Annotated in this window: 67 protein-coding genes, 1 tRNA gene and 1 pseudogene (1 of these 69 running past the window's edge); 48 read left to right on the plus strand and 21 right to left on the minus strand. The window is 50.0% G+C overall.

What is annotated here, in order from left to right; translation table 11 throughout:
• From Q1A69_RS02840 to Q1A69_RS02850, 3 genes are all read right to left on the minus strand, one after another.
• Positions 1-188, minus strand: a 188-nt coding sequence (locus tag Q1A69_RS02840) for a helix-turn-helix domain-containing protein (protein ID WP_299580832.1), incomplete at its 3' end; no start/stop codon positions are given.
• Positions 189-807: 619 nt separating this feature from the next.
• Positions 808-1,362: a BON domain-containing protein gene (locus tag Q1A69_RS02845; RefSeq protein WP_299580835.1), complete on the minus strand. Its 555-nt coding sequence runs from the start codon at positions 1,360-1,362 to the stop codon at positions 808-810.
• 544 nt (positions 1,363-1,906) lie between these two features.
• Positions 1,907-2,797, minus strand: a complete 891-nt coding sequence (locus tag Q1A69_RS02850; RefSeq protein WP_299580839.1) for an AraC family transcriptional regulator — start codon at positions 2,795-2,797, stop codon at positions 1,907-1,909.
• Positions 2,798-3,017: 220 nt separating this feature from the next.
• Here Q1A69_RS02850 and Q1A69_RS02855 point away from each other — a divergent pair, with 220 nt between their 5' ends.
• Genes Q1A69_RS02855 through Q1A69_RS02865 form a run of 3 tightly spaced genes read left to right on the plus strand, consistent with a single transcriptional unit; the run spans position 3,018 to position 6,178 of the window.
• The gene (locus Q1A69_RS02855) at positions 3,018-4,361 is read left to right on the plus strand and encodes an NAD(P)-binding domain-containing protein (protein WP_299580842.1); all 1,344 of its coding nucleotides are present in this window, start codon (positions 3,018-3,020) and stop codon (positions 4,359-4,361) included.
• Positions 4,362-4,374: 13 nt separating this feature from the next.
• Positions 4,375-5,343 carry an SDR family oxidoreductase gene (locus Q1A69_RS02860; protein WP_299580845.1) on the plus strand — a complete coding sequence of 323 codons (969 nt, stop codon included), beginning with the start codon at positions 4,375-4,377 and terminating at the stop codon, positions 5,341-5,343.
• Position 5,344: 1 nt separating this feature from the next.
• Positions 5,345-6,178, plus strand: coding sequence for an SDR family NAD(P)-dependent oxidoreductase (locus Q1A69_RS02865; protein ID WP_299580848.1), 834 nt, complete (start codon positions 5,345-5,347; stop codon positions 6,176-6,178).
• Positions 6,179-6,472: 294 nt separating this feature from the next.
• Here Q1A69_RS02865 and Q1A69_RS02870 read toward each other — a convergent pair whose 3' ends face one another.
• Positions 6,473-6,718: a hypothetical protein gene (locus tag Q1A69_RS02870; protein ID WP_299581239.1), complete on the minus strand. Its 246-nt coding sequence runs from the start codon at positions 6,716-6,718 to the stop codon at positions 6,473-6,475.
• On the opposite strand from Q1A69_RS02870, the pseudogene tnpA reads away from it, so the two are divergent.
• Positions 6,668-7,106: pseudogene (gene tnpA, locus Q1A69_RS02875) on the plus strand (IS200/IS605 family transposase). The gene Q1A69_RS02870 and the pseudogene tnpA sit on opposite strands and share 51 nt — an antisense overlap.
• Before the next feature lie 294 nt (positions 7,107-7,400).
• Here the strand turns inward: tnpA and Q1A69_RS02880 are convergent.
• The 4 genes from Q1A69_RS02880 to Q1A69_RS02895 form a co-directional block, all read right to left on the minus strand.
• Complete coding sequence (locus tag Q1A69_RS02880) at positions 7,401-8,447, minus strand: tyrosine-type recombinase/integrase (protein WP_299580851.1); 1,047 nt, start codon at positions 8,445-8,447, stop codon at positions 7,401-7,403.
• Entirely contained in the window at positions 8,437-8,769 is a 333-nt protein-coding gene (locus tag Q1A69_RS02885) for a helix-turn-helix transcriptional regulator (RefSeq protein WP_299580854.1), read from the minus strand. The genes Q1A69_RS02880 and Q1A69_RS02885 overlap by 11 nt, the downstream gene beginning before the upstream one ends.
• The gene (locus Q1A69_RS02890; RefSeq protein WP_299580857.1) at positions 8,766-9,008 is read right to left on the minus strand and encodes a hypothetical protein; all 243 of its coding nucleotides are present in this window, start codon (positions 9,006-9,008) and stop codon (positions 8,766-8,768) included. Before Q1A69_RS02890 ends, Q1A69_RS02885 begins: the two co-directional genes overlap by 4 nt.
• A gap of 193 nt (positions 9,009-9,201) precedes the next feature.
• On the minus strand, positions 9,202-9,540 hold the full coding sequence (locus Q1A69_RS02895; RefSeq protein ID WP_299580860.1) for a helix-turn-helix transcriptional regulator: 339 nt from the start codon (positions 9,538-9,540) through the stop codon (positions 9,202-9,204).
• Positions 9,541-9,775: 235 nt separating this feature from the next.
• Between Q1A69_RS02895 and Q1A69_RS02900 the strand changes: the two genes are divergently transcribed.
• The 8 genes from Q1A69_RS02900 (at position 9,776) to Q1A69_RS02935 (ending at position 15,561) form a co-directional block, all read left to right on the plus strand.
• Entirely contained in the window at positions 9,776-9,988 is a 213-nt protein-coding gene (locus tag Q1A69_RS02900) for a hypothetical protein (protein ID WP_299580863.1), read from the plus strand.
• A 10-nt stretch (positions 9,989-9,998) separates the two neighbouring features.
• On the plus strand, positions 9,999-12,674 hold the full coding sequence (locus tag Q1A69_RS02905; RefSeq protein WP_299580866.1) for a hypothetical protein: 2,676 nt from the start codon (positions 9,999-10,001) through the stop codon (positions 12,672-12,674).
• Between the two features lie 432 nt (positions 12,675-13,106).
• On the plus strand, positions 13,107-13,343 hold the full coding sequence (locus Q1A69_RS02910; protein ID WP_299580869.1) for a hypothetical protein: 237 nt from the start codon (positions 13,107-13,109) through the stop codon (positions 13,341-13,343).
• Entirely contained in the window at positions 13,340-13,777 is a 438-nt protein-coding gene (locus Q1A69_RS02915; protein WP_299580872.1) for a hypothetical protein, read from the plus strand. The genes Q1A69_RS02910 and Q1A69_RS02915 overlap by 4 nt, the downstream gene beginning before the upstream one ends.
• On the plus strand, positions 13,770-14,018 hold the full coding sequence (locus tag Q1A69_RS02920) for a hypothetical protein (protein WP_299580875.1): 249 nt from the start codon (positions 13,770-13,772) through the stop codon (positions 14,016-14,018). The genes Q1A69_RS02915 and Q1A69_RS02920 overlap by 8 nt, the downstream gene beginning before the upstream one ends.
• A 15-nt stretch (positions 14,019-14,033) precedes the next feature.
• Positions 14,034-14,225, plus strand: coding sequence for a hypothetical protein (locus Q1A69_RS02925; RefSeq protein ID WP_299580878.1), 192 nt, complete (start codon positions 14,034-14,036; stop codon positions 14,223-14,225).
• 14 nt (positions 14,226-14,239) lie between these two features.
• Positions 14,240-14,593, plus strand: coding sequence for a hypothetical protein (locus Q1A69_RS02930; RefSeq protein ID WP_299580880.1), 354 nt, complete (start codon positions 14,240-14,242; stop codon positions 14,591-14,593).
• 5 nt (positions 14,594-14,598) lie between these two features.
• Entirely contained in the window at positions 14,599-15,561 is a 963-nt protein-coding gene (locus Q1A69_RS02935) for a hypothetical protein (protein ID WP_299580883.1), read from the plus strand.
• Between the two features lie 29 nt (positions 15,562-15,590).
• On the opposite strand, the gene Q1A69_RS02940 is transcribed toward Q1A69_RS02935, so the two are convergent.
• Positions 15,591-15,959 carry a helix-turn-helix transcriptional regulator gene (locus tag Q1A69_RS02940; protein WP_299580886.1) on the minus strand — a complete coding sequence of 123 codons (369 nt, stop codon included), beginning with the start codon at positions 15,957-15,959 and terminating at the stop codon, positions 15,591-15,593.
• Positions 15,960-16,175: 216 nt separating this feature from the next.
• Here Q1A69_RS02940 and Q1A69_RS02945 point away from each other — a divergent pair, with 216 nt between their 5' ends.
• The gene (locus tag Q1A69_RS02945; RefSeq protein ID WP_299580888.1) at positions 16,176-16,421 is read left to right on the plus strand and encodes a hypothetical protein; all 246 of its coding nucleotides are present in this window, start codon (positions 16,176-16,178) and stop codon (positions 16,419-16,421) included.
• Here the strand turns inward: Q1A69_RS02945 and Q1A69_RS20310 are convergent.
• The 3 genes from Q1A69_RS20310 to Q1A69_RS02955 all read right to left on the minus strand — a co-directional run bounded on the left by Q1A69_RS20310 (position 16,418) and on the right by Q1A69_RS02955 (position 19,584).
• A complete protein-coding gene (locus tag Q1A69_RS20310) occupies positions 16,418-16,708 on the minus strand; it encodes an ogr/Delta-like zinc finger family protein (RefSeq protein WP_366525540.1) in 291 nt (96 codons plus the stop codon). The genes Q1A69_RS02945 and Q1A69_RS20310 overlap by 4 nt on opposite strands.
• Positions 16,709-16,770: 62 nt before the next feature.
• The gene (locus Q1A69_RS02950) at positions 16,771-17,826 is read right to left on the minus strand and encodes a phage portal protein (protein WP_299580891.1); all 1,056 of its coding nucleotides are present in this window, start codon (positions 17,824-17,826) and stop codon (positions 16,771-16,773) included.
• A gap of 12 nt (positions 17,827-17,838) precedes the next feature.
• Positions 17,839-19,584 (minus strand): terminase family protein, encoded by a 1,746-nt coding sequence (locus Q1A69_RS02955; RefSeq protein ID WP_299580894.1) that lies wholly within the window; start codon positions 19,582-19,584, stop codon positions 17,839-17,841.
• A 189-nt stretch (positions 19,585-19,773) separates the two neighbouring features.
• Here Q1A69_RS02955 and Q1A69_RS02960 point away from each other — a divergent pair, with 189 nt between their 5' ends.
• From Q1A69_RS02960 to Q1A69_RS03075, 24 genes are all read left to right on the plus strand, one after another.
• Positions 19,774-20,628 (plus strand): GPO family capsid scaffolding protein, encoded by an 855-nt coding sequence (locus Q1A69_RS02960; RefSeq protein WP_299580897.1) that lies wholly within the window; start codon positions 19,774-19,776, stop codon positions 20,626-20,628.
• Between the two features lie 56 nt (positions 20,629-20,684).
• Entirely contained in the window at positions 20,685-21,719 is a 1,035-nt protein-coding gene (locus Q1A69_RS02965) for a phage major capsid protein, P2 family (RefSeq protein WP_299580900.1), read from the plus strand.
• Positions 21,720-21,837: 118 nt separating this feature from the next.
• Positions 21,838-22,518 (plus strand): phage terminase small subunit, encoded by a 681-nt coding sequence (gene gpM, locus Q1A69_RS02970; RefSeq protein WP_299580903.1) that lies wholly within the window; start codon positions 21,838-21,840, stop codon positions 22,516-22,518.
• Between the two features lie 107 nt (positions 22,519-22,625).
• A complete protein-coding gene (locus Q1A69_RS02975) occupies positions 22,626-23,390 on the plus strand; it encodes a site-specific DNA-methyltransferase (protein WP_299580906.1) in 765 nt (254 codons plus the stop codon).
• On the plus strand, positions 23,387-23,851 hold the full coding sequence (locus tag Q1A69_RS02980; protein WP_299580909.1) for a head completion/stabilization protein: 465 nt from the start codon (positions 23,387-23,389) through the stop codon (positions 23,849-23,851). The genes Q1A69_RS02975 and Q1A69_RS02980 overlap by 4 nt, the downstream gene beginning before the upstream one ends.
• Positions 23,851-24,339: a phage tail protein gene (locus Q1A69_RS02985; protein WP_299580913.1), complete on the plus strand. Its 489-nt coding sequence runs from the start codon at positions 23,851-23,853 to the stop codon at positions 24,337-24,339. Before Q1A69_RS02980 ends, Q1A69_RS02985 begins: the two co-directional genes overlap by 1 nt.
• Positions 24,323-24,970, plus strand: a complete 648-nt coding sequence (locus Q1A69_RS02990; RefSeq protein WP_299580916.1) for a phage virion morphogenesis protein — start codon at positions 24,323-24,325, stop codon at positions 24,968-24,970. The genes Q1A69_RS02985 and Q1A69_RS02990 overlap by 17 nt, the downstream gene beginning before the upstream one ends.
• A 21-nt stretch (positions 24,971-24,991) precedes the next feature.
• On the plus strand, positions 24,992-26,098 hold the full coding sequence (locus tag Q1A69_RS02995; RefSeq protein WP_299580919.1) for a DUF2586 domain-containing protein: 1,107 nt from the start codon (positions 24,992-24,994) through the stop codon (positions 26,096-26,098).
• A gap of 45 nt (positions 26,099-26,143) precedes the next feature.
• A complete protein-coding gene (locus Q1A69_RS03000) occupies positions 26,144-26,596 on the plus strand; it encodes a phage protein (RefSeq protein WP_299580922.1) in 453 nt (150 codons plus the stop codon).
• Between the two features lie 16 nt (positions 26,597-26,612).
• Entirely contained in the window at positions 26,613-26,822 is a 210-nt protein-coding gene (locus Q1A69_RS03005) for a TraR/DksA family transcriptional regulator (RefSeq protein WP_299580925.1), read from the plus strand.
• On the plus strand, positions 26,822-27,409 hold the full coding sequence (locus Q1A69_RS03010) for a hypothetical protein (protein WP_299580928.1): 588 nt from the start codon (positions 26,822-26,824) through the stop codon (positions 27,407-27,409). Before Q1A69_RS03005 ends, Q1A69_RS03010 begins: the two co-directional genes overlap by 1 nt.
• Positions 27,406-27,951, plus strand: coding sequence for a hypothetical protein (locus Q1A69_RS03015; RefSeq protein ID WP_299580931.1), 546 nt, complete (start codon positions 27,406-27,408; stop codon positions 27,949-27,951). Before Q1A69_RS03010 ends, Q1A69_RS03015 begins: the two co-directional genes overlap by 4 nt.
• Complete coding sequence (locus Q1A69_RS03020; RefSeq protein ID WP_299580934.1) at positions 27,951-28,214, plus strand: hypothetical protein; 264 nt, start codon at positions 27,951-27,953, stop codon at positions 28,212-28,214. The genes Q1A69_RS03015 and Q1A69_RS03020 overlap by 1 nt, the downstream gene beginning before the upstream one ends.
• A gap of 15 nt (positions 28,215-28,229) precedes the next feature.
• The gene (locus tag Q1A69_RS03025; RefSeq protein WP_299580937.1) at positions 28,230-28,535 is read left to right on the plus strand and encodes a putative phage tail assembly chaperone; all 306 of its coding nucleotides are present in this window, start codon (positions 28,230-28,232) and stop codon (positions 28,533-28,535) included.
• Positions 28,536-28,579: 44 nt separating this feature from the next.
• Positions 28,580-28,714 (plus strand): hypothetical protein, encoded by a 135-nt coding sequence (locus Q1A69_RS03030; protein WP_299580940.1) that lies wholly within the window; start codon positions 28,580-28,582, stop codon positions 28,712-28,714.
• 10 nt (positions 28,715-28,724) lie between these two features.
• Positions 28,725-30,569, plus strand: a complete 1,845-nt coding sequence (locus tag Q1A69_RS03035; protein WP_299580943.1) for a phage tail tape measure protein — start codon at positions 28,725-28,727, stop codon at positions 30,567-30,569.
• A complete protein-coding gene (locus Q1A69_RS03040; RefSeq protein WP_299580946.1) occupies positions 30,569-30,895 on the plus strand; it encodes a DUF2590 family protein in 327 nt (108 codons plus the stop codon). Before Q1A69_RS03035 ends, Q1A69_RS03040 begins: the two co-directional genes overlap by 1 nt.
• On the plus strand, positions 30,892-32,070 hold the full coding sequence (locus tag Q1A69_RS03045; RefSeq protein ID WP_299580949.1) for a baseplate J/gp47 family protein: 1,179 nt from the start codon (positions 30,892-30,894) through the stop codon (positions 32,068-32,070). Before Q1A69_RS03040 ends, Q1A69_RS03045 begins: the two co-directional genes overlap by 4 nt.
• Positions 32,067-32,585 (plus strand): phage tail protein, encoded by a 519-nt coding sequence (locus Q1A69_RS03050; RefSeq protein ID WP_299580952.1) that lies wholly within the window; start codon positions 32,067-32,069, stop codon positions 32,583-32,585. The genes Q1A69_RS03045 and Q1A69_RS03050 overlap by 4 nt, the downstream gene beginning before the upstream one ends.
• A gap of 10 nt (positions 32,586-32,595) precedes the next feature.
• Positions 32,596-35,064, plus strand: coding sequence for a phage tail protein (locus Q1A69_RS03055; RefSeq protein WP_299580955.1), 2,469 nt, complete (start codon positions 32,596-32,598; stop codon positions 35,062-35,064).
• A 53-nt stretch (positions 35,065-35,117) separates the two neighbouring features.
• On the plus strand, positions 35,118-35,612 hold the full coding sequence (locus Q1A69_RS03060) for a hypothetical protein (protein ID WP_299580958.1): 495 nt from the start codon (positions 35,118-35,120) through the stop codon (positions 35,610-35,612).
• A complete protein-coding gene (locus Q1A69_RS03065) occupies positions 35,609-36,316 on the plus strand; it encodes a hypothetical protein (RefSeq protein WP_299580961.1) in 708 nt (235 codons plus the stop codon). The genes Q1A69_RS03060 and Q1A69_RS03065 overlap by 4 nt, the downstream gene beginning before the upstream one ends.
• A 2-nt stretch (positions 36,317-36,318) precedes the next feature.
• Entirely contained in the window at positions 36,319-37,047 is a 729-nt protein-coding gene (locus Q1A69_RS03070; protein WP_299580964.1) for a hypothetical protein, read from the plus strand.
• 58 nt (positions 37,048-37,105) lie between these two features.
• Entirely contained in the window at positions 37,106-37,357 is a 252-nt protein-coding gene (locus Q1A69_RS03075; RefSeq protein WP_299580967.1) for a hypothetical protein, read from the plus strand.
• Between the two features lie 119 nt (positions 37,358-37,476).
• Here the strand turns inward: Q1A69_RS03075 and Q1A69_RS03080 are convergent, their stop codons facing one another.
• The 8 genes from Q1A69_RS03080 to rne form a co-directional block, all read right to left on the minus strand.
• Entirely contained in the window at positions 37,477-38,136 is a 660-nt protein-coding gene (locus tag Q1A69_RS03080; protein ID WP_299580970.1) for a hypothetical protein, read from the minus strand.
• Positions 38,137-38,242: 106 nt separating this feature from the next.
• Positions 38,243-39,112 carry a DUF2971 domain-containing protein gene (locus Q1A69_RS03085; protein WP_299580973.1) on the minus strand — a complete coding sequence of 290 codons (870 nt, stop codon included), beginning with the start codon at positions 39,110-39,112 and terminating at the stop codon, positions 38,243-38,245.
• Position 39,113: 1 nt separating this feature from the next.
• Positions 39,114-39,587, minus strand: coding sequence for a hypothetical protein (locus tag Q1A69_RS03090; RefSeq protein WP_299580976.1), 474 nt, complete (start codon positions 39,585-39,587; stop codon positions 39,114-39,116).
• Positions 39,588-39,966: 379 nt separating this feature from the next.
• Entirely contained in the window at positions 39,967-40,422 is a 456-nt protein-coding gene (locus Q1A69_RS03095) for a hypothetical protein (RefSeq protein WP_299580979.1), read from the minus strand.
• Between the two features lie 176 nt (positions 40,423-40,598).
• Complete coding sequence (locus Q1A69_RS03100) at positions 40,599-40,814, minus strand: hypothetical protein (protein WP_299580982.1); 216 nt, start codon at positions 40,812-40,814, stop codon at positions 40,599-40,601.
• Positions 40,814-41,332, minus strand: a complete 519-nt coding sequence (locus tag Q1A69_RS03105; RefSeq protein WP_299580985.1) for a hypothetical protein — start codon at positions 41,330-41,332, stop codon at positions 40,814-40,816. The genes Q1A69_RS03100 and Q1A69_RS03105 overlap by 1 nt, the downstream gene beginning before the upstream one ends.
• A gap of 259 nt (positions 41,333-41,591) precedes the next feature.
• Positions 41,592-41,679: transfer RNA gene (locus tag Q1A69_RS03110), tRNA-Ser, on the minus strand.
• A gap of 165 nt (positions 41,680-41,844) precedes the next feature.
• Entirely contained in the window at positions 41,845-44,775 is a 2,931-nt protein-coding gene (rne, locus tag Q1A69_RS03115) for a ribonuclease E (protein ID WP_299580988.1), read from the minus strand.
• Between the two features lie 802 nt (positions 44,776-45,577).
• Here rne and rluC point away from each other — a divergent pair.
• Complete coding sequence (gene rluC, locus Q1A69_RS03120; RefSeq protein ID WP_299580991.1) at positions 45,578-46,573, plus strand: 23S rRNA pseudouridine(955/2504/2580) synthase RluC; 996 nt, start codon at positions 45,578-45,580, stop codon at positions 46,571-46,573.
• An 11-nt stretch (positions 46,574-46,584) separates the two neighbouring features.
• Complete coding sequence (locus Q1A69_RS03125) at positions 46,585-47,229, plus strand: HAD-IA family hydrolase (RefSeq protein WP_299580994.1); 645 nt, start codon at positions 46,585-46,587, stop codon at positions 47,227-47,229.
• Here the strand turns inward: Q1A69_RS03125 and Q1A69_RS03130 are convergent.
• On the minus strand, positions 47,219-47,818 hold the full coding sequence (locus Q1A69_RS03130) for a Maf family protein (RefSeq protein WP_299580997.1): 600 nt from the start codon (positions 47,816-47,818) through the stop codon (positions 47,219-47,221). The genes Q1A69_RS03125 and Q1A69_RS03130 overlap by 11 nt on opposite strands.
• Before the next feature lie 107 nt (positions 47,819-47,925).
• Between Q1A69_RS03130 and Q1A69_RS03135 the strand changes: the two genes are divergently transcribed.
• The 9 genes from Q1A69_RS03135 to mltG all read left to right on the plus strand — a co-directional run.
• Positions 47,926-48,468, plus strand: a complete 543-nt coding sequence (locus Q1A69_RS03135) for a YceD family protein (RefSeq protein WP_299581000.1) — start codon at positions 47,926-47,928, stop codon at positions 48,466-48,468.
• A 73-nt stretch (positions 48,469-48,541) separates the two neighbouring features.
• Complete coding sequence (gene rpmF / locus Q1A69_RS03140) at positions 48,542-48,736, plus strand: 50S ribosomal protein L32 (protein ID WP_299581003.1); 195 nt, start codon at positions 48,542-48,544, stop codon at positions 48,734-48,736.
• 3 nt (positions 48,737-48,739) lie between these two features.
• A complete protein-coding gene (gene plsX, locus Q1A69_RS03145) occupies positions 48,740-49,786 on the plus strand; it encodes a phosphate acyltransferase PlsX (RefSeq protein ID WP_299581006.1) in 1,047 nt (348 codons plus the stop codon).
• A gap of 52 nt (positions 49,787-49,838) precedes the next feature.
• On the plus strand, positions 49,839-50,783 hold the full coding sequence (gene fabD / locus Q1A69_RS03150) for an ACP S-malonyltransferase (RefSeq protein ID WP_299581009.1): 945 nt from the start codon (positions 49,839-49,841) through the stop codon (positions 50,781-50,783).
• A gap of 44 nt (positions 50,784-50,827) precedes the next feature.
• Positions 50,828-51,583 carry a 3-oxoacyl-ACP reductase FabG gene (fabG, locus tag Q1A69_RS03155; protein WP_366525542.1) on the plus strand — a complete coding sequence of 252 codons (756 nt, stop codon included), beginning with the start codon at positions 50,828-50,830 and terminating at the stop codon, positions 51,581-51,583.
• A gap of 222 nt (positions 51,584-51,805) precedes the next feature.
• A complete protein-coding gene (gene acpP, locus Q1A69_RS03160; RefSeq protein WP_152453358.1) occupies positions 51,806-52,042 on the plus strand; it encodes an acyl carrier protein in 237 nt (78 codons plus the stop codon).
• Between the two features lie 190 nt (positions 52,043-52,232).
• The gene (fabF, locus tag Q1A69_RS03165) at positions 52,233-53,474 is read left to right on the plus strand and encodes a beta-ketoacyl-ACP synthase II (protein WP_299581012.1); all 1,242 of its coding nucleotides are present in this window, start codon (positions 52,233-52,235) and stop codon (positions 53,472-53,474) included.
• Positions 53,475-53,520: 46 nt separating this feature from the next.
• Positions 53,521-54,291, plus strand: coding sequence for an aminotransferase class IV (locus tag Q1A69_RS03170; RefSeq protein ID WP_299581014.1), 771 nt, complete (start codon positions 53,521-53,523; stop codon positions 54,289-54,291).
• Between the two features lie 68 nt (positions 54,292-54,359).
• Positions 54,360-54,581: the 5' portion of an endolytic transglycosylase MltG gene (mltG, locus tag Q1A69_RS03175; protein WP_299581016.1), read on the plus strand. Its footprint extends 768 nt past the window's final position; the window shows 222 of its 990 coding nt (coding positions 1-222); its start codon is at positions 54,360-54,362; its stop codon lies off the right edge, out of view.

Consider the following 54,581-nt stretch of genomic DNA (forward strand, 5'->3'; position numbering starts at 1 on the left):
TTAGCAGACAATGCTTTGAAGCCGCCTGCTTTATAAGCATTGATCCAGTTTTGTACTGCTCGACTGGAAACATCCAGAGTCCGTGCGATTTCTGCTATAGACTCTGATTTTTTCCAAAGCTTTACGGCAGTTCTGCGTTTTTCTTCCTGTGCGGAAGCGGGTAATTTTCTTGCATCAATAATATCCATTTGGATATTATATAGAACTATAGGATCGCCGGGTTAATAACTTGTATGGAATTCTGGGGGTGATGAAGGTAGGGGGCGTGTTTAACGTTGTTGCTAGATTGATATATGGAGTCTCAGTTCATTAATGACGCTTGTATCATCGTTTAATATCAGGGCCAGAGGGGTTTTCTTGGCTATGAGTTTTTTGCGGAAATAACTGGGGGCAAGGAAGGGCGGTGGCCTCTGTAGTTGGGGGTATATTGGCGGTAAAATAAAGGTTATGAGTCTTAGGTTAAAGCTGAAGATTTTGTTCTATTCCCTTAAGGGCTTTTTGGTTGGTTGATGTTTTTTCTAGTGGCTGTTTTTACATTATTTGTGGCATTTAACTCAACAAGAAATTTAGCTTCAGGGAAGTCTTTTATGGTGGAAGTGGTTTTGTCTCGTGGTGCTAGTGTGGCTAGTGGAGCCGAGGGTCTGCCAAGATTCTTCTCGATTTTGATGGTTGCTAAAGTCTGATTTTTGGATTTTGTTTAAAATAAATCCAAGTGACAGGCTTAAGGTGCGCAGTGTATTGGGGGCGACCTGGTCTACCACATGCGAAGAATATATGGGGCCATGGCGGCCCCGCTGAGTTAACTCTTTATTTAACTATGGTTAAATTATTCACAACCTTCTTAACATCTTCGGTATTTTCTGCAATCGCTTGAGCGAGATCTTTCTGCGCGCTGGATTTTACTGACCCTTTGAGGGTGATAGTGCCACCTTGGGCTGAGACGTCAATTTTAGTTCCTGGAATTTGTTGGTCGAGCAATAGTCGGGTTTTTACTACGGTTGCGATCTTGGCGTCTGTGTATTCGCTAGAGATGGTATCGCTGATACTTTTTTTGTCGGTAACCATCAGTTCGTTGTTTACTTTCTTGACGCCGTCTATTCCGGCAACCAGTTCGCCAGCCAGGCGTTTATCAATATCGCTATTGACCTCTCCTGTTAAGGTGACAATGCCATTGTTGACTTTTGTGTCAATGGTAAAGCTATTTAAATTTTTGTTGAGTAAGAGCACGGTCTCGGCTTTCCCGTCGAGCCATGCATCGCTCATGGCTGAAGATTTCTGGCCAGGTTTTTCCTCGGCTATAACCACGGCTGATGCAAGCATGGCTATTGCAATACAATTTAGGGTATTTTTTATGAGGGGCATAAATGAATCCTTCAGTTGTTGAGGGGCATGTCTACAGATAGGTAGGATATTGCATGTAGATTTTTTGGATAGTTTCCAGTTTGCGTTCGTTGTAGGAGATCAGGTGATTTTAACGCGGTGGATGGTGTTCAGTAGCGCATCGACCTGTGAGCAATCCAGTTCTAGAGGGTAGCTGCGTGAAATATGTGTTGTGAATGATCATTTTTGCCGTTGAAAGCTGGGCGATAATTTGGGTGTTTATACGCCGGAAATACACTGTGAACATCATGACCTGTGAAGCCATATAGTAGAATTCAGCGTGCCTGTCAAACATACGGCGCAACACTCATTGAGTACTGGGGCTGGCAGTATGGTTTTATTTACTTCTGGTTTGCATTATTTATTAATACCTCGCTTCAGTTGGATGTGATGTATCGCTCACCGATTAAGCGGTTGTCTATATAATAAGGCGGTGCGCATGCTCTATAAAAAGTTAGTATTTAAATCTAGGAAGATTACTAAATTCAACGGGGTTATTTATTAAGCAGTCCGTCAGATTTAGCGATTAAGTAGTTAGGCATTTTCGATAACAGCCGGGAGAAACTCCCTCCCATCGCCTGAAGGCTTTGCCAAAGGCACTCTCATCGGAGTACCCCAAGGCTGTGGCGATCTCGACAATCGATTTGTTGCCTTCCATTAACCATTGCTTAGCATAATAACTGCGTACCTCATCCTGAAGTTTACGAAAATTGACCTGCTCACCTTGCAGTTTACGACTCAAATGCCTGGGACTAAGGCAGAGATGTTTGGCAGCCTGTTCACGGGTTAAGTCGGGGGATTGTTGAAGTAAGAGTGACACCTTACGGTGTAGGGACTTTTCTGCGAGTGCCTGTAAATGGGCATCTGCTTTTGGCTTTAAACAGGCCACAACATCTCTATCAGCTGCGGTTAGAGGAAGTGCCAAGTAATGGGCGGGGAATCGGATGGCTGAAACCTGTGCATTGAACGTTACTGGTGTTTGTAGAAGCGCTTGATACTGTTGTTGTAGGGCGAGACTGGGGGCGGGATAGGAGAGCATTATCTTGTGTGTTTGAAACTTTCCACCAGTCATAATCCGGGTTTGAGCCAGACAAGCAGCGAGTACCGTTTCTACACGGATCTGTGCGTAGCTTAAGAAATTGGGGTGGTAGCAGAGATTTACAGTCAGGGCATCGCGACGCATTTCAAAGTGACCCCCTTCCCCAAGTAACGGGTGGTAGATAATCAACTGTTCTATCGTTGCACCCAGGTCTTTTTGGGTCATCAGTAAGTAACCCACTAGTCCAATCTGATTGGCTTGCATGGCAAGCCCAAGCCTTATTCCCAGTAAGGGGTCTGGGTAGCTGTCAATTAGCGCTTCCCAAAGCTGCTCCTGCTGATGAATTGGAACACGTTCTTCCCGGTTTATTTGGGACAAAACTTTGTGGGCCCCTTTTGGTTGAGGAAGCCCCAAGCTGGACAGTGCCTCAACTAAAGCCCTGGCATAGCTGAGGTGCACACTTCTAGAGTCGTTCAACACTATCTATATGTCCCAAATTAACCAGTATCTGCCCGATAATGACGATCTGCTGTGAATTTGTCACGGTATATTCTTTTGGCTTGGTCCTAAAACGAATAAAAAGGCAAGGGGAGCGACCATGAAACCCTACGCAGTGATTGGCGCCGGCCCCATGGGCCTGTGTACCGTGCGACATTTGCTTAAGCTTGGTATCCCCTGTGTTGGCTTTGAGGTGCACAGTGAGGTCGGTGGCTTATGGGATATCGATAACCCAACCAGCACAATGTATGCATCGGCACATCTTATTTCCTCGAAGAAGATGACTGAGTTTGCCGATTTTCCCATGGATGAGGACGTCCCTGATTATCCCAGCCATCGTGCTATGCGTGATTATTTCCGGTCCTATGCGAGAAAATTTGGACTTTACGGCCACTACGAGTTTAATACGGAAGTCTTGAAATGCACTCGTAGCGGAGGAGACTGGCTAGTTACTACTCGTCGAAAGTGGCAGGAAAAAACGCGAGCGTTTAGTGGTTTACTCATTGCCAGCGGCACATTACACCACCCGAACCAACCCGAACTTCCAGGTAAGTTCTCTGGGGAGTTATTGCATTCCGCGCAGTACCGATCGCCCGAGGTCTTTACCGGAAAAAGAGTCCTGTTGATTGGTTGTGGCAATAGTGGAGCAGATATTGCTGTAGATGCGGTACAGAGAGCGAGCAGCGTGGAGATCAGTCTGCGTCGCGGCTATCACTTCTTGCCGAAATATATTGCCGGTAAACCTGTCGATCAGCTGGGTGGAAAACTTAAGCTCCCCGATTTTTTCAAGCGCCGAATAACCAGGGCGCTCACGAATTTCTCATTAGGGCGTCCATCTCAATACGGATTACCCGAGCCAGATTACCAACTCTTTGAATCCCACCCCGTAGTCAATTCCTTACTGCTGCACCACATTGGCCATGGGGATATCAATCCAAGGCCGGATATTACATCGGTAAATGCCGCTAAAGTGCGATTCTCGGATGGTGAATGCCGGGAGTATGATCTGATTGTGCAAGCTACGGGTTATACGCTTAATTATCCGTTCATAGAGAGCCGTGAGTTGAACTGGAGTGGCCATGCGCCTAGCCTTTATCTAAATGTATTCCATCCAGAGTCAGACAACCTTTTCATGATGGGGATGGTCGAGGCGGCGGGGCTGGGGTGGGAAGGGCGTAACAAACAGGCAGAACTTGTTGCGCTTTATATACACCAGTTAATGGCTGGGGCTCCCTCTGCGAGTCGATTCAGGAAAACGATCCAACAGAGAGCGGGTATACGCATAGACGGTGGTATGCGGTATCTGAACCTTGAGCGCATGGCGTATTACGTTCATAAAGAAGCGTACTTGAAGGCTCTTGCAGTTCACAAGGCAGATTTGCAGAAAGATCTTCTCCCGCGAGCAGCGTTTTACCAGACCGGCGGATCAGAAGTGACTTCTTGATGGAGGCTCCACGATGGAACAGCGGATTTTGATTACAGGGGCCTTAGGCTATATCGGCCATCAGCTGGGGGAACGATTGAGTAAAACTCTTCCGGTTTTCGGGATTGATATTCGATCTAAAGCTGCGAGCTTTCCAGTTTATGTTATGGATATCTGTGATAAGGCCCTTGGGGCATTAATGCAGTCGAAATCTATTACCCATGTGATTCACTTGGCGTCGGTAATGTCTGCAGGGCGCGATCAGGCGGCCGAGTATCGCATCGACGTGGAAGGCACCAGAAATGTATTAGATGCCTGTCTCTACGCGGGTGTTGAGCATATCACTGTGTCAAGCAGCGGTGCGGCTTATGGCTATTATCCTGATAATCCATCCAAACTCGATGAACATCATCCACTGCGTGGTAATCCCGAATTTGGTTACTCCTACAACAAGCGTCAAGTTGAGGCGTTACTGGCTGAATACTGTGAAAAGTACCCACACCTCAAACAGCTGATTTTTCGCGTTTCTTCCGTTTTGGGGGCCAAGACCAATAACAAAATCAGTGCCCTGTTTAGCCAGCAGGTAATCCTGGACCCGGGAGGCCACAATTCTCCGTTTGTTTTTGTTTGGGACCAGGATGTTATCCGTGCAATATCCTTCGGCGTGAACACTAATGCCGGAGGTATCTTCAATCTGGCTGGTGACGGTCGTGTCAGCCCCAGGGAAATCGCACATACACTGTCTAAATCGCTTATAAAGCCACCGATATGGCTGGTAAAAGCGGTTCTTCGACTAGGTTATAGTCTCCATTTAACAAATACCCATCCCAGTCAAGTGGCCTTTTTGCAATATAGGCCTGTCCTGGATAACCGTCGCTTGAAAGAAGAGTTGGGGTTTCTTCCGGAGAAGACGTCCAAAGAGGTTTTTAATTTTTTTGCAGAAAAGGCACTCGGCATAGCACCGGCTTCTCGCAAGTGCTCTTTGCCTATGGGGGAGATCTGAGGTGGCTGTGAATAAAGTTGAAATCCCACAAAAGACTTTTGTGATTACTGGCGCTGCGGGGGGCTTGGGCTGGGCGATTACCGAGTGCCTTACGAGAAAATTTACTGCCGAATTCGCCCTGGTTGATAGTGCCGTCAATACACTTCGCCAAAGAGAAGCTCAGCTTAGGGCTCGCGGTATTCGAGTTAGGGTTTTTGTGGTTGATTTATCTAATAGCAAAGCACTTGAGGCGTTGATTCAGCTCTTAAAAGACGCGTATTCAAGGGTTGATCTGCTAGTAAACAACGCTGGCATTACGCATCGTAGTCCCTCCGTTCAAACGACCAGCGAGGTCCTCCGAAGAGTGATGGATGTCAATTACTATGCCCCGGTAGGACTTACTCAGGGGTTGTTTAAAGAACTAAAAGCTGCTTCTGGCTGTGTGGTAAATATTAGCTCCATGGCCGGCTGGATGCCCGTATTGGGCCGTGCGGGTTATTGCGCAGCCAAGAGCGCTTTGCACCAGTATTTCGAGACATTCCGTGAGGAGGTGCGGCGTGAGAGGGTAAAAGTGCTGATGGTGTACCCAAGTTTCCTAACTACAACGATCGAAGAAAATGCTTTAGCCGGCGATGGTGGGCTGGCCAAGCACCAACGAAGTACTATAGGAGCTGTGCGCAGTGCTGAATGGATGGCCAATCAAATTGTAGTGGCCTTAGAAAAGGGGAGGGAGCGGTGGTTCCCAAAAGATGTAAGCCTTGTAGGTGCTTTTTTGTATCGACTGGCTCCGACTATCTTCCTTAAACAGATGAGGAGGAGCTTCCCGCTTGAAATGTCGGCAGCTTCGGAGAGCTAGGCCGCTCAGGCTGATGAGCACCTCGATATATTCGAAGAAAAATTTGCGATCTCATGGGGTACTTTTTAGTGAATTTTCAGCTGTAAATTTAGCTTTATTCAAATGTCTTTTTGGTTTAAACGCCCTCATCAAAAGCGATAAACCCTTCGTTTCAAAGGGGTGCGTCAGGTTTTGCCTTAACCAATGTACATAGCTTGTAGCATCCCGTGTAAAACCCTCTTCAAATGGTTTTTCTGTTCTTCCTTTACGGCGTATGTATACAACGTTTTGCTCTATTCTAGTCAGTTTTGCTCGCTAACTAATCGACAGGGAAGCGGGGGAGAGTAGCGGCGCAGTCATGTGCACTTCCCGCCTCCTTGGCAGCAAGAGATAATTAACAAATAGGTAAACCACCGCCTCAGGCGGTGAGACTTGATAAGGCTCTGCCGTTCCGGCGTGCAGAGTAAAAATATGGCCTCCATGAACCGGCAAGTTCTTTAAGGAGGCCATATGCGAGATTGGCAGTGCCAAGCTCACGTTAAACATTATTGCAGGTGCCATGTGGTATTTTTGCCCAAGTATCGAAAGAAAGCGTTATTTGGAGCATTGAGACGTGAGATTGGAGCAATATTCCGAGACTTATGTTGTCAGAAAGGCATTGAGTTGGTCGAGGGGTACGCAATGAGGGATCACATTCATATGTTGTTAATGATTCCTTTAAGGTTAAGTGTTTCCAATACGGTTGGGTTTCTGAAAGGGAAATCTGCGATCCAGATATTTCGGAAGTACAAGCATGTGCAGAGAAATTTCACAGGAAGACATTTTTGGGCTCGAGGCTACTGCGTGAGTACAGTAGGTAGGTCTTGATGAGCAGATGATTCGAGAGTGCATCAAGAATCAAGAGGTTGAAGAGCGCCGGCAAGAGCAGATGCAACTGGCGGGGTTGTAAATAGCCCCCTCTGGGGGCTTTCACCATCCCACCCGCTATGCGGGTGGTTGCTGATTTTGCGTTGAGACTTTGTTGAGACCTGAACGAAAAAGGGCGGTACCAAGAAAATTGGTACCGCCCTTGGTTGCTTGTAACCCATTGATTTACAAGACTTTATATGGCGGTGGGGCAGGGATTCGAACCCTGGGACCTGTTACAGTCAACGGTTTTCAAGACGGTTTAATAATTAATCTTTACTGTTCAACATGCTGTAATTACTAGGAAAATTAAGAGGCAAGTAACCAGCGTTATCCTCTATTGATCACCCGCGTTGACACTTTGTTGACACTTTTCCAAGCTACTAAGGGCGCTTTTGCTAACTGCATCTTCCAAATGCTCGGGGGCCAGGTGGGCGTAGCGCATGGTCATCTCCATGGTGGAGTGATCCAGTATTTTGTTCAGTCTTAATAGGTCTCCGCCATTCAACATGTAATGACTGGCGAAAGTATGGCGAAGTATGTGTGTCGCTTGGCCTCTTGGTAAGGTCAGGTTTGCTCTCGCGACGGCTTCCTGGAAGGCACGGAAATTGGTGCCGGGGAAAAGACGGCCAAACTTTGGGCGGCCGGTTAATATCTCTGCTTCTAGTTCTTTGCTGATTGGAATACTGCGATTCTTGCCATTTTTGGTGTCAACGAACTCTATCTTACCGTGATGGACTCGCTCAGTATCCAGGTTTTCAGCTTCCGACCACCTTGCCCCTGTAGCCAAACAAATTCGGGTGATCGTTCTTACATTCCGGTTTCTGGCATTGAGGAGGGCATCATCTAAAGCTTGTAGCTGTTCGATATTTAAGAAGCTAAGAGGAGGCTCTTTTACTCGGAGCTTGGGCACCCCCTTCAAGGGGTTGGGTAGAGTCCATTTCTTTAGCGCAATCAGCCGATTGAAAACCGCATTTAGGTAGGTCTGTTCATGGTTGATAGTTCGGGCGCAAGGTTGTCGGCCCTGATCGTTTGGAGCTTCTAACCGCCCCTTACGGTAGAGAATCCAGTCCTCAGCAGTAAAGGTGACCGCGCGCGGATCACCCAGCCACTTTACAGTATTTTGGAGATAGTTCAGGCGCCCGGAATGGTCTTTGAGCGTGTGGCCGTGCAATGTGTACCATTCCTCCACCAAGCTAGAAAGCGGGCGCTTATCTCGTTGCGGGGGCACCCATTCTCCTTTGTCAGCAGAGGCAAGCTGGGCACGCTCCCAGCGAATCCCCTCCGCTTTGGTATCGAACGATTTGCGGACACGGCGCCCGCCGCGCCCTTGTGGCTGTATATCTACTTGCCAGCGTCCGCTATCAAGTTTCTTAATCGCCATCCTGCATTTCCAGAAAAGTAGCATCGGTAACTAAACCAATGCCTATACGCACCACCAGCAACTTGCAAAAGTCACTCTTGCTTTGCTCCAATTGTTCTAAAGAAACTTTGCCACCGTAAACCACCCAGGGCAGAAGCTCAGGCATAAGGCGCCCAATCTCGGCAAATACCTCTTCTTGAATACGAGAGGTTCCGTATTCAATATTTTTAACTTGATGAACTTTTATATTTAGTTTCGTCGCGAAGTCCGCCTGCGTAAGACCTACCGCCTCTCTAACTTTCCGCAGCCTCTTTCCCGCGCTGTCCATCAATTGCGCGTTCACTTTAAATCGTTATCCCTTATTAGATCCTCGGGAAAGTACTCTTCAGGTACTAGTCCAGCGTCAAACCGAGCTGCAATGAATTTGCAATACTTGCTGTCGCTATTGCGCAATTCTGGGAGGTCAACAGGCCCCTCATAAACAAACCACTTCAGTAACTCTGGGAAGTTTTCGCCTATTTTCTCATAAATCTCTTCGGTAACACGGTTCCGTTTGTATTCAATATTTTTCAGTTTTGACATTTCAATGCCTAGGAAACTCGCAAACTCCCTCTGAGTTAAGCCAATTAGCTCTCTGATGATTCGTAAACGGTCACCGGTTTTTAGTTTCTGACTATTCCTCATTCTTTGAATTGCGCCTCTTCAACGCTCTTTGATTCTCAATTACTGCACTAAAAAGATTTTTTTATACAAGTAATCGATTGCTCGCTCACTTTCAATCGTTATCCCTTATTAAATCCTCGGGAAAGTACTCTTCAGGTACTAATCCAGCGTCAAAGCGAGCTGCAATGAATTTGCAATACTTGCTGTCGCTATTGCGCAACTCTTGGAGGTTGATCGGGCCTTCATAGACAAACCATTTCAGCAGCTCAGGGAAATTTTTCCCCATTGCTTCATAACACTCTTCCGTAACTCGGTTTTTCTTGTACTCCGCATTTTTCATTGGCATCAGATCTACACCTAGCAGATCTGCAAACTCTCTCTGGCTTAACCCTGTTAGCTCCCTGATCGCACGTAATCGATCACCGGCCCTTAGCTTTGAAATCGTTCCCATATGTTGGCGCGCGCCTCTTTATTGCCCTTTGCTGGGCAAATAATGCATTACCTAAAACTCTCACTACAAGAAAAAGTGTAATACGGACTCTTTCAATAATGAAATTCGCGGCAAAAGTGTAAATAAAGAACACTATAGATACAAAAAAGAACTAAAGGGGTTGACATGGCACCATTTGTTAAGTGTAAATATAACCTCGTTAGATCTCATATGACCCCAACAGAGAGTAAAGGGAATGAATGACTACTCAATACCTCCAATCAAGTCCCCGGTTTGCACCCAAGAGCAGTACGCAATAGATGCGGGTCACACGTTGAGTACTGTGCGGGCACAGGTTGATCGAGGCTATTTGCCAACAATCAAAATCGGCCGCTATCGCATGATCAATCTTTTGCAGCTTTCGCGCATGTGCCTAGAGGCTGACCCAGCTAAGCCCAAGCAGAAGTAGGGTGTGCGCTATGGACTACAGCGCAATCAATCGCGACGTGCTAGAAACTCTGAAAAACGACCATAGCCTAAAGCTGAAGCAATCTGGGGTCGGTGATAAAGAGGTGTTGCGCGGCATTTGCCCAAGCTGTGAAAAGAAAACGCTTTGGATCAAGATTAATAAGCCGATCACTTTGCGTTGTGATCGCGAGGAAAAGTGCAGTTACGAAGAAAGGGTGCGGGATCGCTACCCGGACCTTTTCGAAAACTTCTCCAAGCGCTTTCCATCAAGCGATGAAGACCCCAAAGCTACGGCGCGAGCCTACTTATCCATTCAGCGCGGGTTTCCCGTCGCTGATATTGAAGATTGGTTTGAGCAGGGGTTTTACAAATTGCCGGATGGCTCCTGGGCAGAAACAGTACGTTTCTTTCTGTTTGGAGGCGAGAAGGATTACTGGGAACGTATCGTTGATAAACGGCATGTAAAGAAAGCGGGTAAAAAAGCCCGCTTTAAAACCGGTACCAGCTATGCCGGAAAGCACTGGGCACCACCTGGGCAAACAATCAAACCCATGGAAAAAGTCTTCATTGTTGAAGGAATTTTCCACTGTATCGCCATGTACTTAACAGGCTACAAAGCGGTTTGCGCTTTCTCATGTTCCAACTTGCCGAGAGAACTGATTAAAGAAAATAAAGGCCAGGGCATTATCTGGCACTTGGCATACGATGATGAGCCCGGTGCGCGGAACCATGTGGCCAAATACTACAAAGAACTCAAGGACCAAAATGAAACGGTAGAAGTTGCGCAGACTGGCAGTAGCAAAGATTGGGACGATCTTTATAGAGATGGTCTGCTTAATGACGAAACTATTAAGAACTGTATCTGGCGTGGTCGCGTTTTTGTTGCTGAAACACCAAAGCGTAAAGCTTATGCGCAGTATGGATGGAAACCATTTGGCAAAACCATCATTGAGCATAATGATAAATTACACTCCGTAAAATTTTCCCTGGACGACTTTAACAAAGCCAGTGAAGGAGAATCCTATAAGTGGGGCTTCTCCTGGGATGCCTTTAATCAGGCTGCCAAAGCAGAGCAGATTTCTAACTGCGTTCCTAAATTCCAGTACACAGAAATCGACCGCCTAACCAATGAGCGCCGCTACTTTTTTGCTATCAAGAAATCGGGAACCAGTCGCAGCTACCTCGGTGCATTTTCCCCCAATGCATTATCCGATCCTCGCGCCTTTGGCCTCGCTCTGCTTTCGCATACAGACGGCGGCAGCTTTGAGGGCGGGGCCGGCGATTTAAAAATTCTCAAGTCTCGTTGGCTAGACGGTGAGGTTAACCGGGTAACGACCTTGCCACACATGGGATTTGATGAAAATACCCGGGCTTATATCTTCCCAGGTTTCGGTTATCAAAACGGCAAATTAATTACAGCCAATGAACACGGCTTTTTACAGCAGGGCGATACCGCCATTAAAACCACCCTGGAAGGAATGCCGCTTCATCACTGCGATAAATTTGACGGAAGCTGGTGGCTGGACTTTGTAAAGGTGTTTCACCTAAACGGTATCGCCGCCTTGGCTTACTTCACCGCGAGCCTGTTTGCCCGTCAGATCAAGGAAAAACACCAGGCGTTTCACTTTCTGGAAATTACTGGTGATCCCGATGCTGGTAAATCCACCCTGATTCGGTTTGTCTGGAAATTACTGGGGCGCGACAACTACGAAGGTATAGACCTGCTAAGTACTTCAACGTCCAGTTACGGGCGTAACTTGGGCAAGGTTAGCAACCTTCCGGTAGTGGTCATTGAGAGTGATCGAGAAACCAGCGGCGATACTGGGGGCCGTGCTGCAAAATCTTTTAATTGGGATATTTTCAAAAAGGTTTATGACTTAGATGGTGTTATTGACTCAAAGGGGGTGAAGACCAACGACAATAAAACTCATGATCGGATCTTTCGTGGCAGTTTGGTGATTAGCCAGAATGCCACGGTACAGGCATCGGCGGCCACGCTCTCACGTATCGTCCACCTCCACTGCACCACTGCCCACAAGCGTGCAGAAAACCGCCCTCTGGCGGATCGCCTCAAACGCGAGCCGGTAGAAAACCTGGCTGGGTATCTTCACCAGGTGCTTACTCATGAGACAGAGTGGCTATCTCACTTCTTCAATGCCTTTGAAAGCCACCGGGCAACCCTAACCACTGATGACAGCATTAACCAAGGCCGGATTATCGATTGCCATGCCCAACTGATGGCAGCGGTAGAAGCCCTGCAAGTCATCCTGCCAGATTTTGAGACTCCTTTAATAAACCAGGTGCAAGAATACCTGCTGGAGCGCGCACGGGACCGACAGCGCCGTTTAAACAAGGACCATCCGATCATTGAGCAGTTCTGGGATACCTATCACTTTATTAACGATCAAGTGGTTTATGTCGAAGATGAACATGGAAAGCGACATGTAAACACTGATCGCCTGAACCACAGCATCGATCCCGCCTTAATCGCAATCAACCTCAACGAGTACATGGAACTCTGCCGCAAACGCGGCCAGGAGCTGGTGCCTGTGGCGGAACTGAAGCAGTTGTTCTCTACCAGCCAGCGCTATCCGCTGGATGGTTACAAGCGGGTTCGGTCGAAGCGGGAAGAGAAAACTAGGCCCTGGTGTTGGGTATTCAAAAGAACCGGCGGAAGTGGTCGCTAATCCTCCAGTTTGTATTTTTTTTGAGCTTGCCAGGTGGGGAGAAAAATAGGGGGGAAGGGTTAGAGAAAGGCGGGACAAAGCGGGACAAGGTAATAAGAGAGAGAAAAATCTATATATATCAATAAGTTAATAGGGTAATAGCAATGGGACAATATCGGGACATTGATGGGACAGCACGGGACATAGTGTTTGGGACAAGTTACCAACAAGTCACTAGTTTTGGTAACAGCCCAAAACTCCGAAAAGCCAGTAACCGCGGGACCTACAGCGAAACGGTGCGTGGCGTGTCCCATTTTGTCCCAAAAAAAATGGGACAAAGTGAATACTCTACAGTCCGCATAAAACCTAACTTCCTAAATGAAATAAACGCCCTGTCCCGTTGTCCCGGCTTTTTTTACCCCCTCCGCGCATTTTTCTGCACAGGAGGAACAAATGAATAACCAGCCCAACGCATGGTTGCCCCCGCTGATCGGTGAGGCTGCGGACACCAACAGCGAGTCCCACCGCCGCAACTGCCTCGCCTGGCACCTGCTATGCACCCGCACCCGGCCCGAGATAAAGCAATGGCTAAAGAAACAGAGCAAAGGCATGGCCGAGGATATGCACAGCCGCTTGAACCAACTGAAACACCAGGTGTGGGAGATGCGCCGGGAGGCTGAAGGGCTATGAGTCAGCGCGCCTTGAAGCTTTACCACACCGTCACCGAATACCAGGTCTTTAACGCCTGGCTCAATAACGCCCAAATCAATAGCGCTTGCAGCTGGAAGCAAGTGGTGCGCGATGAATTGATATTTGGCTGCCTTGCCCGTGAGGCCGCCTACACCTATCGCGGGCAGCGCCCGCAAGAGTTTGCACCGTTCAACAATGAGGAAACCGCTATGTCTAAAAAAGTCTTTCTACTCGACCTGGCTGAAGCCCGGCGTATACGCCTGGCGCTGGCTTTATGCCGCGAGCGTATCGCTTGCCCAGATACCACCACGGTAAGCAGGGAAGAAGCCGTTTTGGAACTGAGAGCTGCCCAGGAAATTTTCCAAGAGCATGAAGCCCGTGCGGATCAATTGAAAGATTTAAATAATGAATTGGGAGGGGCTGTGCATGCGTGAGATCAAACTAGAAGTATCTAAAAAATCAAATGATTTTCTCTTGAAGCAGAAAGCTCGCTATTACGAGCTTAAAGAGAAGTTGGTATCGGGAGCAGGTTTAAGTGAAGTTGAAGAGAACGAGATATCCATTATCACGCTTAATTTTGCCACATTGGCAATGAGCCTCTTTGCTAGTGGAGAGAAAAAGACAGCTCAAGAAATGCCGGTTTATCCGTATCAAGAAAAAGGCAATATTCACTAAGGAAGGTAATTAAAAATGGCTGAACTATTCTCTGCTATTCGTGAAGACTCTAAATACTTCAATCAAAACCCAAAGAATTTGCCTTTTCCCGTGCGCATTGTGAATACCACCGACGCCTACCGAGTAAAGGGGAATGGCGATCAATACCGGCTGGAAGATGTTTATTTGTTTGTTAAAGCGGGCCGCAACTTTCAGCCGATCAATTAGGAGATTATTGGAAAATGAGAGCATATAAGCATAGAAATGGGCGAATTCAGCACCGTTCTCGTGGCGGGCAATTTCGACGTAGCACGCTATTAGATGTTGGAATCACGAACGGCTGTCACAGAGCCCGTCAATGTCAATGTGGCCATGTTTGGCACCCAATCGTAACAACTGGTATTTGCCCTGAATGTGATGAACAAAATTCCAAGCCTGCGCCACTCACCGAAGAAGAGAAATTAAAGCTGGCTGAATATAGTGCAATACCTGACGTTGATAGTATTGATCCCCGAGACCACAAAACGCTCAACGAAAAACAAAAGCTATGGGTGTGGTTGAACAACCGTGGTGTTTTCCATTTAGACAGGGAGTAAGAACAGTGATTTTCTACTGGAAACTTTTCACCGGTCTGGCCGCACTGATTTTCTGCGGCACCTCGGTTGTGTTTACCGTGGGACTGTGGATCTCCATTCCCGCAGAGCAGGCGGGGCAGTGGGTGGCGGGGCTCACTGCCCTGGCCCTGGAACTGTGCAAGTTCTCTTTTGCACCTTTGGGGTTCTGGCTTTGGGGGAATCAGCGTTTTATCGGCGGGGTGCTGTTGCTCTTGTTTCCCTTCCTGGTGATTATCAGTACCGCCGCCACCGTGGGTTTTTTGGAAAGCCACACAATGGAGCAACAACAGGCCAGCGCCGTTAACAGTGTTGAATACCAAGCGTTGCAACAGCAACTAAACAGTTACAGCCAGCGAATTAACAATATCAACGGAATCGTTGCTGATTACGCGGCAAGCGATTACCGCAAAGTGGCCGTTAAAACCGATAAACGCCTGGACGAACTGGAAGCAGGGCGGGACAAAACCTTGGCTCAACTCAAATCTGTACAGGGCACCACCTCAGAGAGTGCCCAGGCAGCGTTCGCTGGCCTGGCCAACCTTACCCGCACGGATGCTGATAAATTACAGCACAGCGCCTTCCTGGCACTGGCGATTATTACCGACCTGGTAGGGTTGGTGGCGTTACTGGCGTTTAACAGTGCGTTAACCGTTAAGCGTGAAACCGCCTCGCTGTTAAATGAGCAAGCGCCTGTACAACAGACTGAAAGGGAGAGTAATAAAGAGAATAAACAACCTTCCAAAGCCAACAACATTGAGCTAACAGAGGAGCAACAGCAGCTGGCGCGGTGTATTGCAGAGGGGAAATATGGAGAGAAACCGGTAATGCGCAATATCAATCAAGAGGTGAAAGGAGGAAATAACGTAGTGAAACCCGTATTTAACTATTTAGAACAGATTGGGGTTTTACTTCGTACAAGCCGTGGATTTGCACTGAGGGCAGCACAATAAAAAAGAAATTAAAAATCGCAACAAAGTAATCATTTACGCCCCTTACTCTCCATTTTCGCCACCAACTTTATATGCCCCAACACCAGCTCCCGCCCTCGGGAGCTGAGTTTCCGAAACCGCTTAACCAATTCCGCCAATGATCCCCACTCAGCCTCCTTGATGCCTAGCGCCTCGCTGGTGGAAATACCTAAGGCCTCGCACCAAGCCGGCAGCAACTCAGCCGGGATGGTCTGCTGGGCCGATTCCATCTTTGAGAGAACATAGTTAGGGATTCCTATTCGCATTGCCATGTCGCAGCCTGTAATTTCGGCATTAATCCGGTATTCCCGCAATCGATTAGCAATGGCAATTCGGTGGTTCTGTAGATCGGATTGTCCCACTTTGGTCAATTTCTGCACACCGTATTTAAACCGCAAATTGGTTACAGAATATTCAAATTATAGGAATCTTTGCGTATATCGCAAAACTTAAATATTAGTTTGCAATATACGCAAACTTAAAAAAATAGATTTGCAGAAGCGCAAAACGAGTGGTAAAAAGTTTTAACAAATTTTGAAAAGCGGGAATTAATTCCCAATTTTTTTATTGGTTTGTTTTAAATGGAGTTTGAAAGTATGACCAGGAACAACGTGATACACCTACCGGCTTCTGTATTAATGCGCTTAGAAAAGGGGCGCTTAAACTTCGTTGATCAGATTTCTGATGTTCGACTAGCGTTGGAGCTATTTGGGGGAGAAGCTTCGCCTGAAGCTCGTGTAGCAGCATTGAACTTAATTGATAAGGAGTTGGTGAGGATACAGGAAAAGCTTGAGCGAGATTTACAGTGCTTGCCTGGCCCATTAGATCCAGTACCTAACTAACATCCGTTAGCTAATTGAAATAATTTTTCGCGCTCTGCTGTGGGGACGGCTTTAAGTAGGTCAATCAGCAGAGTGCGCCTATCTTGGGCTGAAGGTGATATCGAATGTCTAAAACTTAGGTCCATTACGAAAGTGTGGCCACAGTGTTCAATATTCTTACAGGCGCAATAAAGCTGTGAGAATTTAGGGTCTATTTCATTGCGGCTTGTAATCACTGATTTACTGCCACATTTGATGCAATTTATTTGCATGTCTTCCCCATATTCGTCCGTAATTACGGTATCCATTCTACTACCCTGGTGTTATATGTACATTAAAAGGTGTCAATAAAGAACTTCCATGGTTGCTTTTACGTAAACTCCGGCTTATCAAACCCAATCCTTTTCCCCTTCGGCAGCCACTCATTCAGCTGCATAAAAACATCCTGCATTGGCAGTACCTCGTTCTCGTAATATGCCCGGGAGATTTTTTCGATATCTCCAAAGCCGCCGGAATTTTCGGGCATCACGCCAGCCAGGGCCGGTTGAATTCTCCACATACTGAGTACGTCGTTGCGGGTGAGGTTCTTGATTCGCTCGAACTCGTCTTTGGTGGCGATATCGCCAACTGGGATAATCTGCACCCCTTTCTCTTTGCCGTCGGGGATATTCAGGTACATAGAGCGGAAATTGCCCACGCCCTTGCTGCCCTGGATCTTCTCCTTAATAGCCTTTTCATCCTCTTCGGAAAGCCTGCTGTCGGTGGTGTAGAAGATGTAGCCCATGTGTGCGCCGTTGTTGTAGTACTTGCGCCGGAATAGGGTGCTGTCCTCATTGAGCAATACCGACTGCACACCGCCCAGGTATTGAGGTCTGCCGTATATCTGCTGGGTGGGATCGTATTCTTTCAGCTGGATCACTTCACCGGGTGCAAACACGATGGGCTCGCTAGTGGGGCGCAGCATACAGAAGCGGTCTTTCTCTCTCATACGACGCATATTGAGCGCGGGTAGGTGTTGCAAGCGCAGGATATGATTGAAGCGGTTATAGATTTTCTTGAAGTACGCGTGGCCAAATACCGAGTGATCAAAACCTGCATTCGCCAGGCATTCCGGTTTGAGCGTGTTGGAGGCTTTGAACCACTGGCGCAACCTGTTGCGCTTAAAGTAGGGGATTGTGCCGTGGTGGGCGTTGGCTCCTAACAGGTTGGCCAGGCCGCTCTGGCTCACTGGCGGCACATAGTAGTCGCCGCTGGGTTCTAGGAAGGTGCCCAGATAATCCCCCCAGTTGCCCCCCAAAACGGGCTCAGGATCGCCGAAGCTAAACAGGGTAGGGCTATTGCTGCTTGTCTCCGCAGACAGGGCTTTGCTGTTGCTTGAGGCCTGCCGGTTCCCGCCCCTGGAAAACTGTTTTCTTTTCTTGCCCATGGATTGTTCCCGTTAGTTACTGGCAAAGGCCACCGAGGATTTGCGCTGCTTGCGGTTGAGGGGTTCGTTGCTGAGGCCGTGCATAATGGCCCAGGCCACATCCGCGTGGCCGGTGGCGTTCTTGCGGTTGGCGGTGTAGGTGATGTGGTCGCCGCTGGTGGTGGTTTGGTGAATCTGTAAAAAGGCTTGGGGAATGTCGGTGTGCTCCGCATCCCATTCGATACGCTGGCTTTCTACTACATCCTGGGTTTTCAATACCAGGTTGGTTTTGGTTTCTAGGCCGTAGGTGATCGGAGTTACGCGCGGGTAGAACTCCTTGACCATCTCATACACACCGTGGCCGGGGCCGGTACAGTCAACGCCGATAAACTGCACATTGTATTTTTCGGTCAGCTCCTTAATGCGGTTGGCTTGGTACTGCCAGGCGCGATTACGCATGACAATTTTTTCCAGCACACGAAACTTGCCGCCCTCTTTGAGCGGTGGTGCCAGCACTACAATGGCGGCTCCGTCGATACTGCGTGAGGGATCATAGCCAATCCAAACCGGATGATTACCGTAGGGCCGCTGGTTGTTTATCTTGTAATCTTTCCAGGCAATATCAACATCAACAGCGGCAGAGAGTAGGTCTTCCAGCTTAAAGACGGAAAGTCCCGCCTCCATAAAGGCGCACATGTATTTGTTATTAAAAGCCGCCTTGCTGTTCTCAACCTTGAGCGCTTCAATATCAAAAAGATCGCACCCTTGCTCCTCAGCATCGACAATGGTAACAATATTTCGCCATATCCTATCTGGCCCGAGCTTTCCGTGTTTCAGTGCCTCGTGGCTAAGGTCAAAATCGACGCTCTTTTTCGAGTTATCTTTAAAGACCTTTCCACTCCACATATCGTAAGCACTATGGCTTTTTATCGAAGGCACAGAAAAGTAGGTGCGGCGCCATTTTTTATGGGATGCCATACCGGACGCTAGTTCGTTGGTCCGCTCAAAATCGGGAATCCAAAATACTTCATCTGCATAGAAGTGGCCGTGATAGCCTTGCGCGGTGCGGCCATTGGTGGAAACGAAGCGCAGCTCTGCACCGTTGGACAGCGCAATAAAGTCGGCCCCTTTTAATTCAATATCAAAGTATTCACGGGCAAATTTGATAATATACGCTTTAAATATCTCGGCTTGGTTACGGCTTGCGGAAAGGAATACCTGGTTATCCCCACTAAGTACCGCATCTTCGAAGGCCTCCCAAGCAAAGTAATAGGTTGCGCCGATCTGGCGGGATTTCAGGATGAAGCGGGTGCGCTGGTCTTTGTTGTCGTGCCAGCGGTGCTGGTATTCATAAAATAATTCTTTGCGGATCTTTTCCAGCTGTTCCGCGGTAATCTCACTGATATCGTTTTTAGCTTTCTTCTTTTTGCCTTTGCCGTCTCCGCGCTCTCCTCGGGAGGCCGCCGCCTTCTCCTTGGCCGCGCGGGCTTTCTTAACATCAATGCCCGCCAGCTTATCCAGCAGATTGCTAAGGCGGTCTATCTCGGTGAAATCCTCCTTAGTCTTATTGGGCTTTTCCACCAGCACAATAAGGCGCCGGGAGGTGGCTTGCTCTACAGTTTCATGTTGCAGCATCTCTTCCCAGTGGCCTTTCTCCGCCCACTGGTAAACCACCCGTGCGTTATTCAGGTTTAACTGTTCCGCGATCTCTCGCGCACTTAGTCTGCGCAGCCACATCAGCTTTGCAGCGGTTTTGATTTCTTCAGAGTACTGTGCCATGCGCCGCAGTGTACGGAAGAAGTTGGCGGTATTAATGCAGTTTTATTCCTGCAAATTCCTATTTTTACGAAAACGGAATCTATAGGAATTTATCGCGTTGTTTGGTGTTGGCTTTGTATTTAATCTGCGGGCTGTCGATGTGGCAAAGGCCACAAATTAATTAACAGGAATCTATTTAGCGGGCGAAAAATGGCACGAAACCTAAAAACCGGCTGGGTGACGTTGGCTACAAGCGGGTCGGTAGTCGATGGCAGTGATGATGGCCGCTATATAAAAAAGGAATGGCTAGAGGATATGGCAGAGACCTATAACACCAAGGTCTTTACCGCGAAACTCTGGCCTGAGCATCGTCGCTACTATAGCGGTGGTACCGTTTTAGCCTTAAAGGTAGAGCCTGCTACTGAACCGGAACTAAAAGGGGAAATCCAGCTGTTCGGCATTATCTCCCCCGACGATTGGCTTGTGAGTGCTAATAGATCAGGTGAGTACACGTTTCCCTCCATTGAGCTTGGGGAAAATTATCGCGGTACAGACAAGTTTTATTTGAAAGGCCTGGGTGTTACTGACAGCCCTGCTAGCGCAGGTATTCAAGAACTGCACTTTTCAAGTAAAGACGGTGACCAGTCTGCGCGTATATTTAGCGGTCATCAATTCAATCTGTCCGACAGTCTGGAAAAAGATAACACCCTCTATAACAGAATTTTTGGACGTAAAGATTCCAAACCACCAGAACAGGACAGTGAAGCCATGAAAGACGAACAATTCAATCAGTTGTTGGGTGCCCTTAATTCCCAACACGAAACCATGAAAGACCTAGTAAAAAACTTCAGCACTAGTGGGGCGGGTGGAGGTGGTCAGCAAGAATCTGAAGAAGTGGGCTCCGACGAAGAAGAGAATGGCACCGTAAGTGCAAAAGAATTCAAAGCGCTTGAGAGCAAGTTCGATAATTTGAATAAAGAATTTAAAGCCGCGATTAATACTGAGAAACCCGGCACCAGTACCCCGGAGGGTACCGGCGGCGCCGGAGACGAAGAAGTAATTTAAGCCCGCAAGCGCAGTAAAACCTAAACAACCTGATTATTATTTTTGAGTGAAATTTTATGCGTAATGATACCCGGCTTAAATTTTCTACTTTAGTCAGCCTCATGGCTAAAACCTATGGTGTGGATACAGTAGAAAAATCCTTTGCGGCAACGCCATCCATTGAGCAGAAGCTACAGGACAAGATTGTCGAGTCCTCTAACTTTCTACAGCAGATTAATGTCATTGGTGTCGATGACCTCAAAGGGGAGAAGATCCTCGGCTCAGCCACCGGGATGGTGGGTAAGCGCACCGATACCACCAACAATGACCGGCAAACCGTCGATCCACTCGGCCTTGATCCCTACGGCTATGAGTGTGTAAAAACAGAATACGATGTTCATATTCTGTATCAAACCCTGGACGCCTGGGCAAAGTTTCCCGACTTTAAAGACCGTTTTATGACATACGTGCGCAAGGCAATTGCCCACGCGCGTATTAAACACGGATTTTATGGTACCCATAAAGCGTCTGTTACTGACTCCGCCACCTATCCCAATGGTGAGGACGTTAATAAAGGTTGGTTCCAGCATTTGCGAGACTATAAAGCAGGAGCGCAGATCCTTAGCGAGGGCGGCACGGCGGGGCAAATTCGTTTAGGTGCGGGTGGTGACTATGCAAACCTGGATGCAATGGTCCATGACGTGCTGCAACTGGTTGCCGAACCACACCGCGACGGCGATGACCTAGTGGCACTGGTTGGCCGCGATCTACTCGCCCAGGACAAGGCACAGCTGTACACCGCACAGGGGCAAACACCCACCGAAAAAGAGCGAGCCGAAAATAGTGCGGTCACGCGCACTTACGGCGGTTTGCTATCCCATCCAGTACCGTTCTTCCCAGTGCGCGGCTTAATGATTACCAGCTGGGATAATTTAAGCCTGTATTACCAATCGGGTGCAGTGCGACAAAAGATTGAGGATAACGCCAAGCGCGACCGCGTAGAACACTACAACACCATGAACGAAGCGTACGTGGTGGAAACCCTGGATAAAGCGGCGGGTATCGAATTTGGCAATGTGATGTTGCCAGACGGCAGCGGTGGCTGGCAGTAATGCAGCAGTAAATTATTCATCAACGGGCGCTGCGGACTTCCCCTGGTCACCGTTAAATAACGACTGGCCAGGGGCTTTTTAAAAAACGCCCCAATAAAAAATAAAAGAGGGAATGACTATGAGTCTCGCTTTGCGTCACAAAAAGAAATGTTTGGCCGCGCTAAAAAAACAGCAAGTCAGTGAAGTAACTGTCGAAACGGCAGCGGTCACTACCAGCAGTGAAGACAAAGACGATTATGTTCGCGGCTTGGTTGAAAGTAATCTGGAAAACGATTTGCAGCTGTTATCCGAACGCAAAGAGATTTCAGAAAAAATTGCCCTGAAGCGTGAATTACTACCCCGCTATCTACCGCACGCGCATAAATATATGGCCAGCGGCGCAAAGTACCCGAATCTCGTCCTGGTGCAGTGCGTAATCTGGCTGATTGATGTTGGCGATATCGAGCAGGCCTTGATGCTGGCCAACTATGCCATTGAGCAACAGCAATCTATGCCTGAACGGTTTAAGCGGGATTTGCCTACCTATGTAGCCGAAGAGCTACACGATTGGGCGGAACGTGAATACAAGGCCCAGCGCTCCCCCTTCCCTTATTTTTCCGAAGTCCTCGACGCGGTGCAGTCTGACCGCTGGCCAATCTTCAACAAAATTGTGCTGGGTAAACTCTATAGGATGGCGGGCCTCCTTTACGACCAAGAGGAAGACTTTGCCAAAGCAGTCCATTGGTATGAAAAGGCCGAACAAGTTAACGATAAAGCCGGGGTCAAAACCCGCTTAGAAATGGCCAGAAAAAAACTGTAACAGTTCCTCCCACGGCACGGGCCAGTGGGGCGCTTGTCGCCCTGAGCGGTCAAGCAAACCACTCGGCGCCGTGTTTTTAATTTGCTGTCTTAGGTATTAGTTGTTCTATGAAAATCAAGCGTTTCGCCATCGGGAATATTGTACTTTTTCAAGGGGATGCTCTTGCCGTATTGGAAAAACTACAGGGCAATAGTATAGGCGCGGTGATTACTGATCCACCTTATGCCAGTAGCGGGGCTTCATCTCTAACTAAAGCACAAGCACCTAGTCAAAAATATCAGGATAATGATGTAAAAAACAAACACCCAGAATTTATGGGTGAAAACAGGGATCAGCGAAGCTTTGCTTTCTGGGCGTCTCTATGGGTTAGCCAATGTTATCGGTTGGTAAAGACTGGCTCGCCCATCTGCGTTTTTAGTGATTGGAGACAGTTGCCAACCACAACCGATTATATACAGGCAGGTGGATTTTCTTTTAACGGCATTATTCCCTGGGACAAGACAGAGTCCGTCCGACCCGCAAAAGGAAAATTTCGTTGTCAGGCTGAATATATAGCCTGGGGATTCAAGGGTAAATGTTACGGAGATCGACACCCTGTGTACTTAAAGGGGGCATTGCGTGAGCGAGTCAACCCCAAAGAGAAATTGCATATGACAGGCAAGCCCGTTGCGGTAATGGAGCACCTGGTCAAAGTCGTTCCACCGGGGGAGACGATACTCGACCCGTTTATGGGGAGCGGTTCTACAGGTGTTGCGGCAATTAAATTCGGCCACCCCTTTATCGGCATAGAAGCCAGCGAAGAATACTTTGAAATTGCTAAGAAACGCCTACGGTCAGCCTACAGGGATTCACTTAGGGAAAAAGTGCAATGAGCTTTACCGGTAAATCCGAAAACTATCTGGAAACCACCCTGGAGAATAACGGTTTTTTTCCGGATCTCTCCTTGGGGGATTTACAGCGGCTTTACCGGGTGCCCGCGGAGTATCACCAGGAAAAGGTGGAGCATCATTTGCGCTTGGCCATGCTCGATGTCAACGACGATTTAATCGATCAGCAAGAGGCCTGGCAAACCGACGGCCATGGAACCTTGGCGGCGGTCTCGGATAAAGCGCTCGGTGGTAAAAATAGTCTAGAGGAGCAGTACCGGCGCGCGGTGTTCTGTAAGGCAACCGCCACCCTGTTTCAGGAGTTCGCCACTATCAATCGCCGCGAGGTGGGCGAACACCAGGCGAAGGAATCTGACAGCACCGCCCAACAATACCAGGCGCAAGCGGATCGCGCCCTGCGCAGTCTGCGCGGTGTGAAAACCAATATCACGGTGGAGCTTTTGTAATGGCTCTGCACAAACTGCGCACAATCACCCGTTTTTTATTGAATGCCAACCTGGTCTCCAGCGAGCAGTTAGACAGCTGGATGGAAGACGGCAAGTTGGAAACCACCAGTAAAAATTTGGGTAATGGGATTTGTATCTGCCGTCTGCGCTATGACGCGGTGATTAGTATCGAGCGTTTTTCCCAACCCGCAGAGCTACTTTTTGCGCTGGTCACTGCTTGGGTGCAAGACCAGGACGCGGAGCGCAATAACCAGAATTTACCTGACCCTGAAATCGACATCGATGTCATCAATGATCGCAAGGCCGATGTGGAAATCCGTATCGCCTTTTATGAGGACATTAATTTAGTGCCCGACGATAACGGGGTCATTCCCTACAACGGGAGCCAGTGGTCTATCGCCGCCGTGCCTGTCGATGAGCCCAACCAGGTTGGGGTAGGGGACAACCAATCACAGCCCACGGATGCGCCCTATGTCCGTAAGGATTGATATTACCGGGCACCTGGGCGTGAAAAAGCAACTGCAACTATTGCAGCTGCCCGCCGCTAAACGGCGGCGATTACTGGGTCAGGTCGGGCGCAAGGTGCGCACCTATTCTCGCAAGCGATTGCGCGAACAGCGGGATTTAAATGGCAAGCCCTGGCAAGCGCGCAAAAAAAAGGGCAACCGCAGAATGCTGCGGGGCTTAAGCAAAAAATTGCGCAGCAAGGCCACCCCAGAAAAAGCGGTCATTGATTTTAAAGATTCCGTAACGGCAGGTATTGCCTACAAGCACCAGCACGGCGTGAGCGAGCGCTGGAACGCGGAGAAAGCGGAAAAGGTTTACGGCCAGCCGGACTACGACGCCCCGGCAACACGGGAACAAGCAAAGGCCCTGCGCAAAGAGGGTTACAAAATTCGGCGGGTTAATGGGCACGGCTGGAAACAGCCAAGTCTGAAATGGGTAACAGAGAATTTATCGCTGGGCCAAGCCGGCGTTATTTTGCGCAGTATGCGCGAAGCAGAACCGAAAAAAAGCTGGGTTATTCCATTGCCGGATAGGAGCTTTCTCGGCGTGACCCAGAAAGAAGTAGAAGAGCTGGCCACCACAATTATTGACCAAACATTGGAGCGGTCGTAACGGACCAAAGAGGGCGATCACATGGCGTTAGGAAAAGTCGCAGTTAACAATCTCAATCAAGCCCAGGGCAGCACGCCAGAAATTGAGCGCAAGGCGCTAATTATTGGTGAGGGCGCCACCAATACCGGGCAGCTGATTTCTCTGAACAGTCAAAGCGATATCGATACCTTGCTGGGTGAAGACAGCAGCGAGATTCGCGATAACGTGCTGGCAGCACAGCTGAACGGCGGGGAAAACTGGCAGGCCTGGGCGGCACCACAGGCCAATGGTTACGACTGGGCCGAAGTGGTCGATACGGCCATGGCCACAGTGAGCCCGGAATTAATCGCGCTGTGTACCCCGGCTACCACTAGCGGCGAACTGACCGCTATGTACACCAAGGCGGAAAGTCTGCGCACCAGTCTGGCTCGCCGGGTAATTATCATAACGGCAACCCCTGGTATCGATGATAGCTCGCAAACCTGGAGCGACTACGAGGCCGCCCAGGCTGCGATTACTAACGGGGTTGCCGGTTATCGGGTTGGGGTTGTGCCGCAACTGCATGGCAATAACCTCGGGGTACTGGCGGGGCGCTTGTGCAATCACGCGGTGAGTACTGCCGATAGTCCTATGCGGGTTGCAACGGGCCCATTGATTGGCCTTGGAGATACTCCCATCGATAACGCGGGTACAGAGTTAACCGCCGCAACTCTGGAAACCCTGGATACAGCGCGGCTCTCGGTACCGCAGACCTACCCGGATTACCCCGGCACCTATTGGGGGGACTGCAATTTATTAGATATACCCGGCGGGGACTACCAGGTAATTGAGCACCTACGCGTGGTGGACAAAGCGGCGCGCGCGGTGCGGCTACTGGCGATTGCCAAAGTTGCCAATCGTTCCCTCAACTCCACCCCGGCCAGTATCAACGCCAATAAAACCGATTTAATGCGCCCCCTGCGGGAGATGAGTTACAGCACCGTCTTTGCCGGTCAGCACTTTCCCGGCGAAATCAAACCGCCCACGGATGACAGCATCACCATTGTCTGGCCGAGTAATTCGGCGGTGGAAATTTATATCAAGGTGCAACCGTATAACTCACCCAAGGCGATTACCGCGAATATCATTCTGGATATCAGTGGCCGTTAATCCTGTTGGGGTTTTGCTTAATTTAATAATTGGGGAGCAATCGCAATGAGTCGCAAACTCAGCGGAAAGGATATCGATGTCATGATCGGTAGCATGTTAGTGCATGTGGAAAAGTACACGGTCAGTATCGAAGACGCCACCGGACCAGCGTTTACTCGCGGCGTGCCGGACGGCTGGATATCCGGAGATAAAAAAGCCTCGGGTGAAATTGAGGTGGATACCAACAACTTAATGACCATTTTAGACGCCGCAAAAAGTGCCGGCAGTTTTAGTGCCCTGGAGCCGTTCGATATTGTCAGTAGTGCTGCCACAAATAATTTGGAATTTAAGGTAGAGGCTTTCGGCTGCAAGCTGCGCATTAGTGATTTGTTGGATGCTGCCGGAAGTGGGGGAGAAAAGCTCAAACACAAATTGCCCTACGACGTCACCAGCCGCGACTTTGTGCGGATTAATGGGGTTCCCTATATCGATGCCAGCGAAACGGAAAACTTTATTTAACGGGTAGGGCAAGGATATGCCGGATGATTTGGACCGCGCCTCGGCGTTGGAGCAGGCCCAGCGGCAACGGGCGCTACAGGCGCAACGCCAGCGCAGTAATTTTGAGGTGCCGAGTTTGGCCCAGTGCGAGGACTGCGAGGGGGATATTCCCAAGGCGCGCCAGGCCTTCGGCGGTGTGACGCGCTGTGTGGTGTGTCAAACCGAATTCGAGAAAGGAGGGCGCTAATGAAACGGCCGCGATACGGACAACTGCAAACCGCGCTGATAAAAAAAGGCTTCCGCTTTTTTGATGAGGGCGATTTCAACCTCAATTTGATCGGTATTCGCAGTGCGGACAACCGCGCAAATACTTTTAACGATTATTTGGCGGTGGCCTGGCGTTTCGATGGCATTCCGCATTGCCTGGTGTTTGCCGCGACTACCGATCCCGGCACCTTTTGGCGAAAGAACCCAATCAACCTAAACGGCACCGCCATTTTAGTGCCTGGGCAGTATCCGGGCTTGTGGCAGCTGGGATTACACCGGGGCAAGTATCGCGCACTGGTACAGCGCAGGCCTGCGCGGGTTTACCGAGACAACAACCGCGATGCGGTGATTAACCAGGATATGCCGATCGATGACGGGCTATTCGGGATTAATTGTCATAGGGCCAGCGAAAGCCATACCAGTCAGCGTGTGGATAAATGGAGTGCAGGTTGCCAGGTGCTGGCCGATCCGTTTGATTTTTCTCTACTGATGGCGCTGTGCGAACGCGCGGCGGAAAACTGGGGCAGTACTTTCTCTTATACGCTGATCGAGGAGGGGGACTTGTGAAACTAAAAGAAATTCTCAAAGCCGCTGGCGGTATCGCGCTCGATGTTTTCGCCCCTGGTACCCGGCAAATAATTAACGCCGTATTACCGCAAGACAAACAGCTGCCGTCGTCCGCTACCGGTATTGAAGCCGAGCAATCTGTGCAGACATTGCGCCTGGAACAGCGTGCCAGCCTGCTGGAACGTCAGGTGGATTTACACATAGCCCAGGAAGAGGGGTGGACCAGCCGTTATATCGCGATGTGCCAGGCAGACGGGCAGAGCAGCCGCGCACAGATTGCGCTGATGATGGCCAAGGTTCTGTGTTTTGAAATCCTCGCCTTTACTTTGTGGGCGTTTGTCTATCCCGAGCAGATGAACAACCCGGTGCTGTGGACGGTATTCGGCACTCTAACCGGGGTACCCGCAACCTTTCTGGGCAAATACTTTGGCGAACTGCGTAGAGAGCAGAACAAGCGGCAGGAAACCATGGGGGCGGCGCCGTCCACTGGATTGGTGGGCGGCATTGTGCGGACGTTATCTACGAGACCTGGGGGCAAGTAGTGGCAAACCTAACCGAACAACAGGCGGAAGAGCTGGCTCGCAAGACAGCACACCAAGCGGTTGAAGAGGTTTTACAAAAGCTGGGGGTCGATGTGGCTAATGTGCTGGAGATGCAAAAAGACCTGGCACACCTGCGCCAGCAGCGCAAAGCCGCAGAGCAAGTAGGTGTTTGGACGCGGCGAATATTCTTAGGGATTTTTATTACTTCCGTCTGCGCTACGTTGTGGGCGGGGTTTCTTTCCGGGCTAAAAGGCTCAAATTAAAAAAGGGGTTTACCAATGGCAGATATTACTAAACCGGCAGAAGACAAAAATACACAAATCATTGAAGTCACTGTCGGTGATAAAGAGTTTGTTTTTAATGTGACCCGTGATGATTACAACAAATATATCAATAGCGTTGTGCCCAATAGCAAGGTGGCGCCCTCGCACAACTTTCTGGTGAACACGATACAGCTAGAAGATAAAGCTGAGTTGGTCGGCGTTTTAAAAACTTCCCCTGGCGCTGAGGTGCAAATTGCAGGGGCTGTGTTGGAAGAGTACATCCCTGATTTGGCCATTACTGCAAAAAAGCGCAAGCGCTAGCGGAGCAAATTGCAGAAAACGGCTACGACCAGTTGTGTGTGCTAGTGGCCCGATATTTTCCAGGGGCGGCAGCCACTGAGGAGAACATGGCCCGTGCGCTCTACCTGGAGCAACGCGAATGCAAAAACCTGGAGATAGCCGTAGCCAATGGCATAGCCCGCGCATTAACCGGCAAATAGTGGAGAGTGTATGTCCTCGCGTTTGGAAAAATTATTGTTTTCCGTGAGCCTAATTGATAAGGCCTCGGGCCCTGCGGGCAAGATTGCCTCGCAGATCGATCAGCTCAACCAGCGCGCCACGGCGGGGTTTACCCAGGTGGGCGTGGGGGCTGCCGGTTTGTTTGCGACAGGCTATGCGTTGAAGTCGTTGCTCGGGCCGGCTATTGAAATGGACCGGGCACTGGGCGAGGTAAGTAGCCTGGGTGTGCGCGATGCGGCTTTACAAAAACTGGAAAAAACCGCGCTTAAATTTTCCGTGAAATATGGTGAGAGCGCGACGGAGTTTGTACGCGCTTCTTACGATATTCAAAGCGCGATTTCTGGATTAAACGGTAGCGAGCTTTCCACGTTTAGCGAGACCGGCGGTATCTTGGCAAAAGCCACAAAATCGAATGTAGCCACCATTACTGATTATATGGGCACCATGTACGGCATTTTTGAGAAAGAGGCTAAACGCATGGGCAATGCCAATTGGGTGCAACGACTTGCGGAGCAGACCTCTACCGCCGTTGCGGTATTTAAAACCGATGGCAATAAAATGGCTTCTGGTTTTTCCGCGTTGGGCGCCGATGCGACAGCAGCCGGAATTTCAATGACTGAACAAATGGCTATTCTCGGCAGTTTGCAAGCGACCATGAGCGGTAGTGAATCCGGTACGAAATATCGGGCCTTCTTAAAAGGCGTGGGGAAAGCCCAGGACCAGTTGGGTCTTCAATTTACTGATAGCCACGGCCGTATGTTGCCGATGTTGGATATTCTGCAAAAACTGCGCGGCCGCTACGGAGAGACAATCACCGTCGCCGAGGGAATGGAATTGCAAAAGGCATTCGGTACCCAGGAGGCGGTGGCATTAATAAATCAGCTATTACCGAAAACGGAAGAGCTGCGCGGCAAAATGGCGGAGCTGGAAAATGTTCAGGGCATGACCAATGCAACGAAGATGGCCCAAAAGATGGTTGATCCCTGGCAAAAAATGGGCGCGTCTGCCACCGCAGTACACACACAATTCGGCCGCATGATTCAGCCGGTATTGCTGCCGGTGTTGGAAATGATGGTTTCCACGGGTGAGGCCGTGATGGCCTGGATGGACAATCACAAAACCCTTTCCAAAGTAATCGGCGCCGGCACTCTGGTGATATTCGGCTTGGTGGCCGCTGTGAGCGCCTTTGCCCTGGTGCAGGGCTTGGCCACCCTCTCTATGGCCGGATGGAGTGGGGCACTGCTGGTGAGTGCTGCGGGTGCGCGACTCTGGCGCTTTGCGCTGGGGGCTGCGCAAGCCACCTGGTTCTTGTTCCAAATGGCAGTCTATGGCGGTGTGGCGATTTTCCGCGCACTGCGTACCGCCTTTATGGCCTCTACCGCCGCCACCTGGTTATTAAACGCCGCACTGCTGGCAAACCCGATCACCTGGATTGTATTGGCCGTTGTCGCCCTGGTGGCGGCAGTGGTGGGGCTGATCGTGTACTGGGATGAGTTAATGACCTGGTTTAGCGATATCAAACCGCTGCAACTGCTGGGCAAAGCGCTCGATTGGTTGATCGACAAAATCAATAGGATTCCAGGGGTAGATATCGGCGGCGGTGGTGAAGTCACTGTGACCGAAAAAATAGAGCAGGAGCGGGAGGCCATGAATCAGGCCTCCGCGGGTATCGCTCAGACTCGCCCAAGTGCGGTACCCGCTGGCGGCTTGTTGAAACAAGTTAGCCAGGCCACGACCAACAATAACGGGCTGAGGGTCGATAAGATCGAAGTCAATACCAGCGGCGGTGTCAGCGGTTATCAGCTGGCTGATGAACTGGCTTTAGCGGGGGGATGATGAGCGATTATGAAGACCTTCTAATCAATGATGAGCGGGATCTCACCTTGGATGCGGGTGGCTTCCCGGTGATCTGTTCCGGCCGGGTGAGCATCGGTCAGGATCTTAAACACCGTATTTTAGAGAGCGGTTTACTCCTGCAATTAATCGGTGAGCGTGACCCCAGAAAAATTGCACAAATTAAAAATCAGATTTTATTGCTGGTAGACACTGATGAGCGGGTGCGCCCAGGTACCGCACAACTGGTGGCGGATAACAATGACAGTGGCGGTTACTGGTTGACAGCAATCACCATGAAGTACGGAGACGCGAGGATAGCGCTATGACCGACGAGAACCGCGAACAGTTTGTGCAACTGGCGATTGATGCGGGTATTCCCACCAGTGAAGCGAGTCTTAATACTCATTTAAAAACCATCACCGGCAAGGCCGGCCTGACCATTAATAACGACAGCAACGTATCACCGTTCTGGCGTTTTGTGCAGGCGGCGATCAGTGAACCGGTTTTATGGCTGGTCAATTTTATGATTGATCATGTGTTGGCGCAGGCTTTTGTTAAAACGGCAAAGGGCTCTATTTTGGAGTGGCATGCGTGGGCGGTCGGGCTGGAAAAAAAAGGGAAAGTGTACGCTGAGGGACAGCTGTTATTTTCGCGTATCGATACCAGTGTGGCGCTAACGATTGATGCGGGTACGGTGATTAATAGTACGTTGATTAACGGTAAAACCTATTCAGTGAAGACTACTGAGGAGGCGTTGTTAAATCCCGGTGAGGATTCTGCAATTGTGCCGGTAAAGGCTCTGGCAGCCGGTGAGGGGCAAAACTTGGGCGCGGGATATTATGTACTGTTGGCGGTGCCGCTGGCGGGAGTCACTGTCACGAACCTAGAGGATTGGCTGATTGTCCCCGGCGCAGAGATAGAGAGCGATGATGAGTTGCGATTACGCACCCGCAATCAGTATACCGCGATTAATCAATGGCATACCGACGCGGGCTATACGGCCATTATTGCCGGGTTTGCTGGGCTCAATACTGAAAATATTTTTTTTGAGCACGATGCTCCGCGCGGGCCGGGTACCGCCAATGCCTATGTGATGCTGGATATTGGCAACCCCTCGGAGGAGTTTATCAACAGTATTCAATATGAGATTACCGACAAGGGCAACCACGGCCACGGTGATGATTTAATGGTAAAGGCGATGCCGGAAACGGATTACGACGTGGAGTGTAGTTTGTGGTTTGTGGCCAATACCAGCGATGCGGAAAAGACCACGTTGGTCTCGAGTGTTGGTAATTTTATTCGAGCGGCCTTCCGAGAAAACATCGACTATGCCCCAACCCTGGTTTATCCCTGGTCCCTGTTTGGCTTTTCACAACTATCGCGGGAAATACAGGAACAATTTCCGCAGATTAGCAATATCTATTTTAATTTGGCACAGATCACCAGCGAAATGGAGTTGCCGCGTTTGGGGAGTTTGATTGTCGCGGAGGCCGAGTCATGAAAATTACTTTACCGACTTGGGCGAATCGCGGGGAATTGAAAAAGCTGGGTTTGATGCTCGAACTCTGGTGGGGCTATATAGCCAGCTGGTTGCAGTGGCCTATGGCACAAATGGACCCTGAGACCTGCGGTGAGTCGGCATTGCGGCTGTTAGCGTGGCAGCGTTTTGTCGAGCGCTTCGATGCTGAATCGTTGGATTTGTTTCGTTTGCGAGTGAAGTACGCATTCGTCAATGCAGTAGATGCGGGTAGTGTTGCGGGTATTAAACGGATATTTGAACGCTTGGGCGTGGGCTATGTAGAAATCATAGAGCGTGACCCTGACCGGGACTGGGATGTGATAATTCTGCAATTAAGTGATGCACAGTTAAGTCAGAACCAAACCCTATTAAAACTGCTTCTGCAGAAATATGGACGCACCTGCCGGCGCTATGAATTTAAATTGATATCCCCCGTTGGCTTGGGGATTTCCGCGCACGAAATTGATCATGCGTGGTACTTCGACGCAGCAAGCTGAGGCGATAATTATGAGTATAGGGATATTAACTAACGCGGGCCGCGATCTCTTTGCACAAAAAGCTACATCCGGCGAGAAGCTGACTATCGACCGTTTTTTGCTGGCGAATATACCGGGACTTGATTCGGCGGTCGCCCCCGATCCGGATGAGGCTTTGCCGGATATTTCCCACCAGGTGGCGGAACGCTCCATTACCAAGGAAGGTTACGTAACCAACGACAAGGTGGTTTACTCGCTTTACTTGGGTACCGGGGAGGGGGATTTCTCTTTTAACTGGGTCGGGCTTTTGGCTGAGGATAACACTCTGGTTGCCGTGCGCTATATCGACACTATCCCCAAATATAAAACCAATGGCACCACCGTCGGCAACAGCTTAACCCGCAATTTTATGGTGACCTATACCGATGCCCAGGCGATCACCAACTTAACGGTGGATGCAAGCACTTGGCAATTGTCATTTGACCAGGCAACCGAGGTGATTGCGGGAATGGCCAAGGTAGCTCCGCAAGAGCTGGTGAATGGTGGAGAAGACGATCAGACCTTTATTACCCCGGCTAAGCTATCCACATTCTTATTTGAGCGCGTTATTGGCTTTGTGAATGTAAAGTTTTTTGGTGCGGTCGGGGATGGTGTTGCAGATGATACAGCGGCGATCCAAACAGCACTCAATACACCATCTCAATCGGTTTACTTCCCTAAAGGTTTATATCGAATTTCTGACCCTCTCCAAGATGGAACCCCAGCGCTGACAAGCACGATTACGGATCGCCATATTTACGGGGAGGGGTTTCTAACGGCGAGCGACCGGGTTTTAAAAGCTATTGAAGTGGCCGGGGATAGATCGGATATTTCATTACATGTGGCTGGAAACAACTGGGTTGCTAACGCTATTGTGGTATCAGGCGTGGACTGTGTTGTTAGAAAGTGTCGTATTACTGACCTTTTCGCGGATCAGTATTCGGCTATTGGCATTGTAGTCGATCTAATCGGGAAGATCGGATTTGTTAAGATAAAAGACAATATTATTGAAAGGGTGAATGCTAACGGTGATGGTGTGGGTGGCAATGGGAATGGCATGTGTCGCGCGGTGGCATTGAAGTCCGATCGAAATCAGACCGATGTTTCTGTTATTGAAGGGAATACTTTCAGAGATATTCATGGGGAAGAAGGTAACGCAATTACTGTTATCTGCTCATCTGACAATAACTACTATGACCTGCCGACAGAGATCATCGATAACACCATCATCGACTTTAACCGACGGGCGGTTAAGGCGCAATGTAACAAGGTTACGGTACAGGGCAACCGATTCTCCACAACCTATGGGGTAAGTAATCTCCCTGATGGATTTGGTCAACAATCCGTTGTTGATATGGTGCAAGGGGGTGGGCACAAAGTTGTTAATAACGAATTTAACGGTTGTAAATATTTTGGGCAGATCAAGGTCAATTGGGAAGATGGGGAAGATCAAGCAGATGAAATTGTTATAGAGCGTAACCGTATATTTGGCTTAGGGGCTGAAACAACCCAGACAATCATTTTTATCGACACCGGCGGCGGCCGGGTAAATATTTCTGGAAACTTACTATTGTGCCCCGAATATAGCGGTCATGGAATTTTGACTTCTAGCACCAGCATTGGGGTAGCAACCCACAATCAAATCCTTGTTGACGTGGCCGGCGGAGGAAAGGCTATTGAACTTGGGACGACGATGAAAGGCTATTTTAATATTGACTTAAATACTCTGGAACTGGACGAAATTCTAAAGCTGGATACGTCGAACAGTTCTATGGAGATCGATGTTACTAAAAAGGTCAATAAGAATTTTCGAATTTCAAACCACAATACGGTGGTTTCTGATGGCCAAACGGTAAGTAGAATCGAATTTCACCAGAATAATGACGGTTCGGACGAGGTAAGATCTTCAATTGAGACTCAGGCTTCTGGATCTGGTGGGGCTCTTGAGTTGGTTTTATCTGCTGGCGGTGGTATTCATCCACCTGATTCAGCCTGGGTGAGATTATGGTCTCACGGAATTTTAGCACCGGAGACAGACAATACTCAGGGGCTCGGGCTAAGTTCACATCGTTGGTCGGAGGTCTACGCGGGAACCGGAATAATTAACACATCCGACGCCCGTGAAAAGCAGCAGGTAGCCGAGCTTACGGAAAGTGAGCGGCGTGTCGCTGTAAGACTTAAAGCGCTAGTGCGTGTCTATAAATTTAATGACGCGGTGAATAAAAAGGGCGATAAGGCCCGTTTGCATTCCGGTGTTTTGGCCCAAGATGTGATTACAGCTTTTGCGGCCGAGGGGTTAGATGCACATCGCTACGGTATTCTTTGTCACGATGAGTGGGAAGAACAACCAGAAGTCAAAGATCCAGAAAGTGGGAAAGTGACGCGAAGGCATCGCGCAGCAGGTGATCGATATGGCATCCGTTATGAGGAACTTATCGCTTTTATTATTGCTGTGTTATAGAGATATTTTCGTGGTGTTTACAAGATTGTTTCGATAGAGCGGAGTGATAAACAGTGCTGCTTAACGATATCTCTATACCAAAGACCGAATTGCAGGTGAGTGTGACTACTGAGCTGAATAATGAATCACTTGGTGGGGAAACCAGTAGTACCAGTTCGGCACACAAAGGGATAAAGCCGAAGTTGGTCAGTGTTTCTTTTGTCGTTAAGTACACGGATCATGATGACCTCACGCAGTTCTATCGGCTTGCGGAAGCCACCGACAATAACGGTGACTTATTAATCTATGACATTACTGACCGATCTGTGAACGCGGCGAATATTCGACAGGTTATATTTAATGGACGCATAGAACAGCGCGAACTTATCGACAGGAAAGCATGGCGGGTGAGTTTTGCTCTACAGGAGTATCTGAGTGTTGCGGAGAAGATAGAGCAGCGTATCAGCAGCGAAGAAAATACAACGAGTACTCCGCTACAAGATAGCACCAATCAAACGGGCTTTGAGCGTGTGTTGCAGATGGTTGATACAGCACTGGTTCCACGATGAAATTACATAAAAAACTCTCGGTCAGTGATCAGAACTTTTCCATAGTGAGTAGTAATTTTCGCTTGAATCTTTTTACCCCTGGTCGTGCGCTGATTGCGGTACAGGCAGAAAAGCCCCTGAGTGGCTTGGTTGTTTTTCGTTGCGGCTACCACTTGGAATCCCTTACTCCCTGGTTTGTGGGTTATGTAGAAGCCTGTACCAGTGTCGATAAAAAACAACAGCGCATCTTTTGCCGAGAAATCAGTGCAGCTTTAGCACTGCGCCTTCCGCTGGCTTTGCGCAATGTCAGTTGTGGGGATGTTCTACAGCAGATCACCGCGCGCAATGGTGTTGAATTTGATAGGCCTGCGGGCGATCACCGTTATTTAAATACTCCGGCGGCGGCGTTCTACAACATGGCCAACGGTTACCATGCTATGGATTCCCTGGCGGAGGTATACGGCATTCCCCGCTTGCTGTGGCAGCAGCAAACCAACGGGCGTGTATATGTGGGCAGCTGGGACCATTCCTACTGGGCGGAAAGGCCCGTGCAGATTGATCGCAGCTGGGAGCGGCAGTTGACCAGCCACAACGGCGCAACGCTGCCAGCACTGCCGGCACTGCGCCCTGGTGCGCTCTACAACGGGGACATACTGACCGGAGTTGAGTTGGCAGGGACGCAAATGAATATCACCTGGTCGGCCAATCCCTGGGCGGAGCGCTAGCGATGCTGGAAAAAATTATTAAACGCATTGTGCGGCGCCTGTTCCCGGAACTCACGGGAGGCCTGCATTTGCCGCTGTGGGGCCAGGTGATCAATGCCCCGGCACCTATCACCGAGGCGATGGAGAGCACCGATGAGCAGCCGGGCTATTGCGTCGATGTGCAGCTGCTGGGCGCAGACGGCAAGCCGGACACGGCCATGCCACTGATGGAGAAAGTACCCCTACCGGTAACGGGTATCGGTGCGGAACGGGGCCTATTTGCCTTCCCACAGCCGGGTGTACTGGTGGAGCTGGGCTTTGTGATGGGATTGCCACATAGACCGTTTATCCGTTCGGTATTTGCGCGGGGTGAGTTACTACCGAAGTTGGGCGCCGCTGATGTGTTACTGGCCCAGGATGCGGCCAACTATTACCGTATCGACGACAAGGGAAACATTAGCGAGCAATGCCTGGCAGTGGCAGAGCGCTTTGCCAAATTGAAACAACGCCTGGTAGTGAAGGACGGCGGCACTGTATGGCTTGGGAATGAATCTAGCAACGTACTACGGATTCTGGATGAGCTAATCAAAGTGACCAGCGCAATTGCCAATACTGCGGCTACACATACCCACGAATACACCGATAACGGTACGCCGCTAAATACCAAAGCGCCCGACCAGGCTAGCGATTTCAGCGGGCAGAAGGGCGACGCCGATAAGCTGGATGCTGAGTTGGCGCCGATTGTGGGTTGACAGAGCCCAAAGGTATTACCGTACCCACGGTAAATATGTAATTGAATTGGAGGTAATTATGGTAGGAAAGATCAACAGGTTTGCAGTATTTGCCGAAGGCGTTCATTTAATGAATGGCGGTGCGAATAGTTTTAGAGGTTCTGCGCCTACTGAAGAGGCGGCAATGGAGTTAGCGGAAGAGATTGCGAAGTCTAAGAAAGCCGAGTTTTATTCCTGGTTGCAGATTTTGGATATTGTGACAGGGACCTATACCGAGTACTCGATCAAGTGGGGTGGGGTTTTAGAGAAAAGGGAACGCTCTACCTGTTAGATCTTGTATAAACTGTTGTTGCCACCCTCAGAATACTATGGCTTAGTATGTCTGGAGGGGGCAGCGCACTAATGATGATTAATTAGGGGGGGCTTTACAGATAATTAGGGACCTTAGTTTTATCCCACCCCATAAAAGGGTATACCCTTTATTTTCGATTGCGTAGCTCCTGCTTCAATGAAAGGATATATTTCCTTAAGTTTGTCGAAAGTATTTACACTGCCACTCCTCTCCGGAGTTAGTATGTTGGCAATCTCACGATTAATATATGGGCAGTCATCTGGATCAGCTTTGTCATCGTTGAGATAGCCCTGCAGTTCATTTCTTATCTCGCGATACAAATAGAATCTTTGAATTTCGCTAACAGGCCCGTTTAAGATTGTGTTGATATTGTCGATCATTGGAGTGTCGAATACCACGAATAATTTCGCGTATAATAAATTGAACTCGCGAAAGACCCTCTTTTCTTCTTCTGCTTTTTCGTTTCCATCTGCTGAATTTAGTTTTGGGTTGAGAAACATATTCTCATCCATGAATTTCATAAATTCGAAGGTGACTTCTTTTTTAAACTTCCAAATATCAGTAGTCTTAAGTGTTTTTTTGTCTAGCTCGGATTGGTATTCTCTTATTCCCTCTTCAACCATTTGGTCAACATATTTTTTGCTGAGATGGTTCAGTATAAATCCTACTATAATTAAAGTTATTAGTCCCACTATCCCATAAGTCGCGAGTAGATAATTTGCCTGGGTGGCGATTGCTTCTTTAATCTCAGGTGTCATAAAAGGTGAATTCGACATATGCTCTCAGTTAAATGATTTAATTGTTAATTTGTGGTGGTGAAAAATATGGGGTTTGCTTGGCCGCTAATGGCTTTAGTTTATTTTGTTATCGAAATGGTGTTTCGGATTTTTCAATGTCGAATTTTAGTTTTTTATTGTGGATCTTAAATTCTTCAAGTGCTAGTTCGTTTAATTCAGGGTTGCCTTGAGGTCCTAGGTGTATTTTTTCAATTAGGTTTTCGATGTTTTCAAGTTTGATGTACGGCACAAGCCCTGTTTTTGATTTTCTGAAATAAACCTCTGTTCTTCTTATGTCTAGTCTTTTTTTAATCACATATAACTCTTCATTAACAATCTTATGCTCTGAGCTTGGCTCTACAAATCTAAATATTCGCGTTTCTCTTTCATCCATGTAGTCAGGATGCTTGTTGGTCATTCTAATTCTGTTTACTTGAGAATCTATCGTCAATGGCCAGACTGAATCTTCAAGTGTGAATTCTGCAGAAAAGGCAGGTCCAATGGCCTTAATTTTTTTATGCTTTTCTAGTTTTTTATTTATTGAACTTGCTAATTGCTTCCACTGCTTAATCGCTTGATGTTCGTTGTAATTGCATGTGGCTATTTGAAAAGGCCGTATATCTCTTATCTTAGCTTTGTTAAAACCAATACAATATCCACCTTCTTTCGGGCAGTAACCTCGCCATTGGCTTAGTATGTTTTTTTCAGAAAAAGACCCGACATACACTCTGTTATTTTTGAAATTTCGATATTCCTGATAGAGAATAGTTAGGATTGCTTGATGATGTTCCGTTTTGCAATCATTTAAGATTTCACCTTGAAATCCTTCTAAAATTGTTTGTGCATAATGACCCTCTGTGTGATCATTGAGAAAGCGATGGTCTGTAAGCCAGAATTCACCTTCACCAATGATTCCATAAAGTCCATTGATGTCGGTGTAGTGATAGATTAATTCCACTTTACATCTGTCCTGTTTTTTTTAGTTGCTTTGATAGTGAGGTTTCAAGCAGCGTAAAAGCTAAATAATTTTTATTGCTCATGTCTAGCAGCTGAAGATCAATTGTAATTTCATTTTCTTCAAGCCTTAGAGCGAGGAAAGTAAAGTGCTTGCGAGATTGCTTGAAGTGATTGCCGTTCCACTGGCATTTTGCTGTAACTCCATCAGGCTGCCCCTCTAAGGAGTTGTACACAATTTTGGAGCCTAACTTTTCATCGTGGATTTGAATATTACATTTGTTACTTAATGATTCACCTAGCACAATCTGGATACCATTATCAGTGTTCCTGGCTTCCATGATTTTGACTCGACTAGTTTCGATTTCTACCAGGTTATCTACCGTTGGGTAGATTTCATTTCCCTTCATTGCATCCTGGCAGCTAGATAAAGCTACCAAGCAGGCTCCAACCTTCAAAAACCCCTTAAAAATTCGCATAACCAACTCCCTCTGGTTGTCCGTGATCAATAATTGTGCAGTAAAAAGGGGCGCCGGTCACTCCTCCCCACGCCTACCGGTTTTGAGCCCTCTTTTGTTTGGTGAAATTGGGAGTAGTACCAAGTTCTGAATTGGTGCGGGCTCGACAGTCTATGAGGATTTCAGAAAATGAAAGGTTTTGAAGCACTTTGAACAAATTTTTCACTGACCAAAATATAAGAATAGTGGTGTTGACTATAGGAATGGATAGCTACTGAAGCACCTTCGAAGAAAGGGCTGGTAAGCTCTGGCTTGATCTGTGCCTGCAGAAGAGGTAGCTGAAAGGTAACGTAAGCTGTCCAGCGTAGGCTCGAAGGGCGGAGTGCTTTGCTTGCGATTGTTATGTTTTAATTGTATGTGAAAGAAGTTTTTCGACATCTTTTATAAACTGCTTTCTAGGCTCAGAGTAAAAGTCATTGCCTACATGTGAAGTTAAAGTGTAATGCATATACCTAGGCTCCTCGCCAATGTCTCGATGCATGTTAATGCCGGAAAAATCATCCCACGCGCTCTGAAAGCCGTACTTATCTTTGACGTGATCAGAATACTCGATAACAGCGTTACTTATTTTGGGATGACTACCTTTCAAAATCCTCCTTACTTCAGCACTTGATACAGAATATATGCCCTCTGGGTAAAGTTCTTTCAGTTCATTTAGAAGAACTGTCCTAAACCTATCGGATGCCTGTATCTTTCTGGATTTTAGGTAATGCCTCCATACCAAAAACGCAGTAAAGCATGCGGCCAAAAATCCACCGGCTAATTGGTTGAAATATTTTACTAAAAGCTCTATCACTTGCTTTGAATTCCAGTATCTACGAAACAGAACGGGCAGTTACCATGTGCCTTTTTGTTTTCTTCACTTCAGCTAATGCCCTAGAGATTGCTTTCTTTGCCTTTGTGTACGAACTCTTAGGGTCTGCTTCATTGGGCAGAACGGTGAATTGCTTCTCTTTGTCGGTTAGTGGCTTGTTACTCATCGTCATGGTCCTCATCAAGATCAATGACCATCTTTCCATCTTTGTCGCTTTTACCAGACGCCAAGCCTTGTGGCTCTTTGATCTTGCCTTTCTCTATTCTCATTTGTTGAGCCAGCTTCTTTAGCCCAGCTTTTGCTCGTTCTTCTTTGGTAAGCCCTTTGAGCTTCTCGTCATGAGCGGTATTGAAATCTTTGATTTTGTCATTCATCAAATGATTCTCCTGATACAGCTGTCGCTTCTGGGGTCGTACTGGAACCCTTTCTGCTCATAGTAATCTCGAACATCACCATTAATGGGGTGCATAATTTTTACGTGCGTAGCACCCAGAAGGGTGGCATAGGCATACAAGGCTAGATAAGTCAGGTCTAGGTGTGCTTCACCTGCACCTGGTGATTTCTCGATGTAATCCAGCCTTAGTCCTGTTGCATGATATGTTGGGCGGCCCATGGCGAAGCCTACCAGGCGATTTCCGGCCCAAGTGGCGGATTCAAATCGTTTGGGGAACTTAAGCTTCCAGCTTACCCAGGAAGAAGGCCAATCCCAATCGACCTTTCTTTGCGGGTGATTCTCCCACTGCTGGAAAGCGGCATAGGAAGTGCTATCAACAAGTGCAAGGCGGGTATCCGGTAGATCTAGTGCCTCATTGGCCATTTGGATCGACTGTCGCCTGAGTTCTGCATACCTGCGCTCTAGCTCCTCGCGCATACCTAGCTTAAAGCCTGCCATAAAAACTCCTTTTCAAATGGCTTTTCTGCTTCTTCTTACTGCAGCCGGCTTCTTTTGCTTCAGCTAGCTTTACCGGTTGTTGAGCTGGCTGAGAAGTGGGGGAGGGGGCGTTGTATGCATATGCACTTTCCGCCTCCCTGGCAGTAAGAGATATTTTTGCGTTGACACTTTGTCGACACTTGAACGAAAAAAGGGCGGTACCAAGAAGATTGGTACCGCCCTCAGTTGCTTGTAACTCATTGATTTACAAGACTTTATATGGCGGTGGGGCAGGGATTCGAACCCTGGGACCTGTTACAGTCAACGGTTTTCAAGACCGCCGCTTTCGACCACTCAGCCACCCCACCAAATTATGCTGCGCATTATACCCAGCTTCGTGCTACATACAAGTGCCCTTGTGAATTTTTTTAATAAGTTCAATAGGTTAGGTGATTTATTGACCAATCCCGACACGTGCTCGGGAATAAAAAAGCCGCCAACACCTCAGGTGTTGGCGGCTTCACGGGGCTCTGTTAGCCGGCTTCTGCAGAGTTGCGGTTAGAATCCGCGTCTGCCTGGGCTACGCTTCGAGCCAGGCGAGGGTCGTTAGCCGGGCGGGTGAGGGGGCGAGGATTGTGCTCAATGGCCGCTGGTTGGGCGGTATCCAGCGGCTGCTGGATGCCGACTTCACGGTGCTCGGTAACGATTGCCAGCTCAAGTAATGGCTTGGGATTGTTACGAGGGTCATTACCTGCGCGACCGCGGGTTGCCGGGGAGGTGATTTCTTCGGAGGCTTTGGCCTCAGCGGTCATTACCTCTTCCCTGGCGAGAGCGTTGCTCAGCTCTTCCTTTGCCTTAGCCGCTTCACTGGCCTCTTGCAGAGCGGTCTCTTCCGCATCCTCCGGCGATTCCACGGCAGAAGGTGTTTCTTCAGCTGCTTTATTTGCCGTTTGACGGGTGGTGGATCGCTCTTCTTGGGCAGCGGTGGGTGCTACTTGTGTCGCAGAGGTTGCCGTTACTTTGGGTGCCTCCACGGCAGTGGCCGCCGGTTTCGCTCTTTCTTCGGTATTTGCTACAGATTTTGCTTCCTCTTGTCTTGTGGTGGCTTCTTCCGCAATCGGGGTGCGTGCGGGGGCCTCTACAGAGGGTTTGGCTTGGCCTGCCTGTGCGGGTTTCGATGGCCTCCGTTCTTTGCGCTCGGTTTTACGCTTCGGAGTTTCGCTTGCTGGCGTCTCACTAGCGACATTTGTGGCAGTGTCCCTGGACTTTCTGGCTTCACTTTCAGCTTCGTCAATGGCTTCATTAACTTCGCGGTCCAGCTCTTCCTGGCTTTGGGCAACGGCGGTAGCGGCAGTATTCTCCGGGCGGCGGCCTCGGCGGCGAGCCTGCGGGCGGCCGCGTACATTGCTGGGGCGGCGTGCCGGGCGCTGTTGATCGGTGCTTTCGTCTACCTGGACACTGCTTTCTGTGGCGCTGCTTTCAGTGATGTTGCTGCGATTTTCGTCTTTGCGACGATTGTCTCCGCTGCGGCGGCGGCGACGGCGGCGCTGCCCTTCTCCACGCTCTGCTCCACCTTCACGATCATCAAATTGCTTGGAGGTTTGTCTGGCCTCTCGCTGATCTTCGCCCTTAGCATCTTCGCGACGATCGTCTTTGCGGCGCGTCTGACGCTCACCGCGATTGCTGCGGTTACCACTGCGTTGATTGCGATTACGGTTGCGGTTGCGCTGGTAGTCTTTACCTCGGTTTTGAGACTTTTGATGCTTTTGGGGCTCTTCCTCTTTATTGGAGAAAAGCTCAGCGATGGCACTGATCAGGCGACTGAACAGGCCCGGTTCCGGTTTTTTCTCCGGAGTGGGCGCCGGTGTAGTGTGGGCGATCGGCTTCACCGCAGCCTGGGCCGGGGCGCGCTGGGGTTGCTCTTCTTTCTTGGTAACGGTTTCCTCTGCACTTCCGGAAATCTTGTAGGAGGTTTCCAAGGTAGCGGTATCGTCATCGCGCAGGCGCTGAACTTCAAAATGCGGTGTTTCAATGTCCGCATTGGGTACAACAACCACTCGGGTCTTGTTGCGGGACTCGATTTGGGAAATGGCTTTGCGCTTCTCGTTGAGCAGGTAGGTGGCGACATTCACGGGGGTGATTGCGCGAATCTCTGCGCTGCGCTCTTTCTTGGCTTCTTCTTCCACCAGGCGAAGGATAGAGAGTGCCAGCGATTTAGTGCCGCGTATGGTGCCCTGTCCACTACAGCGGGGGCAGACACGGAAGGTGGTTTCACCTAGAGACGGACGCAGGCGCTGGCGCGACATTTCCAAAAGGCCAAAGCGGGAGATACGGCCAACCTGTACGCGTGCGCGGTCCATGCTGAGGGCCTTTTCCATACGCTTCTCAACTTCGCGCTGGTTGGACTTGCTTTGCATGTCAATGAAGTCGATGACGACTAGGCCGCCCATGTCGCGCAGTCGCAGCTGGCGGGCAATTTCGTCAGCAGCTTCGAGGTTGATGTTGCGCGCGGTTTCCTCAATATCGCCGCCCTTGGTGGCGCGAGAGGAGTTGATGTCGATAGAAATCAGCGCTTCGGTGACATCGATAACGATGGAGCCGCCGGAGGGGAGTTTGACCTCGCGTTCGAAGGCCGTTTCAATCTGGCTTTCGATTTGGTAGCGGTTGAACAGCGGAATAGAGTCTTCGTAGAACTTAACCTTGTGGCTGTAGTGGGGCATTACCTGGTCGGCGAAACCTTTTGCCAGCCCGAAGGAGTCTGCGTCATCGACAATCACTTCACCGATATCGTCGCGCATGTAGTCGCGGATAGCGCGAATAATTACGTTACTTTCCTGGAAGAGGAAGTGTGGGGCTTTAGAGGTGTCCGCCTCGTCTTTTATGGCGTTCCACAGTTGTAGAAGGTAGTTGAGATCCCATTGCAGCTCCTCGCCGCTGCGGCCAACACCGGCGGTGCGCACGATAATGCCCATGCCTGAGGGGACATCTACGCTTGCCAGGGCATCACGCAGCTCGGAGCGTTCGTCGCCTTCGATGCGGCGGGAGATGCCGCCGGCGCGGGGGTTGTTTGGCATCAGGACCAGGTAGCGCCCGGCGAGGCTGATAAAGGTGGTCAGAGCGGCCCCTTTGTTGCCGCGCTCCTCTTTATCTACCTGAACGATGACTTCCATGCCCTCTTTGACGACATCTTTAATCTTGATGCGGCCTTCGATGTCCTTGGGCTGTTTGAGGAAGTATTCACGGGAAATTTCTTTCAGGGGGAGGAAGCCGTGGCGCTCTTCACCGTAGTCGACAAAAGCGGCTTCGAGGGAGGGTTCTACACGGGTAATTTTGCCTTTGTAGATATTGGCTTTTTTCTGCTGACGGGTGCGGTTTTCAATGTCCAGGTCGTAGAGCCACTGGCCGTCGACCAGGGCTACACGCAACTCTTCAGGTTGGGTTGCGTTGATTAGCATTCTCTTCATGCGTGTCGTTTTCCTTGCGTTGCGCAAAGGTATGACACCGCTGTTTGCAGACTTGCTTGTGGGCCACCAAATGGAGAGGACCAGATGGCGGGGCAGGGAAATCAAAAGCGCTGTCTCTGCCGCAAACTCAGTCTACGCGGCTTATTTGAGACGATCGTTCGCCTATAGTTCTCACTGCAAAAACTCCGGATAAACGCTGTTGTGGTGCTATCCGTTGGTACTTTGAGTACCTTTTTTCCTTGAGTACCTTTTGTTAGTACTGCCCTGTACCAGGGCCGTGGATTTCCATGGCCGGGTTGGGCGCCACCCTTCGGTCAGTTTCAAGCTGGGTGGCAAGGTTTGCGTCGTTGTTACTGGCTCTGCAGCTCGGCTTTTGGCCGGTGCCTATCTTCTTTTACTTTGTTCACCAGGTTATTGGAAACAGTTGAACCCTGGTTGCCAGTTCGGTCGCTGGCATCATCATCTGCAGAGCGGGACGCAAATTTTATGAGTTGTCCTTTCAAGCGCTGCGGGTTGCGGCCCGTCTTACCTTCGCGATAGTTACCCACTTAACTGTGGGCTGTTGTGCCGGTGAGGCCCCTTGAGATTCTCGTTTTGGGGTGCGCTCATCAGCTAAGTTTTTTATCAATGACGCGGTATGCCCGCGCACTGGCCGAACAGCGGTATTTTCTCTGAAACCTTGGCTATCTCTTCATGTGGGAAGCCGCCAATGGCCGAAAACCAGCCGAATCCAGGCCGGCCGAATATAGCACGGGCAGGGTGGTGCTTCAATTGTCCTGGCCGCGGCGCTATGATGCGCGTCATGCGAAGTACATCCCCCCATAAAGCGGCTGCGGCCGACACCCCCTCTGATACCTGGAAAGCCTCTGGTGGCGTACAGTTCTTAACTGTGCCCGATGAGCTGGCAGGGCAGAGGGTTGATAATTTTCTAATGGCGCGCCTTAAGGGCGTGCCCCGATCGCGAGTTTATCGAATCCTGCGTAAGGGTGAGGTCAGAGTAAATAAAGGACGGGTAAAGGCAGAATACAAGTTGGTGGCTGGTGATGTAGTGCGTGTGCCGCCAATTCGTGCTGCGGAACAGGCTCCTGCTCCGCTTGCGGGAGAACCGCTGCGTCAGCTGATAAAAGATTCCATACTTTACGATGACAAGGGCCTGCTTGTGATCAGTAAGCCTGCCGGCCTCGCTGTCCATGGCGGCAGTGGAGTGCGGCTCGGTTTGATTGAGGTGCTCAGGCAAATGTATCCGCAGAGCCCGTTTATCGAGCTTGTGCATCGCCTTGATCGGGATACGAGCGGCGCGATTATGGTGGCGCGCAAGCGCGCGGTTTTACAGCATGTGCAGTCAGAGCTGCGCGATGGTCGTATCGGTAAGTCTTATTTGGCTCTGGCAGTGGGTAAATGGCCCAGGGGTCAAAAGGTGGTTGAGGTGCCTTTGCGCAAAAATACGCTGAAGAGCGGTGAGCGAATGGTCTCGGTCCACCAAGATGGCAAAGCTTCCGAAACGCGCTTTCAAGTGCTGGAGCGCTTTAAGGCGGCGACGTTGCTAGCCGCAGAGCCTGTGACCGGGCGTACTCACCAAATTCGAGTGCATGCTCAATTTGTTGGCTGCCCCCTGGCGGGTGACAGCAAATACACGGCTGATGAGGATAATCGGGATTTTCGCGAACGGGGCCTCAAGCGTCTTTTCCTTCATTCGGCCTCGGTGCGCTGTACGCTACCAGATGGTACCAGTGTGCATGTTGAGGCGCCTCTGCCAGGTGAGTTGCAGGGGTTGCTGAAGAAGTTGCGGGATGAGTAGGGTTTGTAGTTATGCTGGTAATACTTGACTGGGACGGCACAGTTTGTAATTCCGAGGCTCGGATTGTGGCGTGTATGCTGCGTGCAGCTGAGCGGGTAGGGTTGCCAGTGCTCGCTCCAGAGGCCGTAAGCAATATTATTGGGTTGGGGCTGCCGGAGGCCGTGGCGAGCTTGTTTCCTGAGGCTGCCAGCGAGGATAAGCAAGCCCTGCGGCAGTTCTATTCCGAGGAGTGGATGGCTGCCAGGGTGGACCCTCTGCCTTTGTTTGAGGGTGTATTGGACACCCTGGACAAACTGCTTTGTGGGGGGCATCGGCTGGCGGTTGCTACAGGAAAGAGTCGGCGCGGTCTCAACCGGGAGTTTGATGAGCACGGCTTGGGGCATTTGTTTGTAGCGAGTCGCTGTGCGGATGAGACGGCGTCCAAGCCAGATCCGCGAATGCTTAGTGAGCTGCTGACCGAAACAAGTTGTGGTGTCGATGAGGCCGTCATGGTGGGCGATACGGTTTACGACCTAAATATGGCTGCGGCGATTGGTATGTCTTCTATCGGGGTAAGCTATGGTGCCCATTGCCCGACTCGTCTACAGGGGTGCAAGCCTCAGATCATCATAGATGAGTTTGCCGACCTGCTTGGTTGGTCCCCGCTTAGCACTTAATTTCTGGGTTTAGTGGGTCTATACCAAATTCGCTGAGGAAGTCTACCAGTCGGATCAGGGGGAGGCCCACAAGGGTGTTGATGTCGTCCCCGTCAAGCTTCTCAAATAAGGTAATGCCCAGGCCTTCTACCTTAAAGGACCCGGCGCAGTCGTAGGGTTTCTCCAATTCTACGTATCTTTCGATCTGCGCTGAGTTCAATGTGCGGAAGTACACCGTAAAAGTCTCCACCGTGCTTGTTTGTCGCCCACTTTCGCTGTCGAGGAGTGAGAGGCCGGTGTGAAAGGTGACTTTGTGGCCGGAGCAGGTCTGAAGTTGGGCGATGGCCTTGGATCGATTGCCTGGTTTTCCTAGTATTTGCCCGCGGCATTCGGCCACCTGGTCTGACCCTATGATCAGGGCGTGCGGGTTGTTGACGGCCAAAGCCTCAGTCTTTCTTTTGGCTAGTCTCAAGGCCAGCGCGTCGGCACCCTCTCCGGGCCTCGCCTCTTCATTTATATGGGGGGCCGCGTACTGGAAGGGAAGTTGCAACTGTTGCAGTAGTGCTCTGCGGTAGGGGGAGCTGGAGGCTAGTATCAGTGGGGTGGCCATTATTTGGACAATTCCATGGTTGGTTGGTCAAGGTTTGTGCGTGGGCGATACTGCAGTGGCTTAATTGTTTTGACAAGGGTGGGGCGAGTCCATAGAATTGCGCGCTTATGTCGATAGCCCCCCCTAAATCAGTATTGCCGAAGAGCGTTGACGCTCGAAAATTGGTGCAGCGCGAACAGTTTCTGGACGGTATTTTACCTCTGGAGTCACTGGAGCGTCTCAGTGAGGCTGTAGAGTCTGTGGATGGGGAGATCGCGACTGAAATTCAGTTTGGCCGTGATCTGCAAAATCATCTCACTGTCAGCGGTAAGGTATCGTGCGCAGTGGACCTGCTATGCCAGCGTTGTTTGCATCCTGTGCGAGAACAGCTGGAGGCGCAGTTTTGCTGGGGTATCGTTTGGTCTGAAGAGCAGGGCAGGGCCCTCCCTAAAGACCTGGATCCGGTTATTCAAGACGGCGATGAGCTGGACTTGCACTTGATCCTTGAAGATGAAATTTTGCTCAATCTGCCGATGGTGGCTTATCACGATGAGGAATGCGTCTCTAAGGAGAGCTTTCACGTTGGTGAGGAAGAAACTGAAGCGGGGGAGCAGCAGGAAAACCCCTTTAAAGTGCTGGAGCAGTTGAAGGGTTCTTCGGGTAAATCCTAGATTTTCCGGGGAGTTTGGGCTCGCCGGTAGGCGCCCCGGTTCCAGCGAAATTTGTTTATTTTAGGAGCTAGCAATGGCTGTTCAACAAAACAAGAAGACTCGTTCCCGTCGCGGCATGCGCCGCTCTCACGACGCTCTGGGCGCCGGTGCCACCCTTTCCGTAGATCCGACTACCGGTGAAAAGCACCTGCGTCACCACGTGACCAAAGACGGTTTCTACCGTGGTCGCAAGGTGCTCGAAATCGGCGGCGGCTCCGAAGAAGAGTAAGCTTTGTCCAGCCAATTGCGATTGGCCGTGGATGCAATGGGCGGGGACTTAGGTCCCCGCTCTGTCGTTCCGGCCTGTGTTAGATTCCTTCAAAACTTCCCCGCAGCGCAGCTGAAACTCTTCGGTCCCCGCGCGCAACTAGAAGCACTGTTCCTGGAGCAGCGCCACCCCCGCATTCCCGATCGTCTTGAAATTGTTGACTGTGAACAGGTGGTTACCCAGGAGTGCAACCCTCTTCAGGCTGTGCGTCACAAGCGTGATTCCACAATGGCCGAAGCGCTGAGAGCGGTTGCTGAGGGCGATGCTCAGGCTATGGTGACCTCTGGAAATACCGGCGCGCTTTTAGCTTTGAGCCGTAGCGTTCTGGGTAATATTGAGGGCGTTAGAAAGCCGGCACTGGGTAAGTCTGTCCCTTCGGGGCACGGCTCCTGTTACCTTTTAGATCTGGGTGCAAATGTGGGGTGCAATGCGGAGGACTTGTTGCAGTTCGCTCGGATGGGGATAGAGGCGCAGCATCTTCATACCGGAACCCCCCGCGCAGACATTGAAGTGGCTCTATTGAATATAGGCGCTGAAGCGCACAAGGGAACCGCTGAGATCCGTAGGGCTGCAGAGCTCTTGGAGGCAGACCCGGAAGTCAATTATGTGGGGTTTGTGGAGGGGCACGATATCTTTACCGGTGCCGTCGACGTGGTTGTATGCGATGGGCTGATGGGGAATGTGGCCATGAAATCCGCTGAAGGTGTAATTAGACTTATGGGTCAAAAAGCGTTCACTATTGAAAAGAAGGGTTGCTTTAAGCGTTTTTTTGGCCAATTAGCCATAAAGTTGTTGCGAAAATGGCGCACACAGGTAGAGCCTGCTCGCTATAATGGCGCCAGTTTTGTAGGAGTGAAGGGTAACGTGATCAAGAGTCACGGAGGTGCCAGCAGTGAAGCCTTTTACCGGGCCATGGTGACGGCTAAAGAATGTGCCGATGCTAACCTAGCCGCGAGAGTCGGTGCCGCTTTGGTGCAGGCTGGCGAGCGAAACTCAAGGGCAATAGGGTAGAAAGCATGCCCTTCTCTTACTGAAATTTGCCAAACAGATTTAAGGATGTCTTATGACCAATGCCGCGCTTGCATTCGTCTTTCCGGGGCAGGGATCTCAAAAGATCGGAATGCTCTCCGAAATTGCCCAGGAAGCCCCTGAAATCCTCGCCACTTTTGCCGAAGCTTCGGAAGTCCTCGGTTATGACCTTTGGGACCTCTGCCAAAATGGCGAGCAAGAAGCAATCAATCTTACTCAGCGTACCCAGCCACTGCTTTTAGCCTCAAGTGTTGCTCTTTACCGACTCTGGCGTGCCCGTGGCGGCGCCCTGCCCGCAAGCATGGCGGGACACAGTCTTGGAGAGTGGTCAGCATTAGTTTGTTCGGGAGTCTTGGCGTTCAAGGATGCAGTTCACTTGGTCCGTGAACGCGGCCGCCTGATGCAGGAGGCCGTCCCTGTCGGCACGGGGGCTATGGCTGCTGTGATAGGTCTTGACGATGCCGAGGTAGAAGAGGCTTGTGCCAGTGCGGCACAGGGCGAGGTAGTTGCCGCGGTGAACTATAACTCTCCGGGTCAAATTGTCATCGCTGGCAGCAGTGCTGCGGTTGGGCGTGCTATTGATGCCTGTAAGGCGGCGGGTGCCAAGAGGGCAATGCCTCTGCCAGTGAGCGCACCATTCCATACTGAGTTGATGCGTCCGGCAGCGGAAAAGCTTGCTCCCCAAATTGAGGCGGCAGAATTCAGTGCACCTGAAATTCCCGTAGTACACAATGTACATGCCGAAACCGAGGCTGATCCGGTGAAGATCAAAGCGCTTATGATTGAGCAGATCTATAGCCCTGTGCGCTGGTCCGCCTGCTCCCAAAAGCTGGTGGCTGATGGTGTTATGCAGCTGGTTGAGTGTGGGCCCGGCAAGGTGCTGGCGGGTTTGGCTAAGCGGATCAATCGCAGTGTTGCCTGTCATGGCATCGACACTCCCGGAAGCTTTAATGAGGCACTGAGATCCACAGCCATCTGAGTTGCTCGGGTGATTGGCGATGATCGAATAAGGATAAAGCAAGTATGAGCTTAATGATTTCCCTTGAGGGTAAGGTAGCCCTGGTTACCGGTGCTAGTCGCGGTATTGGTGCGGCAATTGCGGATATGCTGGGCGGTCAGGGGGCGACGGTGATTGGCACTGCGACCAGTGAGGGTGGAGCAGAGAAGATCAGTGCCCGTTTTGCTGATAAAGGAATCCGTGGGGCTGGTATGGTGTTGGATGTCACCAGTAAAGAAAGTATTGCCGAAGTGCATGCGGCGATAAAGACCAATTTTTCTGTGCCCACCATTTTGATTAATAACGCTGGTATTACCAAAGACAACTTGCTCATGCGCATGAAAGACGATGAGTGGGACTCGGTGGTTGAGACGAACCTATCGGCGGTCTATCGAATGACCAAAGCTTGCCTGCGGGATATGACCAAGGCCCGCTGGGGGCGTATTATCAACATCAGTTCCGTAGTGGGCAGTATGGGCAATGCGGGACAGAGTAATTACGCGGCGACCAAGGCGGGTGTGGCGGGATTTGCGCGTTCCCTGGCTGCAGAAATCGGCTCTCGGGGTATCACTGTGAATACGGTTGCGCCGGGATTTATTGATACCGATATGACCAAAGTACTGCCAGAAGCCCAGCGCGAGGCGCTGCTTGATAGGATTCCCTTGGGCCGTCTGGGCCGGCCCGAAGAGATTGCCTCGGTTGTGGCTTTCCTGGCAAGTGATGCCGGGGCCTACGTCACAGGGGAGACAATACAGGTCAATGGCGGCATGTATATGACCTGATGTACGTCGCAAAAATTTTAATAAATTATTGATTTTTAAGATATTTTTGTATTTGCTGATGGTGTTGAAGGGCCGTGCATTACAACCCTAAAAAGTTGGGGTACAATGGCCTCTGAATTATCCAAAAGCTGTGTGAGCCGGTCGTTATCGCCGTTAATTGGATTGGCGAAATAACAATAGCGACTAAAACAGATTTTTACCCACTAGGAGTTAAATTGAATCATGAGCAGCATTGAAGAGCGCGTGAAAAAGATCGTTGCTGAACAACTGGGCGTGAAGGAAGAAGACGTTAAGCCTGAAGCCTCTTTTGTTGAAGATCTGGGCGCGGACTCACTCGACACAGTTGAGCTGGTAATGGCTTTGGAAGAGGAATTCGAGACCGAAATCCCCGATGAAGAAGCAGAAAAAATCACTACTGTTCAGCTGGCAATCGATTACATCAAGGATAACCTTGGTTAATTCCTGCTGGGTAGTTTAGGTGCGAACAGTCTAGTTGCTGTACGTGGCCAAGCGTTTCTGAGAGCCGTTCTATGTTTCATAGCGCGGCTCTCTTTTTATTAGGACTATGGAATTGTAACTGCTGTTCGTTGGTAATTTCCTTCGCAAGGCGAGGGAGAGCAGTAGTAGTAAGAGTTTCGGGGGGACCGCAGTGTCGCACAGAAGAGTTGTTGTAACCGGTATGGGCACAGTGAGCCCACTGGGTAACACCGTAGGAGAGACTTGGTCTGGCATCCTCAGGGGGGTCAGTGGAGCAGCTCCAATAGAAACGTTTGATGTCTCGACGTTCTCAACCCGTTTCGCAGCTACGGTAAAAGATTTTGATCCTACCCCTTATATGCCTGCGAAAGACGCCCGCAAGATGGATAAATTCTTGCAGTATGGTCTGGTCGCCGGTATTCAGGCGATGGAAGATAGCGGTCTTGAGGTAAGCGAGGGGGATGCACCGCGTATGGGGACCTGTATAGGTTCCGGTATGGGCGGTATTATGGCAATCGAAGACAATGCGCTATTGATTGCGGAAAAGGGACCCCGACGGGTTTCGCCATTTTTTGTGCCGGGCGCCATTATTAATATGGTGGCCGGCAACCTATCGATAAAATACGGTCTGAGAGGGCCAAACCTAGCGGTAACCACCGCCTGTACTACAGGCACTCATGCCCTGGGACTGGGTATGCGGACCATCCAATACGGTGACGCGGATGTCATGGTTTGCGGTGGGGCTGAAATGGTTACCACACCGGTAGGTCTCGGTGGTTTTTGTGCGGCCAGAGCGCTCTCCACCCGCAATGATGATCCAAAGACGGCGAGCCGCCCATGGGATAAAAGTCGGGACGGCTTTGTCTTGGGGGAGGGGGCTGCAGTTCTTGTCCTGGAGGAGTATGAGCATGCGAAGGCCCGCGGTGCGACAATTCACGCTGAGCTAGTGGGTTTTGGTATGAGTGGAGATGCCCATCATATGACTTCGCCTCCGGAAGATGGGGCTGGAGCCGCACTCTCAATGCAAAATGCGCTCAATAATGCGGGCATGGCCCCTGCTGATATCCATTACGTCAATGCCCACGGTACCTCTACGCCTCTGGGAGATACCGCTGAAATCAAGGCTGTTCGCAATGTATTTACCGATTCTGTAGAAAAGCTGGCTGTAAGTTCGACTAAGTCAATGACCGGGCACCTGCTTGGTGCCGCTGGAGCTATTGAGGCGGTCTTTTCTGTCCTCGCATTGCGTGATCAAATGGCCCCGCCAACGATTAATCTCTACGATCCCGATGAAACCTGTAGGGATATGAATCTGGTGCCGCAAGAGGCTCAGCCGATGATTATTGATTCAGTACTTTCCAACTCCTTTGGGTTTGGTGGTACCAACGGCTCATTAATCTTCAAGCGAATCTGACCTACCCGCCCGCCTTTTGGCGGGCAACTCCCAGCCTGAGGCGTGCATGCTCAAATTGCCGCAGTGTTTCCACCGGGGCCAGCTTGTCCAGAGCTTGCCTGCCGATGGGCATTATCAAAATGGAATCCTGGAAACCATGCGCTGTCACAACGGAAGATTACCGCTGTGGCCGTTACATAGGCGGCGTCTCGGTCGCAGTACGCTTCCAGCTGGGCTGACTCTGGATGAAATTGAAAAACATCTTTTTCGGCTAGTGGCGGAGCTTCGGCACCGGGAGGCGATTGTTCGTTTGCGCTTAGGCCGTGTGAGTGGTAGTGACTGTTGGGATCTTACTTTTTTGCCTCTAATACAGAGCTCAGAAAGTGAACTGGGAGTCCACCTTTTTCCTTGTGAAACGCATCTGCCGGTATCAAAAAGTTGGAACTCTGGCTGCAAACTTCTGCACCGCAGTCGATATAATAGGGCGAAATCTGAACTGCCTGAGGGAGAGCACTTGGATGGCCTTATGCTCGATAGTGAAGGGCGGGTCATTGAGAGCTTGCGATGTAACTTGTTGGCGCGTTTTGGCGATGCCTGGGTAACGCCCAGTTTGCAGCGCTGTGGTGTGCGTGGAGTCATGCTGGATTGGTTGCACGGTAGGATTCAGTGGCAGGAGCGGGATATGGATATTCGGGCCCTATGCGGCGCCGATGAGTTGGCACTGTGTAATAGTGTTCGTGGAATCATGCCCGTTATCGAGATTATTGGCCATAAAAGTTGGCCGATAGGGGCTGGTGTTCAAGGGTTACAGCATTTGATCGTGGAATCGTTGTGGTAAAGAAAAAACAGAAAAGCTCTCCAGCGAAGTTTTGGAAACCTCTGTTTGGAGGTTTTCTGCTCGCTTGTATGCTAGTGGTAGCATCCCTCTGGATGCTACAGGTGGCGCTAGCTGCGCCCCTTCCATTGGGGGAAAAAGGGTTGCGGTTCCAGGTAGAGAAAGGCAGCAGCCTCTCTGGTACCCTGCGCAAGCTTGAAGGGAATGGAGTCATATATTGGCCGCGGTTGGTCCTCGCCTACGCCTATTGGGAGGGGAAAACTGAGATCCACTCCGGCGAATATTTAATACCC

The sequence above is a fragment of the uncultured Microbulbifer sp. genome (assembly GCF_947498635.1).
GTDB classification, from domain to species: Bacteria; Pseudomonadota; Gammaproteobacteria; order Pseudomonadales; family Cellvibrionaceae; genus Microbulbifer; species Microbulbifer echini.

Excerpts from the sequence above, each read along its gene's own strand:
- Q1A69_RS02845 (WP_299580835.1), bottom strand. The coding sequence starts at position 1,362 with ATGCCCCTCATAAAAAATACCCTAAATTGTATTGCAATAGCCATGCTT.
- Q1A69_RS02855 (WP_299580842.1), top strand. The coding sequence starts at position 3,018 with ATGAAACCCTACGCAGTGATTGGCGCCGGCCCCATGGGCCTGTGTACC.
- Q1A69_RS02860 (WP_299580845.1), top strand. The coding sequence starts at position 4,375 with ATGGAACAGCGGATTTTGATTACAGGGGCCTTAGGCTATATCGGCCAT.
- Q1A69_RS02870 (WP_299581239.1), bottom strand. The coding sequence starts at position 6,718 with ATGGCACCTGCAATAATGTTTAACGTGAGCTTGGCACTGCCAATCTCG.
- Q1A69_RS02880 (WP_299580851.1), bottom strand. The coding sequence starts at position 8,447 with ATGGCGATTAAGAAACTTGATAGCGGACGCTGGCAAGTAGATATACAG.
- Q1A69_RS02890 (WP_299580857.1), bottom strand. The coding sequence starts at position 9,008 with ATGTCAAAACTGAAAAATATTGAATACAAACGGAACCGTGTTACCGAA.
- Q1A69_RS02895 (WP_299580860.1), bottom strand. The coding sequence starts at position 9,540 with ATGGGAACGATTTCAAAGCTAAGGGCCGGTGATCGATTACGTGCGATC.
- Q1A69_RS02900 (WP_299580863.1), top strand. The coding sequence starts at position 9,776 with ATGAATGACTACTCAATACCTCCAATCAAGTCCCCGGTTTGCACCCAA.
- Q1A69_RS02905 (WP_299580866.1), top strand. The coding sequence starts at position 9,999 with ATGGACTACAGCGCAATCAATCGCGACGTGCTAGAAACTCTGAAAAAC.
- Q1A69_RS02910 (WP_299580869.1), top strand. The coding sequence starts at position 13,107 with ATGAATAACCAGCCCAACGCATGGTTGCCCCCGCTGATCGGTGAGGCT.
- Q1A69_RS02915 (WP_299580872.1), top strand. The coding sequence starts at position 13,340 with ATGAGTCAGCGCGCCTTGAAGCTTTACCACACCGTCACCGAATACCAG.
- Q1A69_RS02920 (WP_299580875.1), top strand. The coding sequence starts at position 13,770 with ATGCGTGAGATCAAACTAGAAGTATCTAAAAAATCAAATGATTTTCTC.
- Q1A69_RS02925 (WP_299580878.1), top strand. The coding sequence starts at position 14,034 with ATGGCTGAACTATTCTCTGCTATTCGTGAAGACTCTAAATACTTCAAT.
- Q1A69_RS02930 (WP_299580880.1), top strand. The coding sequence starts at position 14,240 with ATGAGAGCATATAAGCATAGAAATGGGCGAATTCAGCACCGTTCTCGT.
- Q1A69_RS02945 (WP_299580888.1), top strand. The coding sequence starts at position 16,176 with ATGACCAGGAACAACGTGATACACCTACCGGCTTCTGTATTAATGCGC.
- Q1A69_RS20310 (WP_366525540.1), bottom strand. The coding sequence starts at position 16,708 with ATGGATACCGTAATTACGGACGAATATGGGGAAGACATGCAAATAAAT.
- Q1A69_RS02950 (WP_299580891.1), bottom strand. The coding sequence starts at position 17,826 with ATGGGCAAGAAAAGAAAACAGTTTTCCAGGGGCGGGAACCGGCAGGCC.
- Q1A69_RS02955 (WP_299580894.1), bottom strand. The coding sequence starts at position 19,584 with ATGGCACAGTACTCTGAAGAAATCAAAACCGCTGCAAAGCTGATGTGG.
- Q1A69_RS02960 (WP_299580897.1), top strand. The coding sequence starts at position 19,774 with ATGGCACGAAACCTAAAAACCGGCTGGGTGACGTTGGCTACAAGCGGG.
- Q1A69_RS02965 (WP_299580900.1), top strand. The coding sequence starts at position 20,685 with ATGCGTAATGATACCCGGCTTAAATTTTCTACTTTAGTCAGCCTCATG.
- gpM (WP_299580903.1), top strand. The coding sequence starts at position 21,838 with ATGAGTCTCGCTTTGCGTCACAAAAAGAAATGTTTGGCCGCGCTAAAA.
- Q1A69_RS02975 (WP_299580906.1), top strand. The coding sequence starts at position 22,626 with ATGAAAATCAAGCGTTTCGCCATCGGGAATATTGTACTTTTTCAAGGG.
- Q1A69_RS02980 (WP_299580909.1), top strand. The coding sequence starts at position 23,387 with ATGAGCTTTACCGGTAAATCCGAAAACTATCTGGAAACCACCCTGGAG.
- Q1A69_RS02985 (WP_299580913.1), top strand. The coding sequence starts at position 23,851 with ATGGCTCTGCACAAACTGCGCACAATCACCCGTTTTTTATTGAATGCC.
- Q1A69_RS02990 (WP_299580916.1), top strand. The coding sequence starts at position 24,323 with ATGTCCGTAAGGATTGATATTACCGGGCACCTGGGCGTGAAAAAGCAA.
- Q1A69_RS02995 (WP_299580919.1), top strand. The coding sequence starts at position 24,992 with ATGGCGTTAGGAAAAGTCGCAGTTAACAATCTCAATCAAGCCCAGGGC.
- Q1A69_RS03000 (WP_299580922.1), top strand. The coding sequence starts at position 26,144 with ATGAGTCGCAAACTCAGCGGAAAGGATATCGATGTCATGATCGGTAGC.
- Q1A69_RS03005 (WP_299580925.1), top strand. The coding sequence starts at position 26,613 with ATGCCGGATGATTTGGACCGCGCCTCGGCGTTGGAGCAGGCCCAGCGG.
- Q1A69_RS03010 (WP_299580928.1), top strand. The coding sequence starts at position 26,822 with ATGAAACGGCCGCGATACGGACAACTGCAAACCGCGCTGATAAAAAAA.
- Q1A69_RS03025 (WP_299580937.1), top strand. The coding sequence starts at position 28,230 with ATGGCAGATATTACTAAACCGGCAGAAGACAAAAATACACAAATCATT.
- Q1A69_RS03035 (WP_299580943.1), top strand. The coding sequence starts at position 28,725 with ATGTCCTCGCGTTTGGAAAAATTATTGTTTTCCGTGAGCCTAATTGAT.
- Q1A69_RS03040 (WP_299580946.1), top strand. The coding sequence starts at position 30,569 with ATGAGCGATTATGAAGACCTTCTAATCAATGATGAGCGGGATCTCACC.
- Q1A69_RS03045 (WP_299580949.1), top strand. The coding sequence starts at position 30,892 with ATGACCGACGAGAACCGCGAACAGTTTGTGCAACTGGCGATTGATGCG.
- Q1A69_RS03050 (WP_299580952.1), top strand. The coding sequence starts at position 32,067 with ATGAAAATTACTTTACCGACTTGGGCGAATCGCGGGGAATTGAAAAAG.
- Q1A69_RS03055 (WP_299580955.1), top strand. The coding sequence starts at position 32,596 with ATGAGTATAGGGATATTAACTAACGCGGGCCGCGATCTCTTTGCACAA.
- Q1A69_RS03065 (WP_299580961.1), top strand. The coding sequence starts at position 35,609 with ATGAAATTACATAAAAAACTCTCGGTCAGTGATCAGAACTTTTCCATA.
- Q1A69_RS03070 (WP_299580964.1), top strand. The coding sequence starts at position 36,319 with ATGCTGGAAAAAATTATTAAACGCATTGTGCGGCGCCTGTTCCCGGAA.
- Q1A69_RS03075 (WP_299580967.1), top strand. The coding sequence starts at position 37,106 with ATGGTAGGAAAGATCAACAGGTTTGCAGTATTTGCCGAAGGCGTTCAT.
- Q1A69_RS03080 (WP_299580970.1), bottom strand. The coding sequence starts at position 38,136 with ATGACACCTGAGATTAAAGAAGCAATCGCCACCCAGGCAAATTATCTA.
- Q1A69_RS03090 (WP_299580976.1), bottom strand. The coding sequence starts at position 39,587 with ATGCGAATTTTTAAGGGGTTTTTGAAGGTTGGAGCCTGCTTGGTAGCT.
- Q1A69_RS03100 (WP_299580982.1), bottom strand. The coding sequence starts at position 40,814 with ATGAATGACAAAATCAAAGATTTCAATACCGCTCATGACGAGAAGCTC.
- Q1A69_RS03105 (WP_299580985.1), bottom strand. The coding sequence starts at position 41,332 with ATGGCAGGCTTTAAGCTAGGTATGCGCGAGGAGCTAGAGCGCAGGTAT.
- rne (WP_299580988.1), bottom strand. The coding sequence starts at position 44,775 with ATGAAGAGAATGCTAATCAACGCAACCCAACCTGAAGAGTTGCGTGTA.
- rluC (WP_299580991.1), top strand. The coding sequence starts at position 45,578 with ATGCGAAGTACATCCCCCCATAAAGCGGCTGCGGCCGACACCCCCTCT.
- Q1A69_RS03125 (WP_299580994.1), top strand. The coding sequence starts at position 46,585 with ATGCTGGTAATACTTGACTGGGACGGCACAGTTTGTAATTCCGAGGCT.
- Q1A69_RS03130 (WP_299580997.1), bottom strand. The coding sequence starts at position 47,818 with ATGGCCACCCCACTGATACTAGCCTCCAGCTCCCCCTACCGCAGAGCA.
- Q1A69_RS03135 (WP_299581000.1), top strand. The coding sequence starts at position 47,926 with ATGTCGATAGCCCCCCCTAAATCAGTATTGCCGAAGAGCGTTGACGCT.
- rpmF (WP_299581003.1), top strand. The coding sequence starts at position 48,542 with ATGGCTGTTCAACAAAACAAGAAGACTCGTTCCCGTCGCGGCATGCGC.
- fabD (WP_299581009.1), top strand. The coding sequence starts at position 49,839 with ATGACCAATGCCGCGCTTGCATTCGTCTTTCCGGGGCAGGGATCTCAA.
- fabG (WP_366525542.1), top strand. The coding sequence starts at position 50,828 with ATGAGCTTAATGATTTCCCTTGAGGGTAAGGTAGCCCTGGTTACCGGT.
- acpP (WP_152453358.1), top strand. The coding sequence starts at position 51,806 with ATGAGCAGCATTGAAGAGCGCGTGAAAAAGATCGTTGCTGAACAACTG.
- Q1A69_RS03170 (WP_299581014.1), top strand. The coding sequence starts at position 53,521 with ATGCTCAAATTGCCGCAGTGTTTCCACCGGGGCCAGCTTGTCCAGAGC.